The sequence below is a fragment of the Lysinibacillus sp. NPDC092081 genome, from assembly GCF_044755845.1.
Classification (GTDB): domain Bacteria; phylum Bacillota; class Bacilli; order Bacillales_A; family Planococcaceae; genus Lysinibacillus.
In genome coordinates this window covers 229717-287387 of the sequence record NZ_JBIVRU010000001.1, presented here as the reverse complement: position 1 = coordinate 287387, position 57671 = coordinate 229717, and the positions used below count along the sequence as shown (strand labels likewise).

General features: G+C 36.7%; 59 protein-coding genes (2 of these 59 only partly in view). 47 read left to right on the top strand and 12 right to left on the bottom strand.

The window, feature by feature from the left end; translation table 11 throughout:
• The 7 genes from ACIQLB_RS01460 to ACIQLB_RS01430 form a co-directional block, all read right to left on the bottom strand.
• Window positions 1–3780, bottom strand: partial view of a peptidoglycan DD-metalloendopeptidase family protein gene (locus ACIQLB_RS01460; RefSeq protein ID WP_400720040.1) — the 5' portion only. 2772 nt of this gene lie to the left of the window's left edge; the window shows 3780 of its 6552 coding nt (coding positions 1–3780); it begins with the start codon at window positions 3778–3780; the stop codon falls past the left edge of the window.
• Window positions 3781–3998: 218 nt separating this feature from the next.
• Complete coding sequence (locus tag ACIQLB_RS01455) at window positions 3999–4496, bottom strand: hypothetical protein (protein WP_400720038.1); 498 nt, start codon at window positions 4494–4496, stop codon at window positions 3999–4001.
• A gap of 68 nt (window positions 4497–4564) precedes the next feature.
• Window positions 4565–5563 carry an Ig-like domain-containing protein gene (locus ACIQLB_RS01450; protein WP_400720036.1) on the bottom strand — a complete coding sequence of 333 codons (999 nt, stop codon included), beginning with the start codon at window positions 5561–5563 and terminating at the stop codon, window positions 4565–4567.
• A 27-nt stretch (window positions 5564–5590) separates the two neighbouring features.
• Window positions 5591–6355: a hypothetical protein gene (locus tag ACIQLB_RS01445; RefSeq protein ID WP_400720035.1), complete on the bottom strand. Its 765-nt coding sequence runs from the start codon at window positions 6353–6355 to the stop codon at window positions 5591–5593.
• Window positions 6352–6894: a hypothetical protein gene (locus ACIQLB_RS01440; protein WP_400720033.1), complete on the bottom strand. Its 543-nt coding sequence runs from the start codon at window positions 6892–6894 to the stop codon at window positions 6352–6354. Before ACIQLB_RS01440 ends, ACIQLB_RS01445 begins: the two co-directional genes overlap by 4 nt.
• Before the next feature lie 311 nt (window positions 6895–7205).
• A complete protein-coding gene (locus ACIQLB_RS01435; RefSeq protein ID WP_400720031.1) occupies window positions 7206–7682 on the bottom strand; it encodes a hypothetical protein in 477 nt (158 codons plus the stop codon).
• 76 nt (window positions 7683–7758) lie between these two features.
• A complete protein-coding gene (locus tag ACIQLB_RS01430; protein ID WP_400720029.1) occupies window positions 7759–8262 on the bottom strand; it encodes a hypothetical protein in 504 nt (167 codons plus the stop codon).
• Between the two features lie 262 nt (window positions 8263–8524).
• Between ACIQLB_RS01430 and ACIQLB_RS01425 the strand changes: the two genes are divergently transcribed.
• The 10 genes from ACIQLB_RS01425 to ACIQLB_RS01380 all read left to right on the top strand — a co-directional run bounded on the left by ACIQLB_RS01425 (window position 8525) and on the right by ACIQLB_RS01380 (window position 15449).
• On the top strand, window positions 8525–9841 hold the full coding sequence (locus ACIQLB_RS01425; protein ID WP_400720027.1) for a ParB N-terminal domain-containing protein: 1317 nt from the start codon (window positions 8525–8527) through the stop codon (window positions 9839–9841).
• Window positions 9842–9851: 10 nt separating this feature from the next.
• Window positions 9852–10838 (top strand): phage lytic cycle repressor MrpR family protein, encoded by a 987-nt coding sequence (locus tag ACIQLB_RS01420; protein ID WP_400720025.1) that lies wholly within the window; start codon window positions 9852–9854, stop codon window positions 10836–10838.
• Window positions 10839–11018: 180 nt separating this feature from the next.
• Window positions 11019–11483 (top strand): hypothetical protein, encoded by a 465-nt coding sequence (locus tag ACIQLB_RS01415; protein WP_400720023.1) that lies wholly within the window; start codon window positions 11019–11021, stop codon window positions 11481–11483.
• 68 nt (window positions 11484–11551) lie between these two features.
• Window positions 11552–11728, top strand: coding sequence for a hypothetical protein (locus tag ACIQLB_RS01410; RefSeq protein WP_400720021.1), 177 nt, complete (start codon window positions 11552–11554; stop codon window positions 11726–11728).
• A 19-nt stretch (window positions 11729–11747) separates the two neighbouring features.
• Window positions 11748–11975 (top strand): hypothetical protein, encoded by a 228-nt coding sequence (locus ACIQLB_RS01405; RefSeq protein ID WP_400720019.1) that lies wholly within the window; start codon window positions 11748–11750, stop codon window positions 11973–11975.
• The gene (locus ACIQLB_RS01400) at window positions 11968–12273 is read left to right on the top strand and encodes a hypothetical protein (protein WP_400720017.1); all 306 of its coding nucleotides are present in this window, start codon (window positions 11968–11970) and stop codon (window positions 12271–12273) included. Before ACIQLB_RS01405 ends, ACIQLB_RS01400 begins: the two co-directional genes overlap by 8 nt.
• Window positions 12274–12307: 34 nt before the next feature.
• Window positions 12308–12484 (top strand): hypothetical protein, encoded by a 177-nt coding sequence (locus ACIQLB_RS01395; RefSeq protein ID WP_400720015.1) that lies wholly within the window; start codon window positions 12308–12310, stop codon window positions 12482–12484.
• Between the two features lie 89 nt (window positions 12485–12573).
• Window positions 12574–13182 carry a 3D domain-containing protein gene (locus ACIQLB_RS01390; RefSeq protein WP_400720013.1) on the top strand — a complete coding sequence of 203 codons (609 nt, stop codon included), beginning with the start codon at window positions 12574–12576 and terminating at the stop codon, window positions 13180–13182.
• 158 nt (window positions 13183–13340) lie between these two features.
• Window positions 13341–13871, top strand: coding sequence for an NfeD family membrane protein (locus ACIQLB_RS01385; RefSeq protein WP_400720011.1), 531 nt, complete (start codon window positions 13341–13343; stop codon window positions 13869–13871).
• 15 nt (window positions 13872–13886) lie between these two features.
• Entirely contained in the window at window positions 13887–15449 is a 1563-nt protein-coding gene (locus ACIQLB_RS01380; RefSeq protein ID WP_400720009.1) for a flotillin lipid rafts scaffold protein FloT, read from the top strand.
• Window positions 15450–15493: 44 nt separating this feature from the next.
• On the opposite strand, the gene ACIQLB_RS01375 is transcribed toward ACIQLB_RS01380, so the two are convergent.
• Together ACIQLB_RS01375 and ACIQLB_RS01370 are read right to left on the bottom strand one after the other, a co-directional pair.
• Window positions 15494–16036, bottom strand: coding sequence for a GNAT family N-acetyltransferase (locus tag ACIQLB_RS01375; protein WP_400720007.1), 543 nt, complete (start codon window positions 16034–16036; stop codon window positions 15494–15496).
• Between the two features lie 17 nt (window positions 16037–16053).
• Window positions 16054–16878, bottom strand: a complete 825-nt coding sequence (locus ACIQLB_RS01370; RefSeq protein WP_400720005.1) for a methyl-accepting chemotaxis protein — start codon at window positions 16876–16878, stop codon at window positions 16054–16056.
• A gap of 297 nt (window positions 16879–17175) precedes the next feature.
• Here ACIQLB_RS01370 and ACIQLB_RS01365 point away from each other — a divergent pair, with 297 nt between their 5' ends.
• Window positions 17176–18384, top strand: a complete 1209-nt coding sequence (locus tag ACIQLB_RS01365; RefSeq protein WP_400720003.1) for an MFS transporter — start codon at window positions 17176–17178, stop codon at window positions 18382–18384.
• 147 nt (window positions 18385–18531) lie between these two features.
• Window positions 18532–19203, top strand: a complete 672-nt coding sequence (locus tag ACIQLB_RS01360; protein WP_400720001.1) for a peptidylprolyl isomerase — start codon at window positions 18532–18534, stop codon at window positions 19201–19203.
• 78 nt (window positions 19204–19281) lie between these two features.
• On the opposite strand, the gene ACIQLB_RS01355 is transcribed toward ACIQLB_RS01360, so the two are convergent.
• Both ACIQLB_RS01355 and ACIQLB_RS01350 read right to left on the bottom strand, forming a co-directional pair.
• Window positions 19282–20064, bottom strand: a complete 783-nt coding sequence (locus ACIQLB_RS01355) for an enoyl-ACP reductase FabI (RefSeq protein ID WP_082337380.1) — start codon at window positions 20062–20064, stop codon at window positions 19282–19284.
• A gap of 253 nt (window positions 20065–20317) precedes the next feature.
• Window positions 20318–20566 carry a ferredoxin gene (locus ACIQLB_RS01350; protein ID WP_053482601.1) on the bottom strand — a complete coding sequence of 83 codons (249 nt, stop codon included), beginning with the start codon at window positions 20564–20566 and terminating at the stop codon, window positions 20318–20320.
• A 107-nt stretch (window positions 20567–20673) separates the two neighbouring features.
• Between ACIQLB_RS01350 and ACIQLB_RS01345 the strand changes: the two genes are divergently transcribed.
• From ACIQLB_RS01345 to ACIQLB_RS01315, 7 genes are all read left to right on the top strand, one after another.
• Window positions 20674–21702 carry a YpbB family protein gene (locus ACIQLB_RS01345; protein ID WP_400719998.1) on the top strand — a complete coding sequence of 343 codons (1029 nt, stop codon included), beginning with the start codon at window positions 20674–20676 and terminating at the stop codon, window positions 21700–21702.
• Window positions 21703–23145 carry a RecQ family ATP-dependent DNA helicase gene (locus tag ACIQLB_RS01340; RefSeq protein WP_400719996.1) on the top strand — a complete coding sequence of 481 codons (1443 nt, stop codon included), beginning with the start codon at window positions 21703–21705 and terminating at the stop codon, window positions 23143–23145.
• Window positions 23146–23444: 299 nt separating this feature from the next.
• A complete protein-coding gene (locus ACIQLB_RS01335) occupies window positions 23445–24200 on the top strand; it encodes a LysM peptidoglycan-binding domain-containing protein (protein ID WP_400719994.1) in 756 nt (251 codons plus the stop codon).
• 159 nt (window positions 24201–24359) lie between these two features.
• On the top strand, window positions 24360–25115 hold the full coding sequence (locus tag ACIQLB_RS01330; RefSeq protein WP_400719992.1) for a metallophosphoesterase: 756 nt from the start codon (window positions 24360–24362) through the stop codon (window positions 25113–25115).
• 340 nt (window positions 25116–25455) lie between these two features.
• Entirely contained in the window at window positions 25456–26421 is a 966-nt protein-coding gene (locus tag ACIQLB_RS01325) for a YpdA family putative bacillithiol disulfide reductase (protein WP_400719990.1), read from the top strand.
• Window positions 26422–26740: 319 nt separating this feature from the next.
• Entirely contained in the window at window positions 26741–27301 is a 561-nt protein-coding gene (locus ACIQLB_RS01320) for a glycerol-3-phosphate acyltransferase (RefSeq protein ID WP_400719988.1), read from the top strand.
• Window positions 27302–27305: 4 nt separating this feature from the next.
• On the top strand, window positions 27306–28847 hold the full coding sequence (locus tag ACIQLB_RS01315; protein WP_400719986.1) for an aminotransferase class V-fold PLP-dependent enzyme: 1542 nt from the start codon (window positions 27306–27308) through the stop codon (window positions 28845–28847).
• A 28-nt stretch (window positions 28848–28875) separates the two neighbouring features.
• Here the strand turns inward: ACIQLB_RS01315 and ACIQLB_RS01310 are convergent, their stop codons facing one another.
• Entirely contained in the window at window positions 28876–29844 is a 969-nt protein-coding gene (locus tag ACIQLB_RS01310) for an asparaginase (protein ID WP_400719984.1), read from the bottom strand.
• Between the two features lie 354 nt (window positions 29845–30198).
• Between ACIQLB_RS01310 and prsW the strand changes: the two genes are divergently transcribed.
• From prsW to ACIQLB_RS01170, 28 genes are all read left to right on the top strand, one after another.
• Entirely contained in the window at window positions 30199–30873 is a 675-nt protein-coding gene (gene prsW / locus ACIQLB_RS01305; RefSeq protein WP_400719982.1) for a glutamic-type intramembrane protease PrsW, read from the top strand.
• Window positions 30874–30971: 98 nt separating this feature from the next.
• Window positions 30972–31790 (top strand): spore cortex-lytic enzyme, encoded by an 819-nt coding sequence (gene sleB, locus ACIQLB_RS01300; RefSeq protein ID WP_400719980.1) that lies wholly within the window; start codon window positions 30972–30974, stop codon window positions 31788–31790.
• A gap of 15 nt (window positions 31791–31805) precedes the next feature.
• On the top strand, window positions 31806–33083 hold the full coding sequence (locus ACIQLB_RS01295) for a PepSY1/2 domain-containing protein (protein WP_400719978.1): 1278 nt from the start codon (window positions 31806–31808) through the stop codon (window positions 33081–33083).
• A gap of 84 nt (window positions 33084–33167) precedes the next feature.
• Complete coding sequence (locus ACIQLB_RS01290) at window positions 33168–33827, top strand: flagellar brake protein (protein ID WP_400719976.1); 660 nt, start codon at window positions 33168–33170, stop codon at window positions 33825–33827.
• A gap of 185 nt (window positions 33828–34012) precedes the next feature.
• Entirely contained in the window at window positions 34013–34687 is a 675-nt protein-coding gene (gene cmk, locus ACIQLB_RS01285) for a (d)CMP kinase (RefSeq protein ID WP_400721636.1), read from the top strand.
• Window positions 34688–34789: 102 nt separating this feature from the next.
• Window positions 34790–35926, top strand: a complete 1137-nt coding sequence (rpsA, locus tag ACIQLB_RS01280; RefSeq protein WP_400719974.1) for a 30S ribosomal protein S1 — start codon at window positions 34790–34792, stop codon at window positions 35924–35926.
• Window positions 35927–36170: 244 nt separating this feature from the next.
• Window positions 36171–37481, top strand: a complete 1311-nt coding sequence (gene der, locus ACIQLB_RS01275) for a ribosome biogenesis GTPase Der (RefSeq protein WP_400719972.1) — start codon at window positions 36171–36173, stop codon at window positions 37479–37481.
• Window positions 37482–37676: 195 nt separating this feature from the next.
• Window positions 37677–38693: an NAD(P)H-dependent glycerol-3-phosphate dehydrogenase gene (locus tag ACIQLB_RS01270; RefSeq protein WP_400719970.1), complete on the top strand. Its 1017-nt coding sequence runs from the start codon at window positions 37677–37679 to the stop codon at window positions 38691–38693.
• A gap of 574 nt (window positions 38694–39267) precedes the next feature.
• Window positions 39268–39480, top strand: a complete 213-nt coding sequence (locus tag ACIQLB_RS01265; protein ID WP_387080816.1) for a DUF2768 domain-containing protein — start codon at window positions 39268–39270, stop codon at window positions 39478–39480.
• Window positions 39481–39502: 22 nt separating this feature from the next.
• Complete coding sequence (locus ACIQLB_RS01260; RefSeq protein WP_400719968.1) at window positions 39503–40294, top strand: hypothetical protein; 792 nt, start codon at window positions 39503–39505, stop codon at window positions 40292–40294.
• A 91-nt stretch (window positions 40295–40385) separates the two neighbouring features.
• Entirely contained in the window at window positions 40386–41864 is a 1479-nt protein-coding gene (spoIVA, locus tag ACIQLB_RS01255; protein ID WP_400719966.1) for a stage IV sporulation protein A, read from the top strand.
• Window positions 41865–42063: 199 nt separating this feature from the next.
• A complete protein-coding gene (locus tag ACIQLB_RS01250) occupies window positions 42064–42336 on the top strand; it encodes an HU family DNA-binding protein (protein ID WP_004232618.1) in 273 nt (90 codons plus the stop codon).
• A 457-nt stretch (window positions 42337–42793) separates the two neighbouring features.
• Window positions 42794–43363 carry a GTP cyclohydrolase I FolE gene (gene folE, locus ACIQLB_RS01245; protein ID WP_053482582.1) on the top strand — a complete coding sequence of 190 codons (570 nt, stop codon included), beginning with the start codon at window positions 42794–42796 and terminating at the stop codon, window positions 43361–43363.
• 64 nt (window positions 43364–43427) lie between these two features.
• Window positions 43428–43646 carry a trp RNA-binding attenuation protein MtrB gene (gene mtrB / locus ACIQLB_RS01240; protein ID WP_049666799.1) on the top strand — a complete coding sequence of 73 codons (219 nt, stop codon included), beginning with the start codon at window positions 43428–43430 and terminating at the stop codon, window positions 43644–43646.
• Between the two features lie 287 nt (window positions 43647–43933).
• Window positions 43934–44701, top strand: a complete 768-nt coding sequence (locus ACIQLB_RS01235) for a heptaprenyl diphosphate synthase component 1 (RefSeq protein WP_400719960.1) — start codon at window positions 43934–43936, stop codon at window positions 44699–44701.
• Between the two features lie 15 nt (window positions 44702–44716).
• Window positions 44717–45421 (top strand): demethylmenaquinone methyltransferase, encoded by a 705-nt coding sequence (locus ACIQLB_RS01230; RefSeq protein WP_400719958.1) that lies wholly within the window; start codon window positions 44717–44719, stop codon window positions 45419–45421.
• Between the two features lie 19 nt (window positions 45422–45440).
• Complete coding sequence (gene hepT / locus ACIQLB_RS01225; RefSeq protein WP_400719956.1) at window positions 45441–46415, top strand: heptaprenyl diphosphate synthase component II; 975 nt, start codon at window positions 45441–45443, stop codon at window positions 46413–46415.
• A gap of 86 nt (window positions 46416–46501) precedes the next feature.
• Complete coding sequence (ndk, locus tag ACIQLB_RS01220; protein WP_053482577.1) at window positions 46502–46918, top strand: nucleoside-diphosphate kinase; 417 nt, start codon at window positions 46502–46504, stop codon at window positions 46916–46918.
• 310 nt (window positions 46919–47228) lie between these two features.
• Window positions 47229–48377 (top strand): thiolase family protein, encoded by a 1149-nt coding sequence (locus ACIQLB_RS01215; RefSeq protein ID WP_400719954.1) that lies wholly within the window; start codon window positions 47229–47231, stop codon window positions 48375–48377.
• A gap of 15 nt (window positions 48378–48392) precedes the next feature.
• A complete protein-coding gene (locus tag ACIQLB_RS01210) occupies window positions 48393–49154 on the top strand; it encodes a 3-hydroxyacyl-CoA dehydrogenase (RefSeq protein WP_400719952.1) in 762 nt (253 codons plus the stop codon).
• Between the two features lie 221 nt (window positions 49155–49375).
• Window positions 49376–51001, top strand: a complete 1626-nt coding sequence (locus ACIQLB_RS01205; protein WP_400719950.1) for a long-chain fatty acid--CoA ligase — start codon at window positions 49376–49378, stop codon at window positions 50999–51001.
• Window positions 51002–51318: 317 nt separating this feature from the next.
• The gene (locus ACIQLB_RS01200; protein WP_400719948.1) at window positions 51319–51549 is read left to right on the top strand and encodes a hypothetical protein; all 231 of its coding nucleotides are present in this window, start codon (window positions 51319–51321) and stop codon (window positions 51547–51549) included.
• An 84-nt stretch (window positions 51550–51633) separates the two neighbouring features.
• Window positions 51634–52404, top strand: coding sequence for a CheR family methyltransferase (locus tag ACIQLB_RS01195; RefSeq protein ID WP_400719946.1), 771 nt, complete (start codon window positions 51634–51636; stop codon window positions 52402–52404).
• 446 nt (window positions 52405–52850) lie between these two features.
• Complete coding sequence (aroC, locus tag ACIQLB_RS01190; protein WP_400719944.1) at window positions 52851–54032, top strand: chorismate synthase; 1182 nt, start codon at window positions 52851–52853, stop codon at window positions 54030–54032.
• Window position 54033: 1 nt separating this feature from the next.
• On the top strand, window positions 54034–55125 hold the full coding sequence (aroB, locus tag ACIQLB_RS01185) for a 3-dehydroquinate synthase (protein ID WP_400719942.1): 1092 nt from the start codon (window positions 54034–54036) through the stop codon (window positions 55123–55125).
• Window positions 55122–55490 carry a chorismate mutase gene (gene aroH, locus ACIQLB_RS01180; RefSeq protein WP_400719940.1) on the top strand — a complete coding sequence of 123 codons (369 nt, stop codon included), beginning with the start codon at window positions 55122–55124 and terminating at the stop codon, window positions 55488–55490. Before aroB ends, aroH begins: the two co-directional genes overlap by 4 nt.
• Before the next feature lie 18 nt (window positions 55491–55508).
• Window positions 55509–56609, top strand: a complete 1101-nt coding sequence (hisC, locus tag ACIQLB_RS01175) for a histidinol-phosphate transaminase (RefSeq protein ID WP_400719938.1) — start codon at window positions 55509–55511, stop codon at window positions 56607–56609.
• Window positions 56606–57671 carry the 5' portion of a prephenate dehydrogenase gene (locus tag ACIQLB_RS01170; protein WP_400719936.1) on the top strand. The gene runs 32 nt beyond the window's last position, so the window shows 1066 of its 1098 coding nt (coding positions 1–1066); it begins with the start codon at window positions 56606–56608; its stop codon lies off the right edge, out of view. The genes hisC and ACIQLB_RS01170 overlap by 4 nt, the downstream gene beginning before the upstream one ends.

Here is a 57671-nt window from a genome sequence, read left to right as displayed (position 1 = left end):
ATCAATTAGATCTTTCTCAACCTTCGCAATTAATTCCTTTTGATTAAGAATGTCTCTTTGCATACTTACTAATTCAGATTTGGCCTGATCGATGGATTGTTGAGTTGTTTCAACAGCAGTGATACCTGTTGAACTAACAGTGCCTGACTTAGCATTATTTATGTAGTCTGTAGGATTAATTGGTATATTTCCATTTTTGTTAATTTCATAATGTAAATGAGGACCAGTACTATTACCGGTGGAGCCTACAGTTCCAACTTGCTGTCCTATTTCGATTGTTGAACCTAATTTAGCAACCGCTTTATCTAAATGGGCATATATATGTTTTAAGTTATTCGCATCTTGAATAACAACGATATTACCATAGGAGGAAGGATAGACATTATCTTTTCCAGCTAGACCACTAGCAATAACCTTGCCACTAATGTTTGCATCTACCCTAGTACCTCGCTGCATTGCGATATCTATACCACGGTGATTATCTGATTTACCGTTTAAATTTCTATTACCAAAGTTACTTGAAATTCTACCTGACCAACCACTTAATTTTTGAGTGGTAGTAGTTGTTGTTGAGGCATTTGAAACAGTCCCTGTTTTATCGATCTTTCCAGATGCTATTTGAGATTTTATTGATTTTTCTTGTCTTTCAAGTAAATTTAATTTTTCTCTTTCAAGATTAAGTTGGTTTTGTAGTGATTTTCGATATTCATCGGAATACTTTGGTAAAGAAGATTGAATTTTTACTTGTCTTTCAATCTCAAGGTTTAGATTTTCTAAAGTTTGTTTAAATTTATCTGTAATGTAGATGGAATCTTTTGTAGTTTTATTGGCTTCTTTTGCTGCTTTATTTGCGCTCTGAGATTTTTTTGTTGAGCCTTCAGTAGTTTTTATGTAAGTGTTGATTTCATTTATTAGACCATTTAAATTTTGCTGTTTTTGATTAATTTCTTCATTTTTATTATCTATCTTACTTTGAGATCCAGCCAGAATTTGTCCTAGACGATACTGGGCCATTGGATCACCTTTTTTTTCAGCTTCATCGTACAGTTCTTGGAAATAAGAATGTCTAAGTAGTAATGCACTTAATTCGTTTCTTATATTTTTTATTCTTTCTACAGTTAATTGAGCTGAAGCAACTGTATTTTTTTGTTCGTCATTCAGTTTATCTTGATTATATAATATATATGCTTTGAATAATGTTTTATAGGCATTGTTTTCATTCTCAATTGCTTTTATTTTTTCTGATGAGAGACCTACTAATTTTGAATCGTTTTCTAGTAAATCTGGATAGGTGGAAGATAACTCTCGCATTATTTCCATTCGTTTGTTTAAAGTATCCTTTAAAAATTGTTCTTCTGAAGTTAACGATTCTTTGTTTAGTATATCATTTAATTCTTGTTCGGAGTATTTAGCTAATTGTCTAGTTAATGCATCATATTGAGTTATTAGGTCATCTGTGTGTGATATTTGTTTTTGTTCAACCCCTGCTAATTGTTCATAGACAGTCTGAAATTGTTTTACTTCTTCTTTTAATTCTGAAGTTTTAGCTTTTGCTTCAGCTAATGTTAAGTGATTAGCCCTCATTTCGACAGACAACTTTTTTTGAGTAGCAATAGTATTATCGTAATGCAAATTTAGAGATTTCATAATACTACTTACTTCTTTTTCACTTAATCCTAGCCCAGATAATTCAGCTTCCACATAAGACAACTTATCTTTAGCTTTACTAGCCATTGAGTCAAAAGTTTCAGAAGTAGCATTCTCCATGTTTTGAAAAGAACCTATAACATCATTTATTAATGTAGAGGTATTCTCATTTGAAAATAATGATGCTAATGATTCTTGTAAAGTATCTAACTCACTTAGATCAGTAACTGCAATTAATTGTGCTGCAAAACTTTCAGCATTGTTTTTAACATTATCGGTTAATTTATCGTTTTCACTTATTACATTAGCAATGTTAGAAATATAGTCCGATTTTTGTGCTAAGACATTTTGGTTTAGCTTATTTTCCGTTTCGATAATGTTTTCAGCGTGATATTCGACAGCTTCACTTAATTTTTGATAATAATCTGCTAACTCACTATTACCACCACTTCTAGCTTTAGATTGGAGCTTATTTAATTCTTCTATTTTGTTTTCAAAATCAGCTACTGTTTTAAGTATTGGTTCACCTTTGTCATCAAAAAAATTAACTTTATATCGTATATCTGGTGCAAAATCACTGTGGAAAGTGTTTAGAGTAGTAGCTATTCTTTTTATTTTACTTTCTTGTTCATCTTCTAATTCCGAAATAGACGTTTTTCGAATTTTTATATCGTCATCACGTTTTTCTTTAGCTGCTTGTTCAGCAATTTGCGACTCTATAGCTTGTTGTTCTTTAAGCAGTCCGATTTTTACTTTCAAAGCTTCTGAAGAACCTATAATCTTATTACCAAATTCATCTTCACGAGCAACAATATGAGGTAGCATTTCTCCAAGTTGATTCGAAATCTCTTGATATTCGGTTAAAATAGAAGGATCAGTATTGCCCAATGCTATGGATTTCTCTAATTCAGCATATCTAGATGTTAGGCTATCAATATCTGGGGCATTAGCAGCATAAGAGTCTACGATATTCTTTTGCTCAGCTACTAATTCTTCAGCCATTTGTTTGGCTTTAGCTCTGCTTTCTTGCAGTTTGTTTAGTCCAAATTCTGCAAGAACTATTGCTGCTCCAATACCAGTAGATGCAAGAAGTCCTCTCCCAATGCTTGCAAGACCACCAGCTGCCGCAAGTCCGCCGCCTTTCTTTGAAGAAGCTTCTTCCGCTATTTTTGAAGCTGCTTTTTCGCTTGTTTTAGTATTATCAACTTTATTACGTCGTTTTTTATTTTTTTTAGACTTAGATACGTTTGTTGGATCAATATTAGCTGCTTTTTCGACCGCTGGAGTATCTTCACTAATTTTAGGCGGTTTAATTTCAGCTGTTTTTTTCTTAATAAATTCTGTTAATTCGAAAGCTCTTTTTGCTCCATCAATAAATGAGGTTAAGAAGTTTGTAGAATCTTGAGCGGCGACATTCGTATTTTTCCCAAACTCGATAATGCCCTGATTAATCTTCTCTAATTGGTTTGGAATATCCGATATGCCTGCAATATTTAAGCCTCCATCTAGTTGGATATTTGTAATTTGAGTATTTAATTCAGCAATTTGCGATGTTAATTGTTCGAAGGTAGTAGTGTCTGCATATGCTTTTTGTAGTTCATAGATGTTATTTAAATTGGCTTCTAAAGCTTGTAAATTTTGCTGTGTTTCTTGAATGCCGTTTAATTTAAATTCATTCGTATTGACTGTTTGCATTTCTGTTTTCAGTTGGGTCAATAATTTTTCAAGAGATTGTAGGTCGCCAGTAGGGACTTTTGCTAGTTGTTTGTAAAATGCGTTGACATTTATTTTTAAATCTCCGAAATTTTTATTTAGAGTGTCTATAGATTTTACAGAGTGGGTAACTTGTTGTTTGAATTCATCGAAAAATGCAAGGGTAGGGGATGCTCCGTTTCCAATATTTTTAAGTTTTTGATTAAAGGCTTCCAATTGCCGTTCTAACGCTATTATTTGTTTTTCATATTCGATAAAGATTTGTGTGTTATGTCCTTTTACATCTAAGTTAATTGTTAGATTAGGTATGTTTTTTAGTTGTTTTATGTATGTATTAATATTTTTCTTAGAAATCTCGTCATTGATACCTAGAGCGACTAATAGCTCCGTTGGTTTTGATTGTCCACCACCAGTACTCAATCGGTTTTCCCTCCTAATTTTTAGACAACAGAAAAAACAGCTACAATAATGGTAGCTGTTTTGATCAATTTGTCTTTATTTAATAATGAATAAGACAGTAAATATCCTAAAATGTTCAAATACCCACCTAAAGCAGGTAGGGGAGTAGTTCAAAATTTTAACTATTTATTAGCTGAGACTAAAAATCAGAAGTTCCTTAGTCGTTCTTTTTAGGATGTTTATTTGGTTGTCTCGACAACGTTTGATTGTAAGATATTGAAGAACTCTTTTTCTATTTCTAAATATTTGAAACTTATATTAAGTCGTTTGTTAATTTCCTCTAACACATTGGAAATCTCATTCATTGTAAACATTTCAGTTAAAAATACTTCGTACCAGCCAATGTCTACTAGTTGATTCATTGTTGCAAAATGCGTTTCAATTGGCTTATCTTTTAATTCAGTTTGTAAATCAGTAAAATGTTTAATGATTAAAAATAAAATGTAATTATTTAATTCATGATCATTTTGGAAGAAATCCAGTTTGTTTCGTTGAACATATTCAATTGTATCAGCTAATTCACTTATCAAAATTGTTATTTTACGTTTACTAAATTTAGGATAAAAATAAATAAACTTACCTTGCTCTTGATCAATGTTAAACTTTTGCTTTTTATTTAAGGCGTCTGCATTTTTTTGAATATCTGCTAATGATAATTTCGTTTCACGTTTTGTCATTTTTGAACTCCTTTATAGAAATAAAGAGGGTAGAGAATGAAATCCCTACCCATTTTAAATTAATTTATTTAAATAACATCTACTGCAATTGTTTCACTATTTGTACCATCAGTTACTTCAATAGTCGTTTGATCATTTGCTTTTGCAGCAGCGCCTAAAGTAACGACACCATTTGCATCTACAGTAGCAATTGACGTGTTCTTGGATTTCCAAGTTAACTCACTGTTTTGTAATAGTACATTGCTATAGCCTGCGCCTCGAATACCCACTACAGTAATACGTTGAGAATCCCCAGCAACAGCAGAATCAAGAACTAAGCGTGAAGGATTTGCAGCAAGTGCAGTAAATTGTACTTTTTCCTCAGATAAATTACGCAGCTTGATATATGCATAGTTTCCTTTTTTATCTGCAAGCGAGCTACCTGCAAGGGAAGAAGAAGCAACCCCCTCATGCGTCATTGAAATTTCAACAGCTCCATTTGGCTTGAAGTTTGGCACTTCAATAATCACTTCACCAGTTTTTCCGTTATTCGAACGAATATCGACATTTAATTCCATGCGAACTGCTTTAGGGAAGGAATCAGCAGAGATTTCAATTGTATCCATCATTTCCTGAACAGCATAGACAACCTGTACTTCTTTTCCAGCTAGAGCAGGGACAGAAAAATCTTTGCCAGCAGGCGTGTATTGTGTAAATGTACCGTTTAGTTGCTCTACGTGTACTTTACCAACAGGTGTATCAGCTAATGTACCTTTACCGTTTGCATCAAGTAAAATAATTTCGTCAGTAAAGAATTCAGCTAGTTGATGGTTGATTTCTGTACCATTCTGTAAAGCGATATAGGCAGTATCGAAAGCAGCATCTTCAATAGAGAATGTTAATTCCTTTTGGTAGTTAAGTTCGTATACCTTTTTAGAGCCTTTACCAGCGTGAATTGCTTGTGTTTGAATTGCTTGTGTCATAGATGAATTTAGAAGAGTTTTACCATTTAAAATTAATTCATCTGTTAAGCGATCAAATAAACGAACGTTTGCTACTGAAGTTAAAAATTGATTTTGTTGTGTCATAAAATATTACCATCCTTTTAGTTATTATTATTTATTTAAACTAGGCTCAAGTCCTAGTTTTTTCATTTGTTGATCAAATGCTGATTTTGTAATAAGGACATCCTCATTTTTCTGCGGCTCTTCAATATGGCTTAACCAGTGTGGAAGATCTTGTTCATTTTTGAATTCAATCATTCCGGAGTAGCGTGCGTTAAGAATGGCATCACTACTAATCATATAGTCCATACGAATTAATCCTTTGTGGAATTGATAAAGTGTTAGTTGTTCAATTTCATGGTAGGGTAAGCCGGATTTACAATGATACGCTATTATTTGTTGTTCCAAATCTGCCTGTTTTGTTTTTCTTTTAGCCATAAATGCACGTGCTTCTTGAATAGCTTTCTTTGTACCAGGGTCGATAAATTCATCATCTAAATCAATAAGATTTTGTTCACTTATGAAAGTTTTAATTTTATCAAAATCACGCTCATGCAAAGAAATGCCATTGACGATTATAAAGGCCATACCTTTTTCATTCATTGAAATTTGAATGTCTTCAGTTTTAAAAACTAATCGATATAATGAAAGTAATTTTTCTAATATTTCATGTCCACCGTCGTTCTGAGACATAGCAAGTAAAAACAGGAAGTAAGACATTCTAATTATTTCGGGTTGTTGAAAATCGTTTTTAGGTAAAAGTAAGCATTGCACAGCATCATAAAATTCATCTGCATCGTTCATTTTTATAGGGTAAATATTTAAACCTTTATATTTAATTGGTTTTCCAAATGCCTTTTTAGTACTGATATTCATGATCTAAATCCCATAGGCCGTTGTCCAGAAGGCATAATGTAAGTCCAACGATATCCAACAAAACCATTAGGAGCATTCATAATTGGAAGTCCACTATGGAATCTTAAATCCCCAAATTCCTCAACATTCTCTTGAAACAATACCTCGTTTAGCTTTTCACCGAGCCAATCGAGCCGAAAATCAATATTATTGGCGGAAACAGGTGTATAAATATCAAAGATATACTGTTGAGTGCTTGAATAAGGATTATCAGTAAATTGATTTAAGTTTTTTAAATAGTTTTTTTGTGGCATTCGTGGACCTGTGTATAAACAAATTCTACAAATATTTGTATCTGATGCTAAATCACTAGTTTTATCACCTATAACTATTAAATTGTTTAGTATACTGTCTTTCTCAAGTAATTGAGATACATCCATTTTTAAGTCATCAAGTGGATCATCTTGTCGATCCTTTGACATGTAGTACAGTAAACGAAGAAGCTTTTCATCATTTACTAATAAATGATAAAATTCGGTTATGTTTTTTACTATTTTCATTCTCCTTTATTCCTCCTAAAGAAGAGTGCAATTTTGAAGGTTTCATCAGTAATGAATTAGAAAAGAGGTTATGTATTTTTTATATTAATTTATACATACAATGGTCATCACCTTCTTTCATTTAATATTGAAGATAGTCAATAAGATAATCATGCTAGGCCAATTACATTTCATAAACAGTTTACTTGAAAGCACGGATACCTCTTTTACTAAGATGAAACCTTCATGATGAGGCTGTAAGTTAAACCTAACAGACAGCCACATTAGAAAATTTCATTATTTTTAATATGTATTTTAAATTATTTTATGTATTAAATAGAATCTTCTTCTACATCTTCAATGCCAAAAGCGATAGCTTCAAAGTATGAAGTGTTTGAAAAGGTGTTATGTCTACTGGAGCCTTTAGTAATTTCTTTTTGCTTATAGTGAGAGAGTACGTAATTATCTTGTAATCGATGTTGTGCATTTTGATTTTTAAGTAATTTTGTAATTTCTCTGCTTCTTTTATTGCGTTTCTTAGCTTCTTTAATGTACTTTAAATTTTCTTCTTCTAATAGAAGCTCTTCTTTAGTGAAAAATCCTTTTGTTATATAATAGCCTAGCATATCTAATAAAATAATCGTATTGTGAGTATGAGAAGTTATACTGAAATATATTTCTAGAGTGATCTCTTCACCTCGATAAACGATTCTCTCATTTTCTAAAAGTGATCGTATGTATTGAACTCTATCCTCTATCGGAAGCTCTAAATTCAATTCAATGGCCGTATTCGGTAATTGTAATTTCATATGTATTCTCCTTCTACTTATTAGGTTGACTAGTGTATATGTAAATCCAACTTTTTCGCCCAAACGACTTTTACGTTTATTTTTTGCATTTCTTACATTGTGAATGGAATAGATCTTTACTGCTGCTGTTTAAACTAAAAAATTCATCAGTAGCAGGAAGAATATCTTTACACTTACTACATCTTTTTGTTTTTAAATGTAATGTATTTATATAGGTAACTTTTCTCCACTGTCTATCGTTCTCTTGTTTTAGTCGCAAACAAATAGTATTAAATTTACTCCCTACTGTTTTAACAGGTATTCCTAAAATTTTTCCTATAGTATAATATGAAAAGTCTTTAGCAATATAACTAAGTAATCTTATTTGCTCTTCATTTAAAGTTTTTTCAATTAATTCATCTAAATCTACAAATAAACTGATGACATCTGTATTCATTTTTAAAGAATTGGTTGCACATACACCTTGATTGAAGTTGGTATCGTCAATCGAACCTCTAAAAGTTAACAGTTCTTTAATGACTGTTACATCAGATAATACTAGTTGCTTATATTTTGTATCTTTACTTGTTTGGTAAGCCATTGCTACATCTCCTTTTATTTTTCCATAATATGCTTTTAACCATTATAATCCCATTAATAAATAAATCAATATTTTAAATTAATTTATTTATTAAAATGACGAAACTTCCATTTTAACTGAAAAGAAAAGTTCATAAATAAAATGTTGATGCTCAGTCAATCTAATATAAATTAATTAATTTAAAAATGTTACATTTTAAATTAGCATGTGTTACTATTAAATTGATTATATTTAAAATGGTAAAATAAGGGAGTTGAGAAATTTGAAGGTTGGAAAAACGAAAGAATTATTAATTGAAGATATTAAAGCGAAAATTCCTTTGTTAGTTCAAAATGATTTATTTTTGGATGAGATTTCAATACAGCTTATTAAACATAACATTAACATAGGGAATATTCTTGAATTGATTAATGATGAGAACATCCTAAGAGATGCAAATTTACAGGAATTATTATTGCTAGGAGAACAGCTACATTTAAAATTTGCAGACACTGATGATGACTGGATAGCGGAATGGCTTAATCCTTCAGAAATTAAAGAGTTAAGATTTTACATGAAAGAATCACCATATGAAGAAATGATCACGTTGCCGTATACTTTCGAGACTGTTATTAAAACAGGACACAACGAGTATACAGCAGTAATTCCAAATTCAATTATTGGTAAGCTTTGGATGAGCGGTATTACAATGTATAATCCAAATATTCAGCGTCAAGCAAAAAAGAAAAGAGTAAAAAGTGGAATTATCGAGGTCATGAATTTAAATCCAAAATCTTTACGTGAGATTGAAAAGCAATCTTTAGAAGGAGATTTAATTACTTCTACTTTACGATACAATGCTAAAGTAGGCTCAGGGAATGATGGAGTTGAATTTATTTTCGATGAACGAGAAAAGTCTCTGACATTGTTAGAAGGTACCTTATTAGATGTTTTAGATGGGGCGCATCGTACTTTCTCAATTTATAACGCATATATGAAGAAAGTAGATTTAGAAGGTAATATGATCGTTATTTTTTCTAATATGACAGAGGCGCAATGTAAACGAGTTCAAGTAGATATGGCAAAAGCTAACCCAATACCTAAACCAAGATTACAAGAATTAGCAAAAGAAAAATTATCCGACGATGTTGTCATTGAATTAAAGGCAGAAGGGGAATTAAGAGGCAAGATTACATCAAGTTCTAATGTTAAATATTCATATGGTGAGGTAGTTACTTTTTCGGAGTTATCAAATGCCATCGACAAAAGCTTTCATTTGGAAAATCGCCTAGAAGTCATAAAAGTAGCAAAAGTAATTAATGACTATATGATGTATCTTTTTGCGTATTATAAGGCAAATGTGCTTGATAAAAATTCCTTAATGTTTAAGAGTAGAATGTTTATAGGCCACATTGAGCTAGCGGCTAAAATGTTTGAACATAATATTCCGTGTGAAAGCTTAAATGTTTATTTAGATAAAATTGATTTTACAATCGATAATCCCTTTTGGGAGGAAATTGGAATACTGAAATATGGTAGTTTAAGTGCACGAAGTCGAACAAAAATTCAAAAAGTATTCGAACAATTAATTCAAGAATGAGGTGTAAAAGATGCTAAAGGAAAATGTTTTTAATAAGGATATTAAAGAATGGTACTTAAAATCATTAGATGTTCAGGAAAACAGTCTAACTACTTATTTATCGTTATTCAATAAAGCAACGTTGCTTGAAAATCAAAAAAATAAAGATATATTTGATATGCACAAAGTAGAGCTGGAAGAGTTATTTTATAGTTTAAAATCACCAAGTCCACAATCCATTAGCGCTTCTATCGGTTTTATTGCGAGATATATAGACTGGGCTATTATGAATGGCTATACAGACAATCGTTCACAAAGGTTGCCTAGTATTATTGACATGGAATATTGTAGTAAATTTATCTATAAAGCATCGATTGTCCGATATACAAGGGAGCAATTATTAAGCTATATGAATTTGTTTGATGACCAGAGACATGCTGTATTTCTCCTATGTTTATTTGAGGGAATTAAGGGAGAGGGCTATAGTGAGATTTTGAATTTAAAGATGGAAGATTTGACGAATGAAAATGGGATTTGCTTTGCTAATTTGATGAATAGCAAGGGCTACAGCAGAACGATTGAAATCTCTGAAGATTTATATTGGAGGCTGGAGAGGTTAGACAAAGTATCTTCAACAAGCTTACAACCAAAACAGGGCCAAAAATATTTTTCAGATAGTACTTATATATTTAAAAAAGCAAATGCTAAAGGGGGAGATATCCAACTTAGGGCCTCTTTTGGAAACAGGGCTTTGGATTTAGCAAAATCAATTTTTGACAATAGTAACCTGATAGCAAGTACAATGCAAGTATCGGGTATGATGTGGTATATATGGGAATTGCTTAAACATAAAGAAGCAAGAGTCCTGAATAAAGAAATACTTGAGAGAGTTGCTAATAAATATGATACTGGCTATGTCAACAAAGATAGTAAGTATGTAAGTTATTCTATACTCCAACATAAACTAGATTTTGATTTTATAAAAACGAATTATGGATTTTTTATTATTGAGTTATAGAACTGGTGAATACCAGTTTTTTTTATTTTAAGTACTTATAATAAAAAGATATATCTAATAAATTGTAAATATTCTCTAAAAATAACCTTGAAATAGAACGTTTGTTCGTGGTAATATAAAAACAAATATATAGATTGGTGCATTACTTTTGTTATAGCCAAGAATTAAGGAGGGATTTAAATGAGTGATAAGGAGACTACGGCAATATTAGAACTAGTAATTTATAAAGATAGAGATATATCTGAAGAGTTAATGAGTGATTTCTATGGCAGTATATCAAATGTGATATTGAATGATGAAGGTGGCAATACTCTTACATGTGAATGCATGGACAGCTCACTTTCTAGTTTAATCCTTATGGATAAATGGAATGATGATGAGGTCGAATTAATAATGGGGATAGGTGATACAAAATTTATTTATAAAAAATCACAAGAATTAGATGTTCATTTTGATAGTTTAGTACAGTTGGATGGTAATAACGAAAATATTTACAGTGTTGTTGAATTCCAAAATATTATTTACTTATACAATGGATATCAAAGAAAATCCATTATTGATAACAATATTACAAGTTTAAAAAGTCTTAAACATTATTTAAATCATTACTATCCAGAACATAAAGTTTTGGAAAGAATAAATTGAGGATCATTTTTCAGTAGTATTATAGCATTTTTTATAGATAAATTAATGGAAAACATGAGGTGTTTAATTTGGAAAAACATTTAATAAGTGATTTTGCATCTGAAATAGTTGAACAGTCTAGAGGGAGAATAAGCACGATAGATGCTGAAGCACTAGCAATTGTTTACATATCTAAGATGAAAAATTTTAATCGAACTAAAAACATTAGGAGGATAGCCCAGGAGATTGTAAAGTGTAAATTTTAAAGATGAAAAGTCTTAATTAATGAAAGGAATGATGGTGATATATACAAAATACTCCCAATCTGTTTATAAAAAATACGGAATTATCGTCTTAAAAGATAGTATGAGTAGTAAATGGCTATTAGTTCAAGTGGAAGATGATTTTATTTATTCTAAGAAATTTCCGTCTAAGGTAGCAGCTCAAAAATATTTAGATAAATTAATTGGAAATATTATTAAAATAAAAGAAAGTAGGGATTATAGTGGATAAATTAATACTGACAGAAATGAAACAAATGATGAGAGATTTTGGAGAGATCTTTAGCATAATTAATCAGGGGAAGCTTTTTGAGGATGAAAATAACATGAAAGAATGCTTATACAAATGCAAAAAACTACAAAATGAATTAATGAATTGTACAAAACTAATAGAATTAACATTTATTGAATTACAGGAAAAGCGGGAACAAGCTTTGCTAGCATTAAATATTGAATCAGATAATGAAAAAAAGTTAAAACAATTAGATGCACTAGTTTTAGAAATTAATAGAAAACAACAAGGTAAGTGACGGCCTATAAAAATTAATGAAAGGAAGGAGTTAAATGACTATTAACAAAAATATAAATGGGTTAAAAGTAGATTGTTATGAGATGGCATTAGCCTATAAGGAAATGGGTGATCTAAATTTAACGATTTCAAAGGAGATGGAACATCTAGAATGGGAAGCATTTAAATTGATAGAAGCTTTTATCGAGAATATCAATGTACTTGAGATTTAATTAACATTTATACATAAAATAATATAAAATACATATTTCGAGATTAAGAATATGGTCCTGCAAGGCCTAAATGGAGTTTTAAGTATCATATGAATAAATATAAAATAATTTTAGCCATATTTTTCATCTTATTATTTTCTATATGTTTAATAGATGAAGATGTTAATAATAATGATATAGATTATAAAAGTATATTTCAAAATACTCCTAAGAGTAGCTATGAAAACGCGATTAAAGCAATTGTTACTACAGCAGAACAGCTAAAAAAACAAAATTATGAAAGGCAACGAGAATTAAAACGATTGATGCGTGAACAAGAGATTCGAAAAGAACGACTTAGACTAGAAAAGCAACAGAAAGAGTTTAGTGTGAAAGAGAATAAAGTTAATATTAAGTGGTTAAATTTCCACGCTACTTATTATGGCAAAGATTGTATAGGATGTAGTGGCGTTACGGCGACGGGTATTAATGTTCGTAAGACAATATATTTTAAGGGTTTGAGAATTGTAGCAGTGGATCCAACAATTATCCCATTAGGGACAATTGTTGAAATTAAAACTCCAAATGAGAGATTTAAGGCGATTGCCGCTGATAAAGGTGGTGCCATTAAAGGATATCGGTTAGATATACTTGTTGAATCCGAAAGAGTATCTGCTCAATATGGCAGACATGACGTTCAATTACGCATTATGAAGTAATAGATGTACTTCAATAAAATTTCATAATTCAATACATAAAATATAGGGGGCATGATTTATATGCTCCTTTCTGTTTATTTGAAAAATGTGAAAAATTACGAAACCTTTTCAAGGCTGTATCCGTATAGTAGGTAATACAATGAAAAGGGGTGAACAACTTGACGCTATTTGGCTATTCACTCGAGCAGATCTTTTTAGTGGGATTAATATTTGGGGGCCTTGCAACTCTTTTATTTACGTTTTTTAGTGATGCTGTCGAGGGCATTGGAGAGGGGCTACCGATTTTAAATCCAAGTGTCATTCTATCTTTCATTACGTTGATGTCAGCAACAGGATTTATTTTAGAAAAACTTGCCTTCTTCCCTAGCGTTTGGAACATTGTTGCTGCTTGTATCATCGGAGCTATTTTAAGTGCACTATTTTATTTATTTGTTCTTGTTCCGCTACGATCGGCCGATGTTTCGTTAGCTTATACGGAAGAATCACTTGGTGGCCAGCTAGGAAAGGTTATTGTTCCAATCCCGACAGACGGTTTTGGAGAGGTAGTAATCGAAACGACTAGCGGTAGGATATCGAAGCGAGCAACAGGATTTGACAATGAGGCTATCGATTACGATACGACGGTACTTGTTGTAGAAGTGAAGGAAGGAACACTGTTTGTGAGATCTTATGATAAGAAATTTTTATAAAGGAGCGATATTTATATGTCAACGGAAATTTTAATTGTTATAGGGATTGTAGCATTTGTTTTAGTCGCACTAGTTGGACTGTATGTGACTAAGTATCGTACAGCGGGTCCGGATGAAGCACTGATTGTGACAGGTAGCTATCTTGGCTCAAAAAATGTACATAAAGATGAGTCAGGAAATCGTATAAAAATTATACGTGGTGGCGGTACATTTGTATTCCCGATTTTCCAGCAGGCACATCCATTAAGCTTATTGTCAAGTAAGCTTGATGTGACAACACCTGAAGTGTATACAGAACAAGGCGTACCTGTTATGGCCGATGGAACAGCTATCATTAAAATTGGTGGTTCCATTTCTGAAATTGCAACGGCAGCGGAGCAATTTTTAGGAAAGCAAAAGGAAGAGCGTGAAAATGAGGCGCGTGAAGTGTTAGAAGGTCATTTACGTTCAATCTTAGGTTCAATGACGGTTGAGGAAATTTATAAAAACCGTGATAAATTCTCTCAGGAAGTACAACGTGTTGCATCTCAGGACTTGGCGAAGATGGGTCTGACAATCGTATCCTTTACGATTAAAGATGTACGCGATAAAAATGGCTACTTAGAATCGCTTGGTAAGCCACGTATTGCACAGGTTAAACGTGATGCGGATATTGCTACTGCAGATGCTGATAAAGAAACACGTATTAAGCGAGCTGAAGCATCGAAAGAAGCACAAAAGGCAGAACTTGAACGTGCGACAGAAATTGCAGAAGCGGAAAAAGAAAATCAATTAAAGGTAGCAGAATTCCGTCGAGAGCAAGATATTGCAAAAGCTCGTGCGGACCAAGCATATGAGCTAGAAACGGCACGTGCAAAGCAGGAAGTAACTGAACAGGAAATGCAAATTCGCATTATTGAACGTCAAAAACAAATTGAATTAGAAGAAAAAGAGATTTTACGTCGTGAGAAGCAATATGATTCAGAAGTTAAGAAAAAGGCTGATGCTGATCGTTACGCTGTCGAGCAAAATGCAGCTGCAGAAAAAATGCGTGAGCTTGCACAGGCAGATGCCGAGAAATATCGTATTGAATCTTTAGCCAAAGCAGAAGCGGAGAAAATTCGTTTGGATGGTCTTGCGAAAGCGGATGCTGAGCGGGCACAAGGGGAGACAGAAGCAGATATTATTCGACTTCGAGGTCTTGCAGAAGCCGAGGCGAAACGTAAAATTGCGGAAGCCTTCGAATACTATGGTCAAGCAGCTGTCCTTGATATGGTTGTACGTATGATGCCAGAATATGCGAAAGAGCTTGCGAGTCCACTTGGCAATATCGATAAGATTACAGTTGTTGATACTGGCGGTGGGGAAGGCGGAGGCGGTGCTAATAAAGTAACTGCCTATGCAACAAATTTAATGTCGACATTACAGGAATCGTTGAAGGAGACTTCAGGGATTGACGTGAAGGAATTAATTGAAAGCTATGCAGGTAAGCATACATTGCGTCCTGAGCTAGAGCAGATAGCAGTAGGCTTAGGAAAGCAAGTACCAGCTACAGCTAATGAAATGCAAGACGAGATAAAAGAAACAGTTGAACAATAATAGAAATAGCCGCCTGATATGATTTCAGGTGGCTATTTTTGCTTCTATTTTTCCTTCCACTCACTAGCGAGTATGCCATAAGCAATATGGTCAACATAATGATCGTAAAGCCATTCTGCTGCACGGATCGTTCCTTCTTTTGTAAAGCCTAGTCGCTCAGGGATGGCACGGCTTTTTTCGTTGCCCTCAGCAGCACGAATTTCGACCTTGTTGAGCTGTAAATCCTCAAAAGCATATTGTAATAATGCCTGTACGGTCTTTGTCATAATACCATGCCCTTGAGTTCCCTCACTGAGCCAGTATCCAATAGCAGCAATTTTATTGCTATGATTGATCGTATTAAAGCCAGCAATGCCTACTATTTCATTTCGAAAAATGATGACAAGAGTGAGGCTGCTTTTAGCTTCGTGTCCTTTTATACAGCCTTCTATATAGGACGTTGTATCGGCTACTACTTTTGTAAAATCCAGCCATGGCAACCATTCACGTAAATATGCTCGTGATCCATCTGTTAAGGCAAAAGCAGCATTAGCATCTTCTAATTCGATAGTACGTAAGTATAATTCCGGATTAATTGTAATTTGCAATATTCTTCACCTCTTTATTATTTTAAGGCATCATGCATAAAGCCCTTCATTTCATGACTAAGAACTGATAACTCCTCAATAATTTCACTAAAATCTTGAACGAGCTGAGCCTGTTCGTTCGTTGCGTCATTGATTTGCCCCATATTTTGCTTAAGGTTATCAAGGTTTCTATTTATATTTCGTAGGGATGCTTCAATGTTTTCAGTGGCGCTTGATGTTTCAAAAGAGAGCTTTCTAACTTCCTGCGCTACGATGTTAAAGCCAGCGCCATGCTGACCCGCACGAGCAGCCTCAATAGATGCATTTAAGCCGAGTAAATTTGTTTGACGAGAAATGTTTTTTATTAAATCTGTTACTTCATTTGTTTTCTCTGAATCTTCAAGGGCGTGCTGCGCTTGTTTGTTAATTTCCTCACTTGTTGCTGCTAATTCCTCTGAGTGTGAGGCAATAGTATGTACTTTGTCTTGTAGGCTGTTTACAATGCTATCCATTGTACCCATATAATCCTCGAGTTTAAGCTCATTGTCGATTGGCAGTCCAAATGCTAGAGCACCTACGACTTTACCATTTTCACGGATTGGAAATGAAAAAGCATTGATGGCCACTCCGTATACATCCTTTGGTATAACGACATCAGCATTTTTCCCAGTAAAGGCAATGAAAACATTTTGGTCATTAGCATTTACTTTTTGTCCATCTTGATAGCCTGAATCTACACGTTTACCAGCTAAATATTTTACAACTGTTTCACTTTCCTTCTCAACGACAGCCACGATTGCTTCTTCCTTTAATGCAAGGTGAATATAGGGTGCTGAAAGGGCTAAAGCTTCAATAATTTCCATGAAAATTCCTCCAAGTCTGTGCAAAGAAAATAGTTTAGTCATCGGAGCTAATATTGCCAATGATTGCTAGATGATTACTTTCACTGTAACACAATATTTATTAACTCAAAATAGATAAAAAATAAATTTATATGAAGAAATGTAATAGTAGTCATGATAAAGTTGTCAAATAAAATAATACACACAACAATAAAAATGGAGTTAAATTTGTCTATTCTTTGACAAATAATCGTGAGTTTTGAAGATTATTGTATTAGAATAATAGTAGCATTGGAAGTACGTTAAGGAGAGAGAGAAATGGATTACATTCAAAAAGGGACTAAAGCGTTTCATAAAGCAAACTGGGCTTTATTTTTAGCAGGCTTTATTACCTTCGCCAACTTATATGCATCACAGCCATTATTACCAACATTTGCGAAGGAGTTTCATGTATCACCAGTTGTTGCGAGTTTAACGCTTTCTGTGACAACCTTTGCATTATCCATAAGTATGATTATTGTTGGCTCATTATCAGAGGCATGGGGCAGGAAGTCTTTGATGACGATTTCTATTTTGGGGGCATCTATAATTACACTTGCACTAGCCTTTTCCCCTAATTTTGAAACGATACTAGTGTTACGTGTTATACAGGGAGTCGTTTTTGCAGGATTGCCGGCAATTGCGATGGCTTATTTAGGGGAGGAAATGGATCCTTCTAGTTTAGGGATTGCGATGGGTTTATACATAAGTGGTAATTCGGTAGGTGGGCTTAGTGGACGAGTGATTATAGGGACATTAACGGATATTTATAATTGGCAGGTAGGAATGATAGTACTGGGTATCATTAGTCTTATGATTAGTGTGTTATTTATCTGGATGCTACCTAACTCCAAGCATTTTTCAGCACGTCCTTTACAGATAAAATCATTGGCGACATCTCTTTTACAACATGTAAAGGACCCATCTATGCTTTGTCTTTTTGGTATTAGCTTTGTATTAATGGGAAGCTTTGTGACTCTTTATAACTACATTGGCTTTAAATTAATGGCGCCGCCTTATAATTTAAGTGCCACGATTGTTGGTTGGATTTTTGTGATTTACTTAGTAGGGACATTTAGCTCTGCTTGGTTCGGTAGTCTAGCCGATCAATATGGCCGTCAAAAGATGCTGTTATTGTCCATTGCGATCATGCTTATAGGGGCGATTTTCACATTAAATGGACTACTTAGTTTGAAAATTATAGGGATTACAATCTTTACATTTGGCTTCTTTGCAGCGCACTCGATTGCCAGTGGCTGGGTAAGTAAACGAGCCACTCACGATAAAGCACAAGCCTCTTCTCTCTATTTATTTTTCTATTATTTTGGTTCAAGTGTTGGAGGAACGGTAGGAGGAATATTCTGGATGCATTACTGCTGGGGAGGCGTTATTGGTATGATTGCTGTATTTTTAGTCGTTGCATGCTTACTTTCATTTTTATTAAAGGGGATTATTGCTAAACAACAACGCATTGCAGCAGGGTACTAGGAATAGTGATTCTTTGTTTAGTTTATTTACTTTTCTTGTTCGCATCCATAAATATAGCCATCTGCATTAATTATTATAAAAATGATTTGTCGTAAACTATTTGATAATATAATGAGTAGACTGGTGATAAAGAGGAGTTGAAAGAATATGTTCGCGCGTTATAAAAGATTTTCTGTTGTCTTTGCTTTGCTGGCGATAGCATTTGTTTTGACAGGTTGTGGAACCGCTAAAGAAAGTGGGCAAACGGAAGGAAATACGGCAAAGAAAACGGAAGAAAATGTGGATTATTCATCAAAAGTGAAGGAAAAGCCAATTGTGACGATTACGATGAACAATGATGAAAAAATCGTCATCGAATTAGAGCCTTCTACAGCACCAAATACGGTAGCTAATTTTATTTCCTTAGTTAAAAAAGGTTTTTATGATGGTCTTATTTTCCATCGAGTTGTCCCTGATTTTATGATTCAAGGTGGAGATCCTTCAGGGAATGGTACGGGTGGCCCAGGCTATTCGATAGAAGGTGAGTTTTCAAAAAATGGTTTTAAAAATGATTTGAAGCATGAACGTGGTGTCATTTCAATGGCTCGTTCGCAGGATCTGGATTCTGCGGGGTCTCAATTTTTCATTATGGTAAATGAAGCATCACATCTTGATGGCCAATATGCTGCCTTTGGAAAAGTAATTGAGGGGATGGAAACAGTAGATGCTATCGCTACTGCTGAACGAGAAGGTGAAAAACCATTAAAAGATCAGCAGATGATAAAGGTAGAAGTAGATACAAAGGGCTTTGATTATCCAGCCCCAAAGGTACTAAAATAACTGTTGTGAAAATCTGAAGTACAATACGAAACAAAGAAGCATGAGAGATCAATGATGATCTTCCATGCTTCTTTGTATTTATCCCATAATATTGTAGCCTGCGTCGATGTAAATCGTTTCGCCTGTCACACCGCGTGATAAGTGAGAAAGCATCACGATTGTCATATCTGCTACTTCGTCTTGTTGAACATTACGTTTTAATGGAGCTGTTTCTTCAATTTTGTGTAAAATTGTATTGAAGGAAGGAACGCCTTTTGCAGCAAGTGTACGAATCGCTCCAGCTGAGATCGCATTAACGCGAATATTATCTTTTCCAACATCTGCAGCAAGATAGCGCATAGATGCCTCTAATGCAGCTTTCGCTACACCCATGACGTTATAGCCATCAAGAACACGCTCTGCTCCTAAGTAACTCATTGTTACGATAGAGCCGCCTTCAGTCATATAAGGATGTGCGGCCTTTGCTGCTGAAATAAGAGAATAAGCACTAGTATCTTGAGCAAATGCATAGCCATCACGAGTTGTATCTAAGAAGCGATTGTGTAAATCTTCTGCATTGGCAAATGCCACTGAATGCACGATACCGTGGATAACGCCTACTTTTGTACCGATTTCATCGAAAGCTGCTTTTGTGCTTTCGTCGCTGTTGACATCACATTGTACGATCAGTGAATCAGATTGACCGATATTTTCTAATTGTTTTTGTAATTTTTTTAATGAACGTTCTTGACGATATGTGAAAATAACATTTGCACCAACGTCAAATAATCGTTTTGCGATACCCCAAGCAATACTTCGATCGTTTGCCACACCCATAACGACAATATTCTTATCTTTTAATTGTAATAAATTATCCATCATCTATAAGAACCCCTTTATGAAATAATATCTGTTATTAGTACCAACTACTAAAATCTTATCATACATAAAAAATGGTTGCAATAACAAGATGAAAAGAGTGACAAATTTTACGTTAGAAAATACAAAAAAATTCATCTCTGCCATGTTAGAGACGAATCCAGTAGATGTTAAAGCCTCCCTGTTTGTCACGAGGGAATCAAATAAAGGCACCCAGTTAAGGATGCCTTTAAAGATACTAATTGAAGTATAAAAACTATTCGAATTTTAATGAGTCGCCATCAAAAGTTTCATCTGCTACTTTGATTGAGTCAGTTGGGCATCCTTCGAAAGCATCTTGCATGTCTTCTAGTAGATCTTCTGGAACTTCAGCAGTTCCCATGTTATCATCTAAAATAACGAAGGCAATCCCTTCATCATCATAATCATAAATATCTGGTGCTGCGGCTCCGCAAGCGCCACAAGCGATGCATGTATCTTTATCAACAATTGTGAATTTAGCCATTTTTCATTCTCTCCTTTTACATGTTCCTACAAAGCTTCATACTCATTTTAAAGATGTTTATCTTACATTTCAACATAAATACTATTAAATTGGAGGAATTTGCGTCTATGTTTCATCAAATTTTATTGCAAATCTTTCAAAAACTAAATAACGAACGAACAATTTCTGCTGCTTATCATGTATTAAAAGGAAAGCGCTCAGGTCAGACTATTCAAGACATCGGCCTATTTCAGTTACATAATTATTTTGGGCTATTACCTAAGTTACCTAGGAAGACATTTGATGAAGCCGTAACTTTGTTTTTACAGTATAGTTGGTTAACTATGCAAGAATCTGGTCACTATTCCATGAAAAAGCTAGGTTTACAGCGAGCAGAGCAGACGCCTGATTTTTTATTTGACGGATGGCACTATAGGGGAAATGAGCATGTATTTTTTGCGAGGTTCTCGTTAATTGTACAAAGTTTATCTTATCAAAGTGCTGGAGTTCGTTCATTTTCTCCTATTAGTAGGGATACGAATATTCAGTCTTGGGTTCGTACATTTTTAGTCGAGCATAACTATCAAGATGGTCATTTACAGCAGCAATTATTGAAGGAATGTGAAAGTGTGCTTTCCGTGTTACCTTTATCAGAAGCTAACAAACAGCTTTTCCTCTATCGATTGAGTGGTCATAGTTTACCAGGATGGACGTGGCAACAGCTTGCTAGTGAACGTCAGGAAACAATATTAGATTGTCAATTTGCTTTTATAGAATTGCTACATACATTATTAAATGAAGTTCATCAGACAAATGATTATCCGTTACTTGGTAAAGTGGCAGAAGGATTAAGAGTCCAAGCATTACTAACCGATTCAGCACAGCAAACAGCACATTTATATGAGCAGGGCTATTCAATTGAACAGATTGTGCAAATAAGGAAACTAAAACAAAGTACAATCGAGGATCATTTGGTCGAATTAGCCATGAATGAACCGAACTTTTCGATTGGTCCATTCGTCTCTTATGAAGAAGCGGAAAAAGTTTGGCAGGCATCAAAACACTATCAAACCAAAAAATTGAAAACATTGCATGAAGTGGTTGAAGGTATGAGTTATTTCCAGTTAAGGCTTGTCCTCGCGAAAGGAGAAGTATAAATGGAGCTTGAACAAACATTAACAAAGTATTTTGGCTATACAGCATTTCGTCCAGGCCAAAAAGAAGTCATTGAAGCAATTCTAGAAGAAAAAGATGTTATTGCTTTATTACCAACTGGAATGGGGAAGTCACTTTGTTACCAATTATCAGGATATATCTTGCAGAAGCCAGTATTAATTGTTTCTCCTCTACTTTCTCTAATGCAGGATCAGGTAGAGGAGCTAAAACGCTTTGGTGAAAAGAGGGTAGTTGCCTTAAATTCATTTTTAACCGTAAGTGAAAAGCGATATGTATTACATTTTTTAGAGCAGTATCGTTTTATCTTTACGTCACCAGAGATGCTTTTACAGCAGCAAGTTCAAGACAAGCTTTCACAAATGCAGCTAGGTCTTATCGTAGTGGACGAGGCACATTGTATTTCTCAGTGGGGCTTTGATTTTCGACCAGATTATTTACGAATCGGACAATGGTTTTCACAAGTAAACCGTCCACCGATTTTAGCATTATCAGCGACTGCGACGAATAAAGTAGTCAATGATATACGAGATACATTGTCGCTAGATACACCATTTGAGTTTTTGTACAATGTGGATCGGCCAAATATTCATCTTGGGCGTGTTGTATTTGAGGATAGGGCAGATAAAACACACTGGATTATGCAGCATGTTAAAGAGACGGCAGGTCCGGGTATATTATATATGTCCTCGCGGAAGCGTGCTGAACAATATAGCGAAGCGCTTATACAGGTTGGTATACGAGCGGCAGCTTATCATGCAGGCTATAGTGCTGAGGACCGTCAGTTTATTCAGCAACAATTTATTAACGGGGAACTCGACTGGATTGTGGCTACAAATGCTTTTGGGATGGGTATCAATAAGCCAGATATACGTCAGGTTATCCATGAAACGATGCCAGCTAATGTAGAAAATTACATGCAGGAAATTGGCCGTGCAGGGCGTGACGGTCAAACAGCACTCGCAATATTACTTTATAGTGATAGTGACGAGGAACTTGCGAAATTTGTTGTAACAGGCGATTTGCCAACAACTGGTCATGTTGATCGATATCAGGAACTACTAAATCAACAAGTACATCCTTCACAAATGTTGAAAAATGGAGAGCTGAGTGAGACCGCTTTTCGTGTGCTTGATTACTGGCTACAACAAGAAACGATGGAACAAGTTAAAGTGCGTTTAAATCATTTAGCACTGGAAAAATATCGCGCTGTCGATAAAATGCATAAAATTACTCAGACAAAAGACTGTATTCGCACACAGCTAGTCGGGTATTTTGGGCAAAAATTGTTGAAAAAACCGGAAAACTGTTGTGAAAATTGTGGAATCCATTATGATGAAATCAATAAGGTACGCTTGAAAGAAAAGAAGAAAATAGAAATGATCCCATGGGAAAGTCGGTTAAAGCTACTCTTAATGGGTTATTAGAGGTTCATTCACCGAAAGTTTGAGATGACATTTTGTTATAACGTTTTCTTGGAATAGTTGATTGGAGTGAAAACTGGTGGAATTCTTGAGGAATAGTGTCACAGACGAGACCTGTTTCAGAGGATGTCGTTCAGAAACAGCTCGTCGAAGGCCACCAGGAAAGCACCGAATCATAACGGAAATCAACCTCAAGTTAGTTGAGGAGCCTTTTTAGACTAAAACTGACGGTCATTTACTTTTTTCGCAAAATTCGTCATAATAGAATGATAGAAAGCGTAGTAAGGTTGGAGGAACGGCGAATGAGTAAAGAAGATTATCGCGATAAAATCGAAGAACATCGTCAATCTTTTGAAGAAGAACAAAAAGAACAGCAAGCTTTATCTAGAGTTTCAAGAATGAATAAAAACGGGAGTAATAACGATAAAAAGCCAAAAAATACAAAACGAAAACCGCCATTAATGACGATTCTTTTTGTGATTTTTATCTTAATTCCATTATCGATATTAGTCTATTTTTTAAAATTCTATGAACCTGGAACAACAATTGAAGAGGCTGAAAAAAAATCTAAGGATCAAGTGGTAGAAATTTCTAATTCAGGGGATGAAGATAAGGTGCCTGTGTCAGCTGATAAAAACAAAGCAAAAGAAGACGATAAAGCAGACAAAGCAAAGGAGCCTTCTAAGAAAGACGCTGAGAAAGTAGCAGCTGAGGAAGCGAAAAAGGCCGAAGCAGCTAAGAAGGCAGAAGAGGCTAGAAAAGCCGATGAAGCTAAAAAAGCTGAGCAAGCTAGAATAGCACAAGCAGAAGAGGCTAGAAAAGCGGAACAAGCACGAAAGGCTGAGGAAGCGCGTAAAGCCGAGGAAGCACGCAAAGCAGAAGAAGCAAATCAATCTGCAAAAGCAAGTACTCATACTGTAAAAGCAAATGAAAATCTATATCGTATTGCATTGAATCACTACGGTGATGGCAGTGAAGCAACACTAGCGAAAATTCGTGCAGCAAACGGTATGTCTTCAAATAATGTAATGATTGGGCAAGTTATTAAGTTACCATAAGAAAAGCGGGTGTCATTCTTTGGCAATGATGTTTTTCTAGTATAAAATAATGGACAAACGTTAACACCAATATGGTTGAGGCGTACGTCTGATTTAGTGAAAAGGCGATTCTTCATTATAACGAATCGTCTTTTTGCTTTCGTAAGGAGATGTGAGGGAATGATTTATATTGGACTATTTGTTTTAGTAGTCATCGCGTTCCTACTTTATATGTTGAAGGTGGCACATGAAAACAATGTTTTACATCATCAATTGCTATTAAAGGGTGAACAGGAAAAAATCCGACTATTTTTTATTTCGGATACACATTTACGCAAAATTAATCGCCAGATGATTGAGCAGTTAAATGGTCAATTTGATGCTGTTATTATTGGTGGGGATTTTGCGGATGGACGCACACCTATTCAACGTATTCATGACAATCTAAAATTATTAACTCCGTTAGGACCAACTTATTTTGTATGGGGTAATAATGACAGAGAAGTAGGTGAAGAGCGATTACGAAGTATTTTACAGGAACATAGTGTTCAGATCATCGCCAATGATGCTGTATTACTACCTAAAAATAACCGCTTTTGGCTAAATGCAATTGAAGACACATCTACAATGAAATATAGCTTTGATGAAGCATTTGCAAAGATAGAAGAGAAAGACTTAGTTGTTTTCATCTCACATAACCCTGGTGTTTTTGCAAGAGTCCGTGCAAAATTTAGAGCAGATTTAATGATTGGTGGGCATTTACACGGTGGTCAAATTAGAATTGGCCCATACGGTGTGCATCCTAACGGGTCATATAGGGAGCGTGAAGGTGTGATGACGTTAGTAAGTAACGGCTATGGTACGACATTATTACCTTTCCGACTTGGTGCGAGACCACAGTGTCATATTATTGACATTGAAATTTCGGGTAAATAAACAACCAAAACTCGAATGAAGGCGTATAATGGAAGCTATAAGGATTTATTCGGTAAAAGCCCGATTAATCAATTATGCCTCGGCATAATTGCGTCCGGAATCGGCTTTGTGCTTAGGCCTGCACGAAGGCCGACACGATGTCGGTCATTTCGGTAATGCCACAGGACGTGGCGTTCTTAGACTGAGTTCCTTTATATCAGCGGATTTTTGGACACCCGCTGATAAGTTACTTAAACCCACATTCATCTCACCGCCTATAGTGGTGGGAGACTTCTGCTGAAAGAAGTTAAAAGTAAGTATGAGCAAATTGCTGATACAAAGTTGATAGGAGTGTCAAAAAATGCAGCAAGTAGATGCAATTATTGTTGGGGGAGGCCCATGTGGTTTAGCAGCAGCAATAGCCTTGCAAAATATTGGATTAAAGCCAATTGTCATTGAAAAAGGAAATATCGTAAATGCGGTTTACAATTACCCTACACATCAAACTTTTTTTAGTACGAGTGAACGTCTAGCTATCGGTGATGTGCCCTTTATTATTGAAGGTCGTAAACCAAAGCGAAATCAAGCACTAGTTTATTATCGAGAGGTTGTGCGTTTGAAGGATATTCAAGTAAACCGCTTTGAAAAGGTAAATAGCGTTGTAAAAAATGGAGCGGTGTTTACAGTAACGACAGATAAAGAGGTTTATACAACATCTTATGTGGTGATCGCAACAGGCTACTATGACCATCCAAATTATTTAAATATCCCAGGTGAGAAATTGCCGAAAGTCTTCCATTACTTTAAAGAGGGACATGAATTTTTTAATACTGATGTTCTTGTCATAGGTGGGAAAAATTCGGCAGTGGATGCTGCGCTTGAGTTGAATAAGGCTGGAGCTCGCGTCACTGTAGCCTATCGTGGTAGTGAGTATTCACCTAGCATAAAGCCGTGGGTTTTACCAGAATTTGAAGGAGTAGTACGAAATGAAGAAGTCCAAATGCATTTCAATACAAATATACTGGAAATCCGTGAGCATGAGGTCGTAGTAGAAATTGATGGTAGCAAGAAAACTATAAAAAATGATTTTGTTTTTGCGATGACAGGCTATCATCCAGATCATTCATTTATTCGAGCAATGGGTGTCTCTATTGATTATGAAACGGGCCGTCCTTTCTTTAATCCAGAAACTATGGAAACAAATGTAGAAGGGTTATTTATCGCGGGAGTTATTGCAGCTGGAAATAATGCTAATGAAATTTTTATCGAAAATGGCCGTTTCCATGGCGAGTGTATTGCTAAGACAATTGTAAAAAGAGCAAAATAACAATAGGAGCTGTATAGGCATGTAAGCTTATACAGCTTTTTTTAAACGTTGGAGGAAGAGCAAGAGCGACGGATGAAAGAGTCAAAGCGACGGATAAAAGGGTCAGAGCGACGGAAAAAGAACGAAGCGACGGATGAAAGAGCCGTAGTAACGGATAGAAGGGCCAGAACGACGGATGAAAGGGTCAGAGCGATGGAAAGAGAACGAAACGGCTCATCGGATGCCCCCAGGAAAGCGCCAAGCCGTAAAGGAAATCAACCCCACGTTATGGTGAAGAGCAATAATTTCTCTTATCAAAGTTGAAAAAAGGTGTGAAAGAATGCTTGGATTATATTGGTTTCTGAGTTATATTATAGGGAACTTTATGACTGCGTATGTCGTTGGAAAAGCGTATGGTGTTAATTTACAGGAAGAAAGAAGTGAAAACTTAGGGGCTAGAAATGCTGGTAGTGTGATTGGGAAAGGTGCTTTTCTATGGACTTTTTTAGGGGATTCTTTAAAAGGAGCGCTCGTTGTCGGTGCAGGACGTTTATTGCATTTCGAAGAATTGGAAATAGTGTTAGGCGCTTGTTTAGTTATACTTGGTCATATGTTTCCGTTTTGGCTTAAGTTTAATGGGGGAAAAGGAGTAGCAACTTTTATAGGTGTAGGTCTGGCACTGTCGCCAAGCTTATTTTTCATGATGGTTGTAGGAACGGCTATTACGCTTAGTGTTACGAGAAGTTTAACACTTAGTATGTTAGGTGGCTTTGTTTTATATGTTGGAGCGATTGTTTATACAGATAAATTTATTTTATACATACCGATACTAGTAGCAATTAGCTTTATGCTTATTAAGCATATGTCGAATATTAAAGAGGCTTTAGAGAGAAGGAAGTGATTATATGTATTGGTGTAAAATTGCGCATACAAAAGCGGAGTTTGAGGAAATTGCACGATTAAATTATGAAACCTTTGTCGAAGAAATTCCACAGCATAAACCCAACTCCGAAAGAAAAAAAGTTGACCGTTTTCATCATGAAAATACATATATTGTTGTTTATAAAGGAATAGATCTTATAGGCATGCTTGCATTTAGAGAGCAAAGGCCGTTTTCAATTGATGAAAAGATTGGAAAGGTTGAGCAGTATTTATCAAAGGAGATTAGTACTAAGCTTTGTGAAATTCGCTTGCTTGCCGTCAAGAAGGAGTATCGAACAGGAAGAGTACTATTGAAATTGACACAGGCATTAACTGCTTTTGCCTATGAAAAAGGTTATTCGGCAGCGGTTATTTCAGGTACTACTCGTGAGGAGAAACTTTATAAGCAAATGGGATTTACCCAATTTGCACCTGCTACAGGGACAGAGGATGCTTTATTTTTACCAATGGTATTAACGAGACAGCAGTTTGAAAAGTCTTTGCAGCAAAGACTTGCGAAGGAGTGCCATACATTTTATCCAGGTCCAGTAAAACAAAGTGAACCATTTATGTATTCTGAGCTTTCTCATCGTTCGTTAGGCTTTCAAACATTATTTGAGCAAATGAGAAATAAGTTGCTTCAACTATCAGGAGCAGGGCATGTAGCTACAATTGTAGGAACTGGGACATTGGCAAATGAGGTTATGTTGGGGCAATTGAAGGCTCAACAATTAGGCCGTGGACTAATTTTAACAAATGGTGAGTTTGGAGAACGTCTTCGAAAACAAGCAGAGAGATGGTCATTAGATTTTGATGTAATTGAGCAAGATTGGGGAAGTTCCTTTGATACAAGTATGTTGGACTCTTATTTGCAAAAAAAATCTTATCAATGGCTTCTTGCAGTACATGGCGAAACGTCGACTGGTACTTGTAATGATTTAAAGGAAATTTTACAGCTAACTAAGCGATATAATTTAAAGCTTTGTATTGATTGCATTAGTTCTTTCGGAGCAATGCCATTTTCTTTAAAGGATTGTTATTTAGCGACTGCAGTAAGTGGAAAAGCCATTGGTGCACTTAGTGGCTTGGCTTTTGTTTTTTCGCAAAACATTGTGAAATCTTCTAAAACATTACCTGCTTATCTCGATTTAGCTAATTACCAGTCTGGTGCGATTCCGTCTACTTTACCAGCAGTACTTGTTGCAAATGTTTCTGTAGCATTACAAGCATATCCAGAAAGATATGGACAGCTACAGCAACGCTTTAAAACAATGCTGCAGCTACCATTTATGCACTACCAAATTTCAACTAGACAGTATCCGATGCTAATCACTTTACAACTTCCTAAGGCTTTGACAAATCTACAGAGAGATTTAAATGTAAATGGTTATTATGTTCATGCGGATAGCCAATACTTACGCCAAAGAAATTTCATACAGCTCTCTGTTATTCAGCCAGATTTTGAGATAGCAATCAGTCATTTACATAAAATCTTGAATTATTATAAGCAAATTGTAGATGCATAACTATAAGTGAATATTGAATACATTAGTCTTACATGAAAAATTCCTTTAAATCAAGAGGAGTCCCTACTTTGTTGAGCCCAATTAATAATTTTAATCGCGCTTTTTGACCATTAATACCAGTTGCAAATATAGCTCCTAAGTCTTCGAGCATTTTGCCACCGCCAACATAGCCGTAAACACCTTCTGCGATACCATTAAAACAACGGGATACGAGTATAACAGGAATACCGCGCTCTAAAAGACTTTCAATACCTTTAACAACTGTTGGAGGGACGTTGCCTTGTCCAAGGCCTTCTAACACTACGCCATCATATTTACATGCGAGTACTACATCAAGTAAGTCATCCTCCATGCCAGCATACACTTTCAGCATGGCTACTCGTTTTGATAATCCATCAATTTCTACATATTGACGGCTGATAGGGGCATGATGAAATAATATTCTTGATTTTGTAATAAGTCCGATCGGGCCATATTGAGGTGACTGAAAGGTATTGACAGAACTAGTACTTGTTTTTGTAGTATTAACAGCTAGATGGACCTCGTCATTCATGACAACAAGTACGCCTTTCTCACGGGCTTCTTCGTCTACGGCTACGCGAACGGCTTCTACTAAATTATAAATTCCATCTGCACCAAGTTCGTTTGAGGAGCGCATTGCACCTGTTAAAACAATAGGAATTGATAAATCAGTCGTTAACTCTAAAAAATAAGCTGTTTCTTCTAATGTATCAGTACCATGGGTGATGACAACACCATCAATTTTCTCCTCTGCAACTTTTTCGATAATAAGGTTACGTAATTTAAGCATTTCTTTTGGTGTAATATGTGGTGATGGGAGATTAAAAGCCTCCATTTCAATAATTGTGGCAAGTGCATCAAGTTTGCTGCTGTCCTTCATTAGAGGATTTTCTTTGTTTGGCATAACGGCACCTTCATCACTCATTGCCATAGAAATTGTGCCACCTGTATGAATTAATAAAATTGTTTTTTTCATAAAAAATATTATCTCCTTTTAAAAAGTTTTATGTCATATCATGGTATAATAATAGCAGTTTATCTTCATGTAACAGATATTTTTTGTTGATAACGGAAGCTTTATGTCACATAAGTTTTTCATCTGAGATATACGAATGTATTTTTTAGATGTCCAAAAACCGACAGAAAAGATAAACTTAGGCTAAGAAATTTTACATCCTGCAAAAACGCCAAAGTTGACCAACATTATGCGCAGCCAATTCACGTATGCGCAAGAAATTGTTGGCTTAAAGCATTAGAAGGATGTCACAGATTTTAAAATCTTAACATAATTATGTCAAGGCTAAATTGATTTTTGAAAGGAGCCGGCATCATGATCATTTTATTATCAGCTGCCATTGCTCCTGGTCTAGCGCTTTTCAGTTACTTTTATTTGCGCAATCAGATGGCAACGGAGCCAAGAAGAACTTTACTTCAAACGTTTTTGTATGGCGCATTTTTAACGTTCCCAATCTTGTTTTTACAATATGTACTAACAGAGGAAGGGGTCTTTCGATATTTTTATCTACAAGATGTAGTTTTTTCTAGTGTAATTGAAGAGTTTTTTAAATGGTTTATTCTTTTAATCGCAATCTATAATCATGTAGAATTCGATGATCCTTATGATGGCATACTGTATGGTGCAAGTATATCTCTTGGATTTGCCACGATAGAAAATGTGCTTTATTTATTTTCTTTCGGTTTGAATACTGCATTTATGCGTGCATTATTACCTGTATCAAGTCATGCTTTGTTCGGTGTTGTAATGGGCTATTATTATGGACGTGCCAAGTTTTCGAAGCTTGCAAAGACGAAAGAAATGATTGTTATGGCGCTTTGTGCACCGGTAGTATTACACATTTTATATAATACAATTTTATCATTCAAAGGATATTGGGTTTATTTAATGATACCTTTTATGCTATTTTTGTGGTGGTTTGGGCTACGAAAAGTCAAGCTTGCTCATTACCATCTAGTACAACATTTGCATATGCATAAAAAAATATAAAGCGTAGAAATCTAAAAAAAGATTTCTGCGCTTTTCTATTTTTTAAATGTATAAAATAAGTCGTTTGTTTCAAGCTATGAAAAAAAGGAGTGATGATAATGCGTTTAGTAAGCATAATTTTTGCTTTGATGTTGGGGATTAGTATATTTGCTATTCCGCAAAATGACGCCATTGCATTTACCGGGCAACAGATTTCTCGTGGTGCTTATGGAGATGATGTAATTGAGCTACAGGCAAGGTTACAATACTTAGGGTTTTATAAGAGTAAAATTGATGGCAAATTTGGCTATAACACATATTGGGCTTTACGAATATTCCAAGAGAAATATGGTTTACCAGTAGATGGAATAGCCGGTGCTAAAACTAAAAAAACTTTATCAGGTTATTCAGATTATGATGAAGGATGGGTAAAAGCGCAATTAAATGCAGGAAATCAATTTACCTATTATGGTGGTACGCCACTTGAACAGCAAGTGAAAACAAACACTGGCGGTGGTGGTGGAGGTAAAAGTAGTGGTAGTAGTAATAATAATGGGACTAAAACTCAACTACCTCCAAAGTATACTGACAGAGATGTACAGTTAATGGCGAATGCGGTTTATGGTGAAGCTAGGGGAGAGCCTTATGAAGGTCAAGTGGCTGTAGCGGCAGTTATTTTAAATCGTTTGGAAAGCCCTGAATTCCCAAATACTATTTCAGGTATTATTTTCCAACCACTAGCATTTACTGCGGTGGCAGATGGACAAATTTGGCTTGAACCAAATGAACGTGCAAAAGAAGCAGTTCTTGATGCTATGAATGGATGGGATCCTTCAGAAAATGCACTTTATTATTTTAATCCGAAAACAGCAACAAGTAAGTGGATTTGGTCCCGACCTCAAATTAAACGAATTGGAGAACACATTTTCTGTTCATAAGAAAGGAGGAAAAAAATGAGAACTATGCTCGTTATACTCACTGCGGCAGTTATTGGTTTAGGTGCATATAGCATTAATATGCACGGAAAAAATGCAAGTTTACAACGTACTGTGTTAGCTCAGTACACGGATAATTTAACGGATGCATCTGAGAAATTATCGCATCTACAACAAGCTGTTTCGCAATCTCTATTGTTTCGAGATGACGATGCCATTCACAATGAGTTAGATTCTGTTTGGCGACTAAGCTCTGACGTTCGATCTTCTATGTCGAATATTCCTATCGGGCAGGAAATGTCGAACGACTGGCTAAGTTACTTAGGGCGCCTAGGAGATGAGGCAAAGAAAACATCTAAAACTGGTGATTATAAAGCTTGGAGAGAAAAAATGCCACAAGTCTCTACAAATTTACAATCACTTTCAGATGAATGGTCAGGTGCAACAGTAGATTTTTATAAAAACAACGGTAAGATGGATGTTTGGTTAAGACAAGTAGATACTAAGAACCCAAATACAACATTTGATAATGTACAAAAGACATTAAAGGATTACAGCGAAAAAGACTTCCCACTTACATTAAGTGAATCGGATTGGCAGAAAAAAATAGATCTTAAAGCATTACAAGATTCAGCCATTACTGAAAAAGAAGCATTGGAAAAAGTAAAACATTTATTTCCTATCATAAAAGATGCAACATTTACTGTTACGAAAAGTAGCGATACTTCATCGTATCCGTTTTATCATATCCAATTCCATCAAGGTATTCGTTTAGGATATGTCGATCTAACAGAAAAGGGTGGGCATTTAATATCCTATTTAGTGGAACGTCCTGTAGATGAAGCAAGGTTATCACAAGATGAAATTATGAAAAAAGCTGAAGAATATTTAAAACTACTTGGCATGAATGATGTTGCATTTGTGGAATCTCGTGAAAACCATCAAGCATGGCATGTGACATTCGCACGTGTTCACCCTGGTGATAATGCATTGATTTATGCAGATGGGGTGCAATTAAAACTTGCCAAGGATACAGGCGAGTTACTTGGTGCAAATGCGATGGAATATATTCAGGCAGAGACGATTAAACCACAAACTGCAAAGCCAATTGATTGGAAAACTTTCTTCGATGACAATGTAAAAGTAGAAGAAGTAAGAAATATTTATACAGATAACGGTCAATTCGAACAACGTCTTTGTTATGAGGTAATTGCGGTCCGTGACGCGCAAGAAACATTCAGAATTGTTATTGACGCTGAAAATCACAATGTTTTAAAAGTGGAATATTTAACGTAATCCAAGAAAAAACTACCAGTTCATATAGCCAAAATGGGCATCTCATGCGATAATAAATGTATATTTGTGTTCGAGGAGATGCTCATGGAAATAAAAATTGGTACACAATTAGAACTTGAACCAACTTATACAGAGCGTGTTGAAAAATTCCGCTGTAAAGTTGTAGAACAAGAGGAAAATATTGTTTACATCGATTATCCAATAAATGTTGCCACAAAGAAAACAGCTTTTTTAATAGATGGTTCTGAATTTAGAGCAACTTTTCGTACAGAAGATAAACAATCATTTGTTTTCAATACTGAAGTGATTGGACGTAAAGCTGGTAATATACCTATGATTATGTTGCATTGTCCAAAGGCAGATGACTTTATCAAAATTCAACGTCGTGAATATGTACGTGTGGAAACGCCTGTGGATGTAGCGATACAGTTTAAGGATTACAAATATCAGCTAGTAACAGCGGATATTAGCGCAGGTGGTTTGGCAGTTATCTTAAAAGGGGCAATTGCTTTCCAAGATGATGATGAGGTCCAGTTAACAATCGTTTTACCATTTGCCAATGGGGATGTAAAATACGTGAACACGGAAGCGACGGTTGTTCGTATATTTGAAAAAGATGACAAAAAAATGGCAACTATACAATTAACAGATACTGATGATGTAGACCAACAGCATATTGTTCGTTTATGCTTTGAACGTCAGTTAGTGAATCGTCGTAAAGAAATAAATCCTTTTGATGCTTGATTTTTTACGCCTATTAATAGTCTTAATAGTCTGCCCAACCTCTATTGATGAGTGGGAAATTTCCATGAATTTTTGCAAGGAGTTTACACACCTTCAAATTGAGTAGTAATTTGATTTAAGAAAGCCCTCTCTTTGAAGAGGGCTTTTTTATGATACAATATGGTGTGATAGAAAGTAGGGAGAATATGAAGAAAAACATTCAAATTGCGATTGATGGACCGGCTGGTGCTGGAAAAAGCACAATCGCGAAAATTGTTGCAGAGGCACTTGCATTTACTTATATCGACACAGGTGCTATGTATCGTGCTGTGACGTATAAAGCAATGCAACAAAACATACATTTAAATGATGAAACAAAATTAGCAGAAATGCTAGCATCTAGCACAATTGAATTAAAGCCTTCTTCTGAAGGACAGCTTGTCTTTTTAGACAGGAAGAACGTATCGGCAGAAATTCGATCAAATGAGGTAACTTCATCTGTTTCACAAGTAGCGGCTCATGCTAAAATACGTGAACTATTAGTAGCACAGCAACAAAAGCTTGCGGATAATGGTGGTGTTGTTATGGATGGGCGCGATATTGCTACGCATGTATTAAAGAATGCAGAACTAAAAATCTTTATGTCTGCAACTGTAGAAGAGAGAGCAAGACGTCGTTTTATGGACAATCAAAAACGAGGAATTGAATCTTCCATTGAAAAGCTTCAAGAAGAAATTGCCCTGCGCGATAAAATGGATAGCGAGCGTGAAGCATCGCCACTAATTCAAGCAAAAGATGCCATATTTTTAGACACGACAGCATTGTCAATTGATGATGCAGCACAGGCCATTTTAAAATTAGCGCAAGAAAAAATGATATAAATCCAAAAATTTCAAACATTTTTTGAATTTAAAGGATTTATTTTTGTCTTTGTCTTCAATATCGAATAAAATAGTAAGGGAAGATGCGAAGGAGGGTTACATATGTCTGAAGAAATGAACTATGCAGAACAAACGTTTAACGAAGGTGATATCGTCAAAGGTATTGCAGCGCAGGTTGATGAAAAAGCGGTAACTGTTTCAATTCCAGGTGCACTGTTTGACGGTATTGTGCCAATAAGTGAATTATCAAGCTTACACATTGAAAAAGCGTCTGACGTAATCTCTGTTGGAGATGAGTTGGAGTTGATGATTACAAAAGTTGAAGAAGAAAACTATGTATTATCAAAACGTAAAGTAGATGCTTTAAAAGCATGGGATACTCTTGAGCAACAATTCAACGCTGAGGAAATTTTCGAAGCGGAAGTAAAAGATATTGTTAAAGGTGGTCTTGTCGTAGATTTAGGAGTACGTGGCTTCGTTCCGGCCTCCCTAGTAGAAGACTACTTTGTTGATGATTTTGAAGACTATAAAGGCAAATCTCTTAGCTTTAAAATTGTAGAGCTAGATAAAGAAAAAAATCGCTTAATTTTATCACATCGTGCTGTAGTGGAATCTGAAAAAGCTTCCCAAAAGAAAAATGTCATTAACCAAATTAAAACTGGCGATGTTTTAGACGGTAAAGTACAGCGTATCGCATCATTTGGTGCATTTATTGACCTTGGTGGTATTGATGGCCTTGTGCATATCTCACAAGTGTCTCATGAGCATGTGAGCGATGTGAGCGAGGTTTTATCAGAAGGACAAGAGGTGAAAGTGAAAGTCCTTTCTGTAGACCCAGAAAATGAGCGTATTTCGCTATCCATTAAGGAAACGATTCCTGGTCCTTGGTCGAACATCGAAGAGCGTGCCGCGAAAGGTACAGTGCTAGATGGCAAAGTAAAACGACTTACTTCATTCGGAGCATTTGTGGAAGTTTTCCCAGGTGTAGAAGGTTTAGTGCATATTTCACAAATCGCGCATAAGCATATTAACACGCCACACGAAGCTCTAAAAGAAGGACAAGAAGTACAGGTGAAAGTGCTTGACGTAAATGCTGAAGAAGGCCGCTTGGCATTAAGCATTAAGGATTTACTTGAAAATCCCGAGGCAGAGGAAGTAATCGACTATGAATTACCAGAAGAAAACACAGGCTTCTCTTTCGGCGATGTCATTGGCGATAAACTGAAAAATTTTAAATAAACTAGACAAGCGAGGATACAGTTTGTGTCCTCGCTTTTTTATGGCGGAAATGGATAGAATAAATAAGACTCGAAGATAACCACATCACATCGATCATTCAAATAGAACAGCCGAAATGATATAAAAATTCCTAAATAGATGGAAAGTACGATACATAGCGCGCCCCTTCATGGATATGATATGATATAATGGCATTTTTCGTGTATAATAGCGAAAGACAAGAAGTTGGAAGGATGAAGTACAGATGACGAAACCAGTAGTAGCCATCGTAGGTCGTCCGAACGTAGGTAAGTCGACGATTTTTAATCGTATCGTTGGAGAACGTGTCTCGATTGTGGAAGATATTCCAGGCGTTACACGCGACCGTATTTATAGTTCGGCAGAGTGGTTAACACATGATTTTAATATTATTGATACAGGTGGTATTGAGATTGGAGACGAGCCGTTTTTAGAGCAAATTCGTCAACAAGCAGAAATTGCCATTGATGAAGCAGACGTTATAATCTTTATGACAAATGGTCGTGAAGGTGTAACAGCTGCTGATGAGCAAGTTGCTAAAATTTTATACAAAACAAAAAAACCGGTCGTTTTAGCAGTGAATAAAATTGATAACCCGGATATGCGCGAGATGATTTATGATTTCTATGCGCTTGGCTTTGGCGAGCCTTGGCCAATTTCTGGTTCTCACGGCTTAGGCTTAGGGGATTTATTGGATGAATGTGCAGAACATTTCCCTAAGGAAGATGAAGAACAATATGGAGACGAGGTTATTAAATTCTCGTTAATTGGTCGACCAAATGTAGGGAAATCTTCATTAGTAAATGCATTTTTAGGCCAAGACCGCGTTATTGTGAGTAATATCGCGGGTACTACTCGAGATGCTATTGACACGCCTTATGAGTATGATGATCAGGAATATGTCATTATAGATACTGCAGGTATGCGTAAAAAAGGGAAAGTATACGAAACGACAGAGAAGTATTCTGTGTTACGTGCGTTACGTGCAATTGAACGCTCTGATGTTGTTTTAGTTGTTCTAAATGCAGAAGAAGGCATTCAAGAACAAGATAAAAAAATTGCAGGCTATGCGCATGAAGCTGGAAAAGCTATTGTCATCGTTGTTAATAAATGGGATGCTATTGAAAAAGACGAAAAAACAATGAACGTCTTTACACAGCAAATTCGTGAGCATTTCTTATTCTTAGACTATGCTCCAATTATTTTTGTATCAGCCAATACAAAGCAGCGTGTACATCAAATTTTACCGATTATACAACGTGTAAGTGAAAACCATGCAATGCGTATTCAATCATCTATCCTTAATGAAGTGATTGAGGATGCAGTGGCACGCAACCCAGCACCAACTGATAAAGGCCGCCGTCTTCGCATCTACTATGCTACCCAAGTTGCGATACAGCCACCTACTTTTGTGGTGTTTGTTAATGAGCCAGAGCTAATGCATTTCTCTTATGAACGATTTTTAGAAAATCGTATTCGAGAAACATTTGATTTTGAAGGAACGCCAATTCGTTTAATTACCCGTGCTCGTGCTTAGGAAAAATATACACATACAATACGCCAACCCGACAATTATTGTTGGGTGGCGTCTTTTTACAAGAGAGGAAAGAATAATTTTTCTAATGTCTACTAATAAGATTGCTTTGAAAGCTTTACTGTTATAAGCCTTTCTCTAGCATTTTTTGTAACTAATATGAGTGAATTGTCTTTTCTAAACAAGGGAGGTTTTTGAATGGAAAAAGTTTGTGTGTTAGGGGCAGGCTCATGGGGTTCAGCGCTTGCGATGGTGCTTGCAGAAAACGGGCATGATACACTTCTATGGACTCATCGAACAGATCAAGCTGAAGAAATTAACAACCTACATACAAATAGGAAGTATTTACCTGAAACGGTGCTACCTACAAATTTGTATGCGACTAGCGATATTGCTAAGGCAGTTGCTCATTCAGAGACAATTGTCGTAGCAGTGCCTACTAAGGCTATTCGAGAAGTATGTGAAAAAATGATCGCAACACTCGATAAAAAAGTACTGTTTGTTCATGTATCGAAGGGAATTGAACCAGATACGTTAAAACGAATTTCAGAAATTTTAGTAGAAAGTTTACCACCTGAATTTGTGGAAGAAGTTGTTGTACTTTCAGGTCCAAGTCATGCAGAGGAAGTTGTCTTACACCACCCGACAACTGTTACAGCAGCTTGTGCAAACATTGAAGCTGCAGAAAAAGTGCAGGATTTATTTATGAACCAATTTTTCCGTGTCTACACAAACAAAGATGTGATAGGCGTAGAAATAGGTGGCGCATTAAAAAATGTAATCGCATTAGCTGCGGGTATTTCAGACGGCTTAAATTATGGTGATAATGCCAAAGCTGCACTTATTACTCGAGGGTTGGCTGAAATTTCACGTTTAGGTGTTAAAATGGGGGGGAATCCATTTACATTCTCAGGACTTACAGGCATGGGGGACTTAATTGTCACATGTACAAGTGTGCACTCTCGTAATTGGCGCGCAGGTAATTTACTGGGGCAAGGAATGAAACTGCCAGAGGTACTCGATCAAATGGGCATGGTTGTTGAGGGGGTACGCACAACAAAAGCTGCCTATCAACTAGCAGAGAAACATGACGTTGCTATGCCAATAACAACTGAGCTTTATAGTGTTCTATTTAGTAATATAGAACCGAAAATAGCGGTTGATGCATTAATGATGCGTATGAAAAAACGAGAAATCGATGACATGATGTACTAAAAATATGTAATAAGGAAAAAATAGGTTATCATTGACCGGTAAAAGGATTTTTTCTGTTGATAGTATATGCCCATTTTATATGATTGTAGCGAAAATTAACGTATTCCAATTAATGTAAGTGGGTGGAAATGGTTCATCATAATACCTGATCTATTAATAAGGTTTGTCATAAAATGGACATAAATAGGGTGTCTCAGAATATAACTGAGACGCCTTATTGTGTGTTTTTAGTTGAATAATCAATAACCTTACAAAGGTTGTCCATAACTTCTTTCAGCAGAAGTCTCCTACCTCTATAGATGGTGAGATGAAGCGGTTTTAAGCTACTTTTTCAGTTGGTGTCCAAACACCAACTGAAATAAAGGAACTCAGTCTAAGAACGCCACGTCCTGTGGCAACGACTGAGTGACCAACTTCGTGTTGGCCTAAAGCCTCCGGCGGATGTCACGGAATTATGTCGAGGCATAATTGATTTGATTGATAGAGTTATGGACAACTATTTCTTTTTAGCGAAAGCGCATAGTATAATATACTTTGATTGTTTTGTGACGTTGTAGAAAGGTGGTTGTCTTAAATGGGTCCGTTAGCACATTTGCCCTCGCTTGATGTAATGTGGGTATCATTTTATTGTATCGGCTTTATGATTATATCTGTTGGTTTAATTTACTTAGCTCGTAATAAGGTTTCGAACGTTTTTTTACGTACAATCGTAAATTTAATTGCATACATACTGTTTGGGCTAGGCACATTTTTAATGGTACTGATTGTAGCCACATGGCCGGCATAAAAATTGATGAGGTGGAAGTGACATGAAAAAACTAAGTGCTTTTCTTTTTGTAATAGTAACCGCTGTACTTCTAGTAGGTTGTGCATATCCAGAAGATGAAAAAATGGCAAAATTAGTGCCTGATGCTGACCAATTAGCTGCGGTTCAGCGTGCGGTAAATGAATATCGTGAAGCAACTGGTGGACTAGTTCCAATTAAAAATAGCGAGCTAGATACAGATATATATATAAAATATTTAATTGATTTTGAAAAATTAATGCCTAAATATCTTGCACAAATACCAGGGAACGCCTATGAAAAGGGTGGGATTTTCCAGTATATTATTTGGGATCCTGAGAATGAAGCTAAAGTAAAATTGGTAGATTTAAATGCTGCAGAGCGAATTCGTGAAATTAATATCCACAAACTTTCTACCCAATATTTACCGATAAAGGGTGCAACTTCAGATAATGTATATCAAATTAACTTTGAAGAATTGGGTTATAAAACAGATGTAACTGTGAAAAGCCCCTATTCTGGTACCGAATTACCAATATTTATGACAGGCGATGGCGAAATGCATGTCGACTATTCAATCGATTTAGGTCAACTACTAAAAGAAGACAAACCTGATGTGAAGCCAGGAGATGATATTCGTCAGCTACTTGTCGATAAATATCCAGTAGTACCAGCTTATTCTATACCATATACAGTTGATGAAAAAGGTGAGCCAATTTATTTTATGGACGCCTATAATAGTGATGCAAAAAAAGCTAGAGAAAAAGCTAGAGAAAAAGCAATTCAAGAGTCTGAATCCAAAACTAAAAAAGATTAGACAATAAGCTCCTTACATTTGTGAGGAGCTTTTCATATTTATCTAGCTGCTCGCATATAGTGAAAAAGCGTAGATAAAGGAGGCAGAAACCTTGAGTGAAGCAGTATTTAGAGAAATTGCAGAGCGCACAAATGGCGATGTTTATATTGGTGTTGTCGGTCCAGTACGTGTAGGTAAATCAACATTTGTAAAAAAGGTTATGGAAGCGGTCGTGTTACCAAATATCGTGGATGATACAGAAAGAATGCGTGCACAAGATGAGTTGCCACAAAGTTCGCCGGGGCCAGTCATTATGACTGCTGAGCCGAAGTTTGTGCCTGCCCAAGCGACACGTATTGCGGTCGGTGATGATGAAATGACGTTCCAAATTCGTTTAGCAGATTGCGTTGGTTATATCATTGAAGGGACAAAGGGCTATGAGGATGAAAATGGGCCAAAATATGTGCATACACCTTGGCATACAGAGCCTATCCCTTTCCAAGAAGCGGCGAAAATAGGCACGGATAAAGTTATTCGTGACCATGCTAATATTGGAATTGTTGTAACAACAGATGGCACGGTAAATGGCATAAGTCGTCGTGCGGCAGAGAAGGCTGAAGAGGAAATTGTAGAGCAATTAGTGGATATTGGAAAACCTTTTGTTGTTGTATTAAATTGCCAAATGCCAGCACGGGAGGAAACGGTACAGCTTCGAAATGAGCTATTTGAGCGCTATAATGTTCCAGTAATTGCTACTTCAATTGATCAAATGCGCGCATCTGATATTCAGTATATTTTGCAAGAAGCATTATTTGAATTTCCAATTCGAACAATTGAGGTGGAAAAACCAGATTGGTTAGATGTTTTAGATGCATCACACCCATTGAATGTTGCATTAATTGATTCGATGGAAGAAGTGTTGTCATCTGTTATGAAAATTAGGGATGTACAGCAGGCGTCAGATGCCTTTAAAGCCATTGATTTTATTGACCAAAGTGAAGTAGTACATGTGGATGCTGGTGTTGGGACCGCGGTCATTCGAGTGTCATTACAAAGCGAGCTCTATAAGTCGGTTTGCAATGAATGGCTAGATGAGCCAATTGAGACGAAGCGAGATTGGTTACTCTTTATTAAAGAGGCAGCAGAAGCAAAAGAGGCGCAAAAACGCTTTAAAAATGCTATTAGTCAAGCAGATTCGACTGGTTATGGTGTAACATTGCCGATGATGCAGGAGTTTGAGCCAACAGCACCAGAGCTCATTAAACAAAATAATTTTTATGGTGTGCGTATGAAGGCAAAAGCGCCATCATATCATATCATTCGTGTAGATATGGAATCAGAATTTGCGCCACTAATTGGCTCTGAATTCCATAGTCAACAATTGCTTAAGGATTTAAATCATGCTTATTTGCATGATCGTGACGCTTTATGGAACACACAGCTTTTTGGAACCCCGCTACATGAAGTGTTAAAAGAAGGAATACGCTATAAAATGGATGCAGTTCCATCTACGGCCAAAAAACGGATGCGTCAAACAATTGAACGTATGGTGAACGAAGGTGATAGAGGATTAGTTACATTTATTTTGTAGTGAAAAAGTGAAAAATAAAGCGCAAAAAATTATCACAGGGCTCTTCGTTCTTATGCGAAAAGTCCTGTTATTTTTGTTTTTTGGGTGAAAAACGTATTTTTTGGTTATAATCATGAATGAATACAGTTGCGTAGCGGTTTTCTATGTGTTAATCTTTTTACAGAATTGGTTCATGACCCTTTGAGAGGAGGTGAATGGTGTGAATAAAACAGAATTAGTAAACTCTGTTGCTGAAGCTGCAGGTCTTTCTAAAAAAGACGCTTCTAAAGCAGTTGAAGCTGTATTTGATACAATTCAAGATGCTCTTGCAAAGGGTGACAAAGTACAATTAATTGGTTTTGGTAACTTTGAAGTACGTGAACGTGCGGCTCGTAAAGGTCGTAACCCACAAACTGGTAAAGAAATCGAAATCGCTGCTAGCAAGGTACCTGCTTTCAAACCAGGTAAAGCGCTTAAAGATGCTGTAAAATAATACACGTCTAGTAGTTACATAGGGCAGTCTTCATGTAAACGAACATGGAGGCTGCTCTTTTTAACTTCTTACAGCGAATCTGGACACAATTATGCCGAAGTATAATTGATCTTCACTACGAAAAGTTGGGCACATAGTTAAATAAGATAATGGTACATAGAAAGATGCAATAAACATAAGTGTATGCAACGTAGATAGCATATGAACAATTGAGGTCTATCACTAAAAGTTGGGCCACAGGAGAGCGCCCAGTCGGAACGGAAATCAACCGCACGTTATGATGGTGAGTCAAAATTTATAAAATATGCTCCAAATTAGAAAGCATTAAGTAGCTATTTTGCTCATATAGAGTTGAATTTCTTTTGAATCAAGTAAGTCGTTTTGCGCTTACCTTTTGGATATGCTACGATGCTTAAGGAAATGTGTAATGTATTGATACGCAGGAGGGTTTTTACGGATGTCGAATGTTGATTTATTGAAAATAGAAGAAGCAGTAAAAATGATTTTAGAGGCGGTAGGCGAAGATGTAAATCGTGAAGGTTTACTCGATACACCGAAACGTGTAGCCAAAATGTATGCGGAAATGTTTAGTGGCTTACATGAAGACGCAAAAGATTATTTTAAAACAGTGTTTCATGAAGACCATGAGGAATTAGTACTTGTAAAGGACATTCCATTTTATTCGATGTGTGAGCATCATTTAGTTCCTTTTTATGGAAAAGCTCATGTCGCATACATACCAAATGATGGCGTTGTTGCTGGACTAAGTAAATTAGGACGTGCAGTAGAAACCATTGCTCGTCGTCCACAATTACAAGAACGCATTACTTCTTCAGTGGCAGAGACAATTATGGAAATGCTCTCTCCGAAAGGTGTTTATGTAGTGATAGAGGCGGAGCATATGTGCATGACTATGCGAGGACTTAAGAAGCCAGGATCTAAAACTGTGACATCGGTTGCACGTGGCATTTACGAAGAAGATGAAGTAAAACGTAGAGAAGTTTTATCATTTATTCAAATGTCTTAAATTGCATGTCTAATTGTGTTATGATGGACTAAGAATTTGTCGGATTTAAGGGAGTGTACAGACAATGGCGCAAGATTATATTGTTATTCAAGCAGAGGAAGATGGCGTGCATGTAATCGGTTTAACACGAGGTACAGATACAAAGTTCCATCATTCTGAAAAATTAGATGCAGGCGAAGTTATGATTGCTCAATTTACCGAACATACATCAGCCATGAAAATTCGTGGGAAAGCACAGATTCATACAGCTCATGGTGTTATAAATAGCGAAGCTAAAAAGTAATAGAGAGAAATATCATTCAGAAGTGCATTATGAATGGTTTCGTGTCTATACAATTTAGTGATGGCACATATAAATCGACTAGATGTGTAAAACTTAGTAATGTTTTCGCTCCGATTTTAAAGGCAGTGGATTTCTTCCGTTTTTAACGGGGAAACTCTTCTGCCTATCATGTTGAATAAAGCAAAAATTTTTTATTCCGAATCGTCGCGTATGCTATAATGACTCAGTAAGCAAGCGTTAGGTTATGAAGTGACTAACATATTTGAAAGTGAAATGGAGTAAGGTCTATGAATGCAACATACATTCAAAATTCAATTGCACAATTAAAAACAGAGATTTTCATGGATGTTCGTCATAGAACTTTGCAAAAATACACAGGATTGCCTGTGCTCGATGAAAATCAATTATTTTACATGTTAGTTCCCTTTTTGAATGGGGAAAAGTGGCAACAAGAGGAAAGAGAAGCTGCAATCACTGTTGGAATTGTGTACGCAGCCTTAGCGGCGCACGATCATATTAAAGAATTAGATGCCACATCAAAAGAACAGCAGCTAACCGTTTTAGCTGGAGACTTTTATAGTGGCCGTTATTATGAGATTTTAGCGATGTCGGGAAATGTCGCATTGATTCGAAATTTGTCACAAGGAATTGTGGCACGCTGTGAACACCAAATTAAAGTATATGAGGCAGAAAAACGATCAATCGAACAATGGTTTGCCTCAATAGCTAACATTGAATCAGGATTAATCTCAAAGTTTTTTGAGCTATATACATTTAGTGATTATATTCCAATTATGGAGAAGAGCTTATTAGTCTTGCGTTTAGAAAGAGAATTGGCGACATATCAAAGTGGGCAAGTATCTTTAATGAGTAAGGTTCTTGAAGAAAGTGCAAGATCTGCTGGAGCCACCTATGGCAACGTCATACAGGACAAAATTGTGCAATTAAAAACAGAGCTGTTACAGGTGATAGAAGATGCATCGTTTTTACAAAGTGATGTTAAACAGGCTTTACAAGCACGTGTAGAGGCATCCATTGCTTCTACTAATGGATAAGAGGGGTTTTTCAAAATGGCTAAAACGAAAGAAGAACACGTGCACGAAGTATTTGAAAGTATTTCGGAAAACTATGACAAAATGAATGGTGTTATTAGTTTCCAGATGCATGTTGGCTGGCGCAATGATACGATGAAGCACATGGCAGTAAAACCTGGAGCGAAGGCACTAGATGTTTGCTGTGGTACAGCAGATTGGACAATTGCATTAGCCGAGACAGTTGGTGAAGACGGAGAAGTAAAAGGGCTAGACTTCAGTAAAAACATGCTGAAGGTTGGCGAGGAAAAGGTAAAGCCATACCCACAAATTGAACTAATACATGGAAATGCTATGGAGTTACCTTTCCCAGACAATACTTTTGATTATGCAACAATTGGTTTTGGGCTTCGCAATGTACCAGATTATTTACAAGTTTTAAAGGAAATGAATCGTGTTGTAAAACCAGGGGGAATGGTTGTTTGTTTAGAAACATCTCAATCAGAAATTCCAGGCTATCGACAACTATTCCGTATTTATTTTAAATATATAATGCCGATATTTGGTAAAATATTTGCGAAAAGTTATAAAGAATATTCTTGGCTACAGGAATCAGCAAATGATTTCCCAGGTATGAAGAAGTTAGCGGCATTGTTTGAGCAGGCAGGTTTAGAAAAAGTAACGTATAAAGCATACAGTGGCGGTGCTGCGGCAATGCATATGGGCTTTAAAAAAGTACGTTAATGGGGGAAGGTTTTCACACGTGGAAAAGATGAAGTTAAAACTACTCTATTCCGATTTGAAATCAGATATCGAGATCATTGAAAAAGAATTAGAAAAAGCAGTGAACTCTTCTTCATGTTTGATCAATGATGCTTCTCTCCATTTATTGCAAGCTGGTGGCAAACGGATTCGACCAATTTTTGTGTTGCTTGGCGCGAAATTTGGCGAATATGATATCGAAAAGATGAAGGATGTAGCCGTACCAGTAGAGCTTATTCATATGGCATCACTTGTGCATGATGATGTAATTGATGATTCCAATATGCGAAGAGGACGCCCGACGGTCAAATCACAATGGAATAATAGAGTTGCAATGTACACGGGCGATTTTATTTTTGCGCGTGCACTTGAATATATTACAAAACTTGAAGACCCATTAGTTCATCAAATTTTAGCGCGTACAATGGTGGAAATTTGTAACGGTGAAGTCATTCAAATCGAAGATAAATTTAGATTAGATCAAGGATTAAAGGATTATTTTAGACGAATCAAACGAAAAACGGCATTACTGATTTCTTCTAGTTGTGAACTTGGTGCAGTAGCAGCAGGTGTCGATCCCAAAACAGTGAGACATTTGAAACGTTTCGGTTATTTTGTGGGCATGAGCTTCCAAATTATCGATGATGTTTTAGATATTATGGCAACTGATAAAGAATTAGGGAAGCCAGCAGGTAGTGATTTATTGCAGGGCAATATCACGTTACCGATTCTATTGTTAAAAGATGATCCTGTGATGCAACCTTATTTGGTAAAAGTATTTGCAGGTACGTTAACAGAAGTAGAACGTCAAAATATGCTGCAGTATGTGCGTAAATCTGACGCGATTGAGCAAGCTAATAAAATGAGTGATAAATATTTGAAAAAGGCATTACAGGAAATAGATGCATTACCAAAACATCCTGTCAAGAAAAAACTACGTGATGTCGCTTTGTTTATGGGTAAGCGTAAATTCTAGCTTTTTGTTGTACAAAGGCTCATTTTTTGTTAATATTTATCGGTAGGTGTAAAACCTGTTATACGAATTTAAGGAGTGTTTTAAACATGGCAATCGAACAAACTTTTTTAATGGTTAAGCCTGACGGCGTAGAACGTCAAGTAGTAGGAGATATCGTAGATCGTTTTGAACGTCGCGGTTTTGTATTGAAAGGTGCTAAATTAATGGTAATTCCTACAGAATTAGCAGAAAAGCACTATGCAGAGCATGCTGAGCGTCCATTCTTTGGTGAATTAGTTGATTTCATCACTTCTGGTCCTGTATTCGCTATGGTATGGGAAGGCGAAAACGTAATTAAGCTTGCTCGTACAATGATGGGAGCAACTAAACCTGAAGAATCTAACCCAGGTACTATCCGTGGTGACTATGCAACAACTGTTTCTCACAACATCATTCACGGTTCTGATTCACTTGCTTCTGCTGAGCGTGAAATCGGCTTATTCTTCGGTGAAGATTTAGTTTAATTTGCAACTAGAAAAGCAATCTCAATTTAGTTTGAGATTGCTTTTTTTTTGCTCTGAAATGGAGTGACGTATAGCGACAGATAGAACTCAAGAACTAAAAATATACTATTAAAACCTATTAAAACAGTGGATAGAATTTTCTAGATACATATAGAATTGTTAAATACTTCTTAGTCATGTAAAATAAAAGATATAATATTCTGATAATTAAGGCTTTTGAATAGCTTAATATCAAGCATATATTTCATAACATCTAAATACATTGGATGATAGGAAATGTGAGAATTGACAGTGCAAAGGGGATTTTAAAATGAGAGAAGTAGTGATTGTATCAGCTGTTCGTACAGCAGTTGGCAGGAGTAAAGGGGCATTAAGCAATGTTCGTTCAGATGACTTAGCGGCAGATGTTCTGCAAGAAGTGGTGCAACGGGCAGGCATCAACAAGGATCAGGTGGAGGATGTTATTTTTGGCTGTGTGACGCAAACTGCTGAACAAGGAGCAAATATAGCCCGTACTGCTTTGTTAATGGCAGGCTTTCCGGAAAGTGTCCCAGGTGTGACAATCGATCGTCAATGTGGCTCAAGTCAGCAGGCTGTACATTTCGCCGCACAGGCTATTTTAGCAGGCGATATGAACATTGTTATTGCTGGTGGGGTTGAAAGCATGACGAGGGTGTCAATGGGTTCTAACATGAAGGGTGCCCACGCGGGTGCACGATTACAAGACAACTATACAATTATACATCAAGGGTTATCAGCCGAGAAAATAGCGGAAAAATGGAACTTATCAAAAGAACAGCTAAATAACTATGCTTACAATAGTCATAGACGAGCATTAGCTGCAATTGAAGCGGGCCATTTCACAAAGGAAATACTGCCTGTCCAAGTTACGCAAGAAGACGGCGCAGTTACAACGTTTTCTGTTGATGAGGGACCTCGGGCAGAAACGACAGTTGATAAATTAAATGGGCTTAAAACCGTATTCCAGGAAGATGGTGTGATTTCAGCCGGTAATGCAAGTCAAATGAGTGATGGTGCCTCAGCGGTAGTTATAATGTCTTTAGAAAAGGCACAGGAGCTTGGTATCCAACCGCTTGCTAAAATTGTTACAAGAGTTGTTGTTGGCTCAGATCCGACGTTAATGCTAACTGGTCCAATTGAAGCAACTAGACAAGCGCTAGAACGTTCAGGTCTTACGATAGAGGAAATTGATACGTATGAAGTGAATGAGGCTTTTGCGCCAGTACCACTTGTTTGGTTACATGAAATTGGAGCAGATCCAAATAAATTAAATCCAGATGGAGGAGCAATTGCCTTAGGGCATCCATTAGGAGCGTCAGGTACAAAGCTGTTAACAACGATGCTATACAGAATGGAACGGGAAAATTTACGTTATGGCTTACTTGCAATTTGTGAAGGTATGGGAATGGCGAATGCCACTATTATAGAAAAAATGTAAAAGGGGTTGTGTTTGATGAATGAAGTAATAGCGGTTGTAACTGGGGGAGCATCTGGTTTAGGAGAGGCGACTGTTCGTAAAATTGTTGCAGAGGGTGGCAAAGCAGTAATTTTTGATCTTAATGACGAGCGAGGACATGCACTAGTAGAGGAGTTAGGAGAGAATGTCCAATATGCACGTGTTAATGTCACCAAAGAAGCTGATGTAGCGGCTGGGCTTGAGCAAGCAGTAGCAAGATTTGGGTCCATTAATGTCACGGTGAATTGCGCTGGAATTGCTGATGCAAGTAAAGTACTTTCAAAGCGTGGCGTACATGCCCTCGATTTATTCGAAAAGGTAATTTCGGTAAATTTAATTGGTACTTTCAATGTCATTCGCCTAGCAGCTGAGAAGATGCAACATAATGAGCCAAACGAGGATGGTCAGCGTGGCGTTATTATTAATACTGCATCTGTGGCAGCGTTTGATGGGCAAATAGGACAAGCAGCATATAGCGCATCAAAGGGTGGTGTGGCAGCGATGACGTTACCGATTGCCAGGGAGCTTGCTGAAATTGGTGTACGTGTTATGACGATTGCTCCAGGATTAGTAGAAACACCAATGTTTGCATCGTTACCAGAGCCAGCAAGAACAGCGCTTGCCCAAATGACTCCATTCCCTAAACGACTTGGGAAGCCATCAGAATACGCGCTATTAGTCGCAAGTATTATCCAAAATGGTTTATTAAATGGTGAAGTAATCCGCTTGGACGGTGCGATTCGTATGCAGCCGAAGTAGGGATAACTTGAAGGTGCTCGACTCCAGCAAAATAAGCTAGACAAAAATGACCGAAGGCTAAAATCACCTTCCCGTGATTACGCCTTCGTGAAGCTCTGAAGTGAAAAGTGCTTGTCTGCGGATAGCGAGCCGAAAAAGTTAGCGTGTTTCGTATGTAATTATTGGTAGTAGCAGTCAGCCTTGAACGATTCAAAAATTTATGAACAAAGGGGAGCGTTTTTATGCATATGATGGATACACCTTTATTATTAACAAGCTTTTTGGATCGAGCAGAACGATTTTTTTATGCGAAAAAAATATATTCGCGGACAAGTCCTACAACAATTCACGAGTTTACTTATAAAGAATATGTAAAACGAACTCGTAAGCTAGCAGATGCCCTTACAAAGCTGGGAATGGAGCGAGGTATGAAGGTAGGTACCTTTGCTTGGAATCACCATCGCCATTTAGAAGCATATTTTGCAGTACCATGTGCGGGAGCTGTATTGCATATGATTAATATTCGATTAGCACCTGAGCATATTGCTTATGTTATTAATCATGCAGAAGATGAAATATTACTAATTGATGATAACTTAGTACCACTTATTGCACCAATTGTCTCACAGCTTAAATCGGTTAAGCATTTTATCGTAATGGGAGATGCTGTCGAGCTAGAAAACATCCCATTACCGAATGCTCTTTCTTATGAGGCATTACTCGAAGAGGCGAATGATAATTTTAGATTCCCAGATGATTTAGATGAAAATGCACCTGCTGGCATGTGCTACACAAGTGCCACTACAGGAATGCCAAAGGGTGTAGTATATACTCATCGTAGTATTGTCCTCCATACTATGGCAGCAGGAATCTCCGATAGTATTGCAATAGGTGAGGCTGATGTTTTACTACCTGTCGTACCAATGTTTCATGCGAATGCGTGGGGATTTCCGTTCGCTGGTGTATTATTTGGTGCTACACAGGTGCTTCCTGGGCCAATGTTTACACCGCAGCTATTACTTGATTTATTTGAAACATATAAGGTAACGTTGACTGCTGGAGTACCGACAATTTGGCTTGGGGTATTACAGGAGCAACGCAAAAATCCTCGTGATTTGTCTTCGATACGGTTGATTGTATGTGGTGGTTCAGCATCGCCGCTCGGTCTAGTTCGTGGCTTTGAGGAGGAGCTTAAAATTCCTTACATGACGGGCTACGGTATGACCGAGACGTCACCACTTGTTAGCGTATCGACGTATTTAACACATATGCAAGATTATACGTTGGATGAAAAAATGGACGTTCGTATTACGCAGGGAATAACAGTGCCGCTCATTGAGACACGCGTAGTCAATGAAAACGGTGAAGTACCTTGGGATGGCAAAACAATGGGCGAATTGACAATTAAGGGCCCATGGATTGCTGCAGAGTATTATAACGATGAACGAACAAATGAAGCCTTTAAAGATGGCTGGCTCTACACTGGTGATATTGCTGTAGTGACAGTAGATGGTTATATTAAAATTACAGATCGCACAAAAGATTTAATAAAAAGCGGTGGAGAATGGATTTCTTCAGTAGAGCTTGAGAATGCTTTGATGTCACATCCTAAAGTGTTTGAGGCTGCTGTTATAGCCATTCCCCACGAAAAATGGATTGAACGACCTCTAGCGTGTGTTGTACCAAAGCCTGAATGTAAGGATTCCATTACGAAATCAGAGCTACTAGAAGATTTACGATCGCAATTCCATAAAACATGGATTCCTGATGATGTTGTATTTTTAAATGAAATACCGAAAACCTCTGTGGGAAAATTCATGAAGGTAAAATTGCGAGAAGAATTAAAGGATTATCGAGTAGAGGTTTAGGAGAGTAAAAAATTTTGAAGGTGGTGACTAACTACCTTCATTTTTTACGTAAAAAATTGGGGAATATAGGTTCATCCTCATAATATGGGGTTCCGAATGGGCGCTATCATGGGGAGTCCGATGAGCTGCTTGGGCCAAAAAGATGTTATGTCACAAAAGTGTTATAACAGGAGGTGTTGCAACTGATTTAAATGGTTTCGTTTTAACAAATGGTAATGAGAATATTTTAGCTAAATTAATGAAAGAATGAAAAGAAAAATGAAACTATTTTTTCCATTTTGCCGTATAATTATTATTAATGAGAGGATGTGGACGTATTGTCAATTGCATTAGCTGGAATTATTGCAGGAGTAGTTATTTGTTTAGCGGGTATTTTTACAGATACACATACAAAAAAACAAAAAATTAAATTAAAGGCTATAGAGAAGGAAGTAGAGCTAGAGAAGCTCAGATTAGAAACGTATACGATGGAGACAGAGAAATTACGTCTAGAATTAGAGCAATCCAAAGTGTTATTGTTAGAGGAAAAACAAAACTCAACTAAGTAACTTGGATTACATGTGAAAGACTATTTCAGGAATGGCACTTTTCCGCTATAATGGAAATACGTCGCTAGAGGGGAAGAAGACCGCATGTCTGATTATGAACAGTTTATAGAAGGTATAAAGCGCAAGACAGGAATAGATTTAGCGCTATATAAAGAAGCGCAAATGAAAAGACGATTAACATCTCTGTATGAGAAAAAGGGACATCGTAATTTTGTGGACTTTCTAAAGGCACTTGAACAAAATCGTGATTTAATGAATGAGTTTTTAGATCGAATGACGATCAATGTTTCCGAATTTTATCGCAATGGGAAGCGTTGGGAAGTGTTACAAAAAAAAATATTTCCGAAATTACTGCAATCTAATAAGCGTTTAAAAATTTGGAGTGCTGCTTGTTCAACGGGTGAAGAACCTTATTCTTTAGTCATGGTATTATCGCAATTAGTGCCATTATCTCAAATTCAAATCATTGCTACTGATCTAGATGAGAATGTCATTCAAAAGGCGAAATTAGGTGTGTATCCAGAGCGCTCATTAGCTGAAGTGCCGAGTGATATTAAAGCCAAGTATTTTGAGCAAGAAGGTTCTTTTTATAGGGTCAAGGACGAGATTAAACGTTGTGTGACTTTTAAGAAGCATAATTTACTTAATGATCAATACGATTCTAATTATGATTTAATTGTTTGCCGTAATGTTATGATTTATTTTACTGAAGAAGCGAAGGATCAGATTTATACGAATTTTAGTAAAGCATTGCGCAAGGATGGGATTTTATTTGTTGGATCAACAGAGCAAATCTTTAATCCATCTCGTTATGAGTTTGAAGTCGAAGATACATTCTTCTATAGACGAAAATAGTTAATAATATGAGAAAAGCATTCGTACAGTAGACAATATGAATGTCATGTACATATTTATAAAGCTTTAGACATAGATGAATCGTACGCTTTTCGCTTGTTATTAGCAAAAAGCGTATTTTTTATTAGTTATCTCGCAACAACGGGCAGTAAGTCTCCAACCTCAAAATTAGCGGAAGCTTAGGTAGGGGATTAACTGATTGGTGAAGACTAATAATAAGTGGAGATGAAGGACCTATCTTTTTCCAAATAAATCGTTCAGAATATTCTAATTTAAAAAAGTGCACTAAAGCAACTTCAAAAATGATAGAAGTTGCTGGAATGATTCGAAATTTGCAAACGATTAAAACGAGTCTTAAAAGACATTTGCAAAAGGACTGTTTTTTTAGAGAATATATGTTATAGTGAAAAATACATACTTTAGCGAGTTGAAGGGAGAAAGTGTTTATGCGTTACTTAACAGCGGGAGAGTCACATGGACCCCAATTAACAACAATTATTGAGGGCTTACCGTCGCTCTTACCAATTACAGCAGAAAAAATTAACCATGATTTAAAACGTCGTCAAGGAGGACATGGACGAGGTCGCCGTATGCAAATCGAAACAGATACAGTGGAAATAGTCGCTGGTGTTCGTCATGGACAAACACTTGGTTCTCCCGTAGCACTCGTAGTCACAAATGATGACTGGAAGCATTGGACAAAAATTATGGGAGCAGAACAGTTAGCAGAAGATGTGAATCCTGAAGATATTAAGCGTCAAATTTCACGCCCTCGACCAGGACATGCAGATTTAGTTGGAGGTATGAAATACGGACATCGTGATTTACGTAATGTGTTAGAACGTTCTTCAGCGCGTGAGACAACTGTACGTGTTGCAGTAGGTTCTGTTGCAAAAACGCTATTAAATGAACTAGGCATTTCCATTGTGGCACATGTAACAGAAATCGTTGGTATTAAGGCAGACACTTCCTTGATAGATGGACAATCTGCAGATGAAATTCGTGCCATTGTTGAAGCAGATCCTTGCTATTGCGTTGACCCAGAGGCTTCTGCAAAAATGGTAGAGGCAATTGATGAAGCGAAAAAAGCGGGTGACTCAATTGGTGGTGTTGTTGAAGTCATCGTTGAAGGAATGCCAACGGGTGTTGGTTCATATGTTCATTATGATCGTAAGCTAGATGCGAAATTGGCAGCTGCCATGCTATCTATCAATGCATTTAAAGGTGTTGAATTTGGAATTGGGTTTGAAATGGCACGCCGTAAAGGCTCTGAAGTACATGATGAAATCATTTGGTCAGAGGAAGAAGGCTATACACGTGCAACAAATCGACTTGGTGGTTTAGAAGGTGGAATGTCTACTGGAATGCCAATTGTCGTACGTGGTGTAATGAAACCAATTCCTACATTGTATAAACCGTTGCAAAGTGTTGATATTGAAACGAAAGAGCCATTTAAAGCTAGTGTAGAGCGCTCGGATAGCTGTGCAGTACCAGCAGCGTCAGTTGTTGCTGAGCACGTTATTGCCTGGGAAATAGCGAATGCAATATTGGAACAATTCCATAGCGATCAATTACCTCAACTAAAAGCTCAAATCGACGAACACCGTCGCTATACAAAGGGGTTCTAATATGCGAGTACCTGTAGCAACGAAATCGCATCAATATGAGGTTGTCCTTGGTCATGAATTTTTAGCAGGGGCAGTAAAAGCATTTGATGATAAGCTTCAAAAAGTGGATAAGCTCATTGTTTTTACGGATGCTAATGTATGGGCAGCGCAAGGAGATTATTTCAAGGCTAATTTCCCTTATCATTTTGAGGTCTTTGTCTTACCAGGTGGTGAGGCATGTAAAACCTTCGAACAATACAATGCAGCACAAACATTTTTACTTGAACAAAAATGCTCACGTAAATCATTTATTTTTGCGTTTGGTGGGGGTGCAGTAGGTGATTTAACAGGCTTTGTGGCAGCCACTTATATGCGTGGGGTACCGTTTATTCAAATCCCAACGACGATTTTAGCACATGACTCAGCAGTAGGCGGTAAAACAGCTATTAACCATCCACTAGGTAAGAATATGATTGGTGCGTTTTATCAACCTGAGGGAGTTATTTACGATACTGTATTTATCGAAAGTTTACCTGAGCGCGAGATACGTTCAGGAACAGCAGAAGTGATCAAGCATGCGATGATTTCTAATGCAGCGTGGTTAGAAAAATTAATGGCTGCAGAGACAGTTATTCATTTCAACACAGAAGAATTAGCGAAGCAGCTTAGAAAAGGTATTGAAGTGAAGGCGCAAATCGTAGCAGAGGACGAAACCGAGCAATCCGTACGAAAATTTTTAAACTTAGGCCATACTTATGGGCATGCCATTGAAGCGGCCGCTGGTTATGGAAAAGTAGCGCATGGAGAGGCTGTAATGATTGGTCTCGTATATTGTTTATTATTAAGTGAACGATACGGTGAATTAGACCGTAACTTCACTACAGCATTTTTGCAATTTGCAGTGAAGAATGGCTATCCATTTGAAGCTGTGAAAGAATATACCTTTGAACAGTTAACAGAGTATTTAATGAAAGATAAAAAGGCGGAGTATGGTATTTTACAATTTGTATTATTGGAGAAAATTGGTAAACCTTTCATGCAACCAATTGATTTAGCAGAGTGCAGAGAAGTAGATGCCGAATTCCGACAGCTATTAGCGGAGGTGCTTGTATGATTCGTGGACTTAGAGGAGCAATTACAATTGAATCTGACAAGCCAGAGCTTGTATGGGATGAGACAGCAAGATTAGTGCGTGAAGTAGTAGCAGTCAATAATGTGGAAGTAGATGATATTGCTTCTATACTAATATCCACAACACCTGATATTACGTCAGCATTTCCAGCACGTGCAGTACGGTTAATGGACGGGTGGCAATATGTACCTGTCATGTGTACGCATGAAATGGACGTGCCGAACGCATTGCCACTTTGTATTCGTGTATTAATCCATGCGAATGTGGAAGTGGCACAAAAGGATGTAAAACACTTGTATCTCAATGATGCAGTGAAATTAAGACCAGATTTAGTCCAAGCTAAATAAATAGAGGAGATGTTTGAGATGAAATGGAAACAACAATTGGACGGTATGCAAGCATATAAGCCTGGTAAACCAATTGAAGAAGTACAACGTGAATATGGCTTACAAGAAGTCATCAAACTAGCATCTAATGAAAACCCATTTGGGTGCTCACCTAAGGTAACTGCTTATTTACAAAATAATTCAGTAAATCATGCTATCTATCCAGACGGCTATGCGCAAAATTTACGTACAGCTGTTGCAAATCATCTAGGTGTCAAAGAAACACAGCTTCTTTTTGGTAACGGCTCCGACGATATCATTGCAATTATTACTCGTGCATTGTTGTATCCAGGTGTAAACACAGTGATGGCAGACCCATCCTTCTCTCAATACGGGCACAATGCTGAAATAGAAGGCGCAGAGGTACGCAAAGTTCCTTGTATCGAAGGTGCACATGATTTAGAAGCAATGGTAGCGGCAATTGATGATAATACATCGATCGTTTGGGTTTGTAGTCCAAATAATCCAACCGGTGTTGTGATACCTGATGTTGAATTACGTGTATTTTTAGCTAAAGTACCATCTGATGTGCTAGTAGTATTAGATGAAGCATACATCGAATACGTAACGCATCCTGGTCACAAAAATACGCTACCGTTAATTGACGAGTTTCCGAATGTACTATTAATGCGTACATTCTCAAAAGCATATGGTCTTGCGTCTTTCCGAGTTGGTTATGCAATTGGACAACCAGACGTGATTTCTAAACTAGATCCAGTAAGAGCGCCATTTAATAATACAATTTTAAGTCAAGCAGTTGCGACAATCGCTTTAAGTGATCGCGAATATATAAAAGCTTGCCGTGAAGCAAATGAAATAGGTAAAAAACAATATACTGAATTCTGCGAAAAACATAATTTGCAATACTTCCCTTCTGATACGAACTTTATTTTCTTTAATACGAATACTGATAGTGATGTTGTTTTCAATGAGCTAATGAAACGAGGCTTTATAGTCCGTAGTGGAAAAGCGTTAGGATTACCTGGGTTTATCCGCGTGACAATCGGAACAGAGGCTCAAAACGAAGCGTTGCTTGGTCACCTTGAAAACGTCCTAAAAGAGCAAGGAGTTTTTGCATGACACGCAACGTGCTCGTTATTGGGCTTGGCCTAATTGGAGGCTCAATTGCCTTGGCATTGCAAAAGGCACCAGAAACAAAAATTATTGGCTATGATATGGATGCGAAAACACGTGAACATGCGAAAACATTAACTATTGTTCATGATATTGTGTCAGATCCAAAAGAAGTTGCAGCCGACGTGGATGTTATCATTTTTGGCACTCCTGTCAATGCAACACTTGAATGGATGGAACAATTAAAAACATGGCCGTTAAAAAATAAAGTAATCGTAACAGATACAGGCAGTACAAAAAAGAAGATTATGCAAAAGGCTGGGGAACTACGTGAGTTAGGCATTACCTTTATTGGAGGTCACCCAATGGCAGGCTCACATAAAAGCGGTGTTTTAGCTGCAAAGGCTCACCTTTTTGAAAATGCGTATTATATGCTAACACCGCTCGCCGGTGAAGAAATTGTCAATATGGCACAGCTTGAAAGTCTATTAAAATTTACACATGCAAAAGTTGTTAGTGTATCTGCTCGTGAGCATGATCATATGACAGCTGTAGTTAGTCATTTTCCACATGTCGTTGCTGCTTCTCTTGTGCATCAGTTGGGCGGAGAAAATGGGGAGTATCCAATGACACGTTCACTTGCTGCAGGTGGCTTCCGTGATGTAACGCGTATTGCCTCATCCAATCCGATTTTATGGCGAGATATTACATTACAAAATCGAGATGAACTTATTGCACAGCTAGAAGGCTGGGAAAAGGAAATGAGTCGTGTGAAGGAGCTGCTTGTAAATGGTAGCTCGGATGACATTGAAACATATTTTGCGGTTGCCAAAGAGCTAAGAGATGAATTACCGATTAGTGCAGGAGCTATGTTTACATCATTTGACTTATATGTTGACGTTCCTGATTATCCAGGGGTTATTTCTGAGGTGACAGGCTTACTAGCAGACGAAGCGATTAGTATTACGAATTTACGTATCGTAGAGTCACGTGAGGACGTTTTCGGGATTCTTGTTATTAGCTTACAAAGCGAAAGTGACCGTGAACGTGCAGCAGCGTGTATACAGA

Excerpts from the sequence above, each read along its gene's own strand:
- cmk (WP_400721636.1), top strand. The coding sequence starts at position 34,013 with ATGAAGAAAAACATTCAAATTGCGATTGATGGACCGGCTGGTGCTGGA.
- folE (WP_053482582.1), top strand. The coding sequence starts at position 42,794 with ATGTCGAATGTTGATTTATTGAAAATAGAAGAAGCAGTAAAAATGATT.
- ACIQLB_RS01390 (WP_400720013.1), top strand. The coding sequence starts at position 12,574 with ATGAATAAATATAAAATAATTTTAGCCATATTTTTCATCTTATTATTT.
- ndk (WP_053482577.1), top strand. The coding sequence starts at position 46,502 with ATGGCAATCGAACAAACTTTTTTAATGGTTAAGCCTGACGGCGTAGAA.
- ACIQLB_RS01235 (WP_400719960.1), top strand. The coding sequence starts at position 43,934 with ATGAATGCAACATACATTCAAAATTCAATTGCACAATTAAAAACAGAG.
- ACIQLB_RS01320 (WP_400719988.1), top strand. The coding sequence starts at position 26,741 with ATGCTTGGATTATATTGGTTTCTGAGTTATATTATAGGGAACTTTATG.
- ACIQLB_RS01310 (WP_400719984.1), bottom strand. The coding sequence starts at position 29,844 with ATGAAAAAAACAATTTTATTAATTCATACAGGTGGCACAATTTCTATG.
- ACIQLB_RS01195 (WP_400719946.1), top strand. The coding sequence starts at position 51,634 with ATGTCTGATTATGAACAGTTTATAGAAGGTATAAAGCGCAAGACAGGA.
- ACIQLB_RS01430 (WP_400720029.1), bottom strand. The coding sequence starts at position 8,262 with ATGGCTTACCAAACAAGTAAAGATACAAAATATAAGCAACTAGTATTA.
- ACIQLB_RS01335 (WP_400719994.1), top strand. The coding sequence starts at position 23,445 with ATGAGTAAAGAAGATTATCGCGATAAAATCGAAGAACATCGTCAATCT.
- ACIQLB_RS01365 (WP_400720003.1), top strand. The coding sequence starts at position 17,176 with ATGGATTACATTCAAAAAGGGACTAAAGCGTTTCATAAAGCAAACTGG.
- ACIQLB_RS01260 (WP_400719968.1), top strand. The coding sequence starts at position 39,503 with ATGAAAAAACTAAGTGCTTTTCTTTTTGTAATAGTAACCGCTGTACTT.
- ACIQLB_RS01370 (WP_400720005.1), bottom strand. The coding sequence starts at position 16,878 with ATGGAAATTATTGAAGCTTTAGCCCTTTCAGCACCCTATATTCACCTT.
- ACIQLB_RS01395 (WP_400720015.1), top strand. The coding sequence starts at position 12,308 with ATGACTATTAACAAAAATATAAATGGGTTAAAAGTAGATTGTTATGAG.
- ACIQLB_RS01325 (WP_400719990.1), top strand. The coding sequence starts at position 25,456 with ATGCAGCAAGTAGATGCAATTATTGTTGGGGGAGGCCCATGTGGTTTA.
- ACIQLB_RS01355 (WP_082337380.1), bottom strand. The coding sequence starts at position 20,064 with ATGATGGATAATTTATTACAATTAAAAGATAAGAATATTGTCGTTATG.
- aroC (WP_400719944.1), top strand. The coding sequence starts at position 52,851 with ATGCGTTACTTAACAGCGGGAGAGTCACATGGACCCCAATTAACAACA.
- aroB (WP_400719942.1), top strand. The coding sequence starts at position 54,034 with ATGCGAGTACCTGTAGCAACGAAATCGCATCAATATGAGGTTGTCCTT.
- ACIQLB_RS01445 (WP_400720035.1), bottom strand. The coding sequence starts at position 6,355 with ATGAATATCAGTACTAAAAAGGCATTTGGAAAACCAATTAAATATAAA.
- ACIQLB_RS01295 (WP_400719978.1), top strand. The coding sequence starts at position 31,806 with ATGAGAACTATGCTCGTTATACTCACTGCGGCAGTTATTGGTTTAGGT.
- ACIQLB_RS01215 (WP_400719954.1), top strand. The coding sequence starts at position 47,229 with ATGAGAGAAGTAGTGATTGTATCAGCTGTTCGTACAGCAGTTGGCAGG.
- ACIQLB_RS01345 (WP_400719998.1), top strand. The coding sequence starts at position 20,674 with ATGTTTCATCAAATTTTATTGCAAATCTTTCAAAAACTAAATAACGAA.
- der (WP_400719972.1), top strand. The coding sequence starts at position 36,171 with ATGACGAAACCAGTAGTAGCCATCGTAGGTCGTCCGAACGTAGGTAAG.
- ACIQLB_RS01340 (WP_400719996.1), top strand. The coding sequence starts at position 21,703 with ATGGAGCTTGAACAAACATTAACAAAGTATTTTGGCTATACAGCATTT.
- ACIQLB_RS01380 (WP_400720009.1), top strand. The coding sequence starts at position 13,887 with ATGTCAACGGAAATTTTAATTGTTATAGGGATTGTAGCATTTGTTTTA.
- ACIQLB_RS01265 (WP_387080816.1), top strand. The coding sequence starts at position 39,268 with ATGGGTCCGTTAGCACATTTGCCCTCGCTTGATGTAATGTGGGTATCA.
- ACIQLB_RS01330 (WP_400719992.1), top strand. The coding sequence starts at position 24,360 with ATGATTTATATTGGACTATTTGTTTTAGTAGTCATCGCGTTCCTACTT.
- ACIQLB_RS01230 (WP_400719958.1), top strand. The coding sequence starts at position 44,717 with ATGGCTAAAACGAAAGAAGAACACGTGCACGAAGTATTTGAAAGTATT.
- ACIQLB_RS01440 (WP_400720033.1), bottom strand. The coding sequence starts at position 6,894 with ATGAAAATAGTAAAAAACATAACCGAATTTTATCATTTATTAGTAAAT.
- ACIQLB_RS01210 (WP_400719952.1), top strand. The coding sequence starts at position 48,393 with ATGAATGAAGTAATAGCGGTTGTAACTGGGGGAGCATCTGGTTTAGGA.
- sleB (WP_400719980.1), top strand. The coding sequence starts at position 30,972 with ATGCGTTTAGTAAGCATAATTTTTGCTTTGATGTTGGGGATTAGTATA.
- prsW (WP_400719982.1), top strand. The coding sequence starts at position 30,199 with ATGATCATTTTATTATCAGCTGCCATTGCTCCTGGTCTAGCGCTTTTC.
- ACIQLB_RS01450 (WP_400720036.1), bottom strand. The coding sequence starts at position 5,563 with ATGACACAACAAAATCAATTTTTAACTTCAGTAGCAAACGTTCGTTTA.
- ACIQLB_RS01270 (WP_400719970.1), top strand. The coding sequence starts at position 37,677 with ATGGAAAAAGTTTGTGTGTTAGGGGCAGGCTCATGGGGTTCAGCGCTT.
- rpsA (WP_400719974.1), top strand. The coding sequence starts at position 34,790 with ATGTCTGAAGAAATGAACTATGCAGAACAAACGTTTAACGAAGGTGAT.
- ACIQLB_RS01405 (WP_400720019.1), top strand. The coding sequence starts at position 11,748 with ATGAAAGGAATGATGGTGATATATACAAAATACTCCCAATCTGTTTAT.
- ACIQLB_RS01455 (WP_400720038.1), bottom strand. The coding sequence starts at position 4,496 with ATGACAAAACGTGAAACGAAATTATCATTAGCAGATATTCAAAAAAAT.
- hisC (WP_400719938.1), top strand. The coding sequence starts at position 55,509 with ATGAAATGGAAACAACAATTGGACGGTATGCAAGCATATAAGCCTGGT.
- ACIQLB_RS01360 (WP_400720001.1), top strand. The coding sequence starts at position 18,532 with ATGTTCGCGCGTTATAAAAGATTTTCTGTTGTCTTTGCTTTGCTGGCG.
- ACIQLB_RS01290 (WP_400719976.1), top strand. The coding sequence starts at position 33,168 with ATGGAAATAAAAATTGGTACACAATTAGAACTTGAACCAACTTATACA.
- ACIQLB_RS01435 (WP_400720031.1), bottom strand. The coding sequence starts at position 7,682 with ATGAAATTACAATTACCGAATACGGCCATTGAATTGAATTTAGAGCTT.
- ACIQLB_RS01350 (WP_053482601.1), bottom strand. The coding sequence starts at position 20,566 with ATGGCTAAATTCACAATTGTTGATAAAGATACATGCATCGCTTGTGGC.
- ACIQLB_RS01205 (WP_400719950.1), top strand. The coding sequence starts at position 49,376 with ATGCATATGATGGATACACCTTTATTATTAACAAGCTTTTTGGATCGA.
- ACIQLB_RS01315 (WP_400719986.1), top strand. The coding sequence starts at position 27,306 with ATGTATTGGTGTAAAATTGCGCATACAAAAGCGGAGTTTGAGGAAATT.
- aroH (WP_400719940.1), top strand. The coding sequence starts at position 55,122 with ATGATTCGTGGACTTAGAGGAGCAATTACAATTGAATCTGACAAGCCA.
- mtrB (WP_049666799.1), top strand. The coding sequence starts at position 43,428 with ATGGCGCAAGATTATATTGTTATTCAAGCAGAGGAAGATGGCGTGCAT.
- ACIQLB_RS01420 (WP_400720025.1), top strand. The coding sequence starts at position 9,852 with ATGCTAAAGGAAAATGTTTTTAATAAGGATATTAAAGAATGGTACTTA.
- ACIQLB_RS01415 (WP_400720023.1), top strand. The coding sequence starts at position 11,019 with ATGAGTGATAAGGAGACTACGGCAATATTAGAACTAGTAATTTATAAA.